Raw genomic sequence first — 57671 nt, 5'->3', positions numbered from 1 at the left:
CAGCACCGCGCGGCTGTGCGTCGGGGCGTAAAGATAACGGGTGTCATACAGGTTCAGCAGCGACTGGTTCATTGCATCAATATTGGCCCCGGTTTTTTTGCACTTCTCCTGCTGGATAGCCAGTGAGCGCAACACCCGTTCCCGCGTCTCTTCGTCGGGGGTATAACTCCGTTCAGTCAGTTCACTGAGCACCAGGAACTGCGGTTGAATACTCTCTGCCAGCGCGGCCTGCAAACGATCGTGACCGTCGAGGATCACGAACGACGCCAGCCCGGCGATAAACCACACCAGAATCGGCGGCAACTCGCCCTCGCGGCATTTCTTGCGCCACCACTTCACACGTCCGCTTGCCGGGTCCACCGGGTAACGCGCCAGCAGCAGATGGCCATTCCACCACCAGTCGACAAACGTCACCTTTTCCGGGTTTTGCAGGTCGGGGAAATCCTCGCTCCACAGCGACCAGTTAACGCTGATTTGCGCGCTGCTGGCCGGCGTGTGAAAACGCCACTGCTCAAACGGTAGCGGTTTATTGAGGACATATGGCGCAGTCGGTTTGACCTGCTCCATTGGGCGCAGCAACCAGCGGCGCGGTGCCAGCAGCGGCGTTGGCGCCTCCATCAACTGGCGGGCAAAATAACGACACCAGTGGCTTATCCAGTTCGCGTCGCCTGCGCGTTTAGCGCTTTCCACCTCTGCCGAGGTGATTGCCGGCAACAGCAATTCCTGACAAGGATGTTCCGCGTTGAACACCAGCCAGACGCCGGAGTGATCTTTCAGCATGGTGGCCCAGAACAGCGTCTGGCCGTTAACCTGCAACGCCATGCGCCCGTTGTGCCCGCTGAGCATTTCCATCGCCTGGCCGTCGCCTTCGCGCACCATCAGTTCCAGCCCCTGCCAGCTCTCATTACGATCGCGAAGATCCTTCCACCAGTAATCTGTCATGCCATCCTCCCTGCGAAATGAACGAAAAGTGTAAAACAACATGCCGCCCACAATAACCACGAAAATAATGCGTCTTTATGAGCAGATGAACAGTTTCCCGCCAGCCGTTTCTGTATGTTTATTACTCAACCCACTGACAAGGAGCACACCATGTCTCACGCCGAACTTCACTGCCACTCCTGCGGAATGCCGCTATCCGCACCGGAAGCGCGTGGCCCCAACGATAAATATTGCGTCTGGTGTACCGACAGCGAAGGCCAGTTGAAATCCTGGGAAGAGGCCGTTTCCGGCCTGGCGCAGTACCTGGATTCCTGGCAGCACGTCGGTAACGAAGAAGCGCGTAAACGCGCCGTTCGCTACCTGACGTCGATGCCCGCCTGGGCTGACAGAGCCTGATCCAGCCAGGAAGTCGTTACTTTGCCGGGTCTTTTGCCCCGGCAAATTCCGCCGGATACGGATCGACTGGTTTAAGGGCAGCCTGCGGTTTACGCAGCGCCGCCTGCCAGCCACCGGTTTCGTCGTTGAGATTGATATCCCGGCTGAACTGCTCAAAGTCGCAGGCATCAAGCTTCGCTTCAAAGTTACGTTTGTGCTGGATAAAGGCGGCGAGCTGATCCTGATCCAGCGACTGTGCAAGGTAAGGATAGTGAATGCGCAGCTCAGTCGTGCCCTGCTCTTTCAGTAACTGATTAACGCGGCCAAACAGCCGATCGACACGCCCTACGCGCTGTTCGTTGTCGCCAGGTGTCCAGGCAATCCCGTAGTGATGCACCTGGTTGCACTGCAAATGCAGGTTCACCCCTTCCTGGAACACAGATGTTGCCACCAGCACATTGGGATAAAAGGGGCTGTTGAACCCGAGGATCAAACGTTGCCGGTTATCGGTTTGCCCACTGGCGTACCACGCCGGACTTGAGAGGTTGGTCAGTTCCCGCCACGGTGTTTTCCAGTCAGCCAGCGGGTGATCGGTGATTTTTTCACACATCGCCCCGAAGGTTTCAATGCCATTGATGAAATAGCGCAGCAGTAACGATCCCGGCAATTTATCAGCAATGCTGGCGGTAAAATCTCGGTAGCGCTTTTGCACGTCCGCCGTACTGTTCTGGCGGCTAAAGCGGATAAACCAGCAGTAGAGTTCAATCATCACCGGGCTGGCAAAGATGTAGCCCGTTTTCAGGTAGTTGGCGAGGTTTTCCACAATCGCCGGGTTGCTTGCCTGCCAGTCTCGAAGTTGCTGCTGGCAGTGCGCAGGCAGCAGCGGAAACATCATCCCCCAGGCCGTTTGCAGTGGCTGCTCATAACGGTTTTCCTGCATCGTTTCGCGACGCGCCAGGCCCGGCGCAGCAGGCCACGTTTGCAGGCGGGCGTCACGCGCCGCATCGCCAAAGTTATCGCGCTGGCGATCGGTGAGCCGGTAATAGGTGGCATATTGCGCGCAGCGATAATCCGCCGCAGGCTCCAGAAACAGCGAGAACAGGCTTTCGGCCCGGCGAAAACGCTGGCTGACGTTAGTGCAATCGGTTCGCTTCTCACCCGTTTTTTTCACCACAAACAGATCGGCGATTTTCGATGACAGCTTTAGTTCATTTTGCTTGCGCTCGTTGATCTCCTCATCGTCATCACTCCCGGCGTCGTCATCCTGGAACGCTGACGCCTCTTGCAACACGTGCGCCGTCTGGGTTAAGCGGTTGAAATATTTACGTGACCAGCCGCTTTTGCGCCACGCTTTTAGCGTCTCCTCCGGGGATTCAACGCCCCAGGCAGCAATAATTTCCTGCGCCATTAGCTCGTCATATTCGGCGTTGATGCGCTGGGTAATTTCTCGCACCGATGGAATACGGCGCACGAACACCAGGTGTTTATCGCGATACAGCGGGCGTGATGCAGTAAACAACTGTTCAGGCACGCACTGCCTGACCAGCGCGCCATATTTCGGGTGATCCGGAAAGCGGTTATAAATGCGCTGAAACTCCTCCGTCAGCTCCACCAGCAAACGGGAGTCCGGTGCCTGATGAAAGGTATCTTTTGCCATATCGTCCGAATTCTCTTCACCGCTTTCGCTGTCCTCTTTGGCCACAATACCGGTCGATTCAAACCCTTCGAGATAGCCATACTGGAACTGGCGGCGCTCACCTTTTGCGCCCAGCGTCTTGACCAGTTCGCGCTGGTAAAGGGCGAAAAAGAGCTCTGCATCCGGGTTGTCGGTAAAATCCGCCGCCGTCGCCTGCTCATGGCGGTAGTTATATTTATTGTTGGTCACGCCTTTTCCCTGCATCTGTCGCAGGCGGCGAATGGCAAAAGTTTTTAACAGCGTTTTGGCATCACCATCGGGGCTAATCGCCTCGGGATCGACGAAGTAACGTAAGATATCGGCGACATTGCGCGATGAAGAGTGATTCGGCGTCGCAGTGAGTAATAACGTTCGTTGTCCTAAGCGGTTTTTCTCCTCGCCAAAAAAGCGCTTCGCCGCCGCCGCGCGCTGGGATTTGCCATCGCGATTACGGAAGTAGTGCGCCTCATCAATGATGATGAGATCAAACCCTTGCTCGCCCAGCATCGCTTTGATTTGCGCATGGATTTTCCCCGCTTCATGCGCCGCGCATGCTTGCGTATTGCTGCTATTTTTCTCCTCCGCCGGCACCAGTCCGCTGAGCGAGTGAATCGTGGTCAGGTAAAAATTCCCCTGTGATTCATGGATATCCTGCGCAAGCTCGTTCAGCCGGGTGAAAATGCGCGCTTCATGCACGGGTTCCCTGTTGGCGTTACAAATCTGCGGATTTTTAGCGCGATAGTGATGCTGCAAAAAGGTTTTGTATTCCCGTTTCCAGTGCAGGCAAATGTCTTTATTAGGCGCGAGGATAAGGATTTTCGCGTCAGGCTTTTTATGCCAGAGCTGGAGCGCCACGCCAATCGCCTGGTAGGTTTTGCCCATCCCTACTTCATCGGCCAGCAGCGCCAGCCGGCGTTTTGCCAGAATATTCCACAGCCCGGCGACACCTTCGGCCTGACGCGCGGCCATTGACGATTCCTGCGCATCGTATTGCCAGTCGTCTTGCGACGCGTCAAAACTCATCATTTTCGCCACGGCCTGCGGGGTAATGGCTTTCCAGTTATCAGGCTTCATATCCACACCTTTGCTTTATCGCATCGAGGTACTGCTGGCGCTGTTTTCCTTTCACCGGTAAGGGCGGAATGTCGATGACAAGCTTCGGCCACCAGTGGGCGGCGAGGCGCTTTTTGCGGTAGCGTTTTTTCGCCAGCAGACAGAGGCTTTGCACCTCGTTGGCCATAAACCAGCCAAACAACGTTCCCGGTTGCGCGGCGAGATTTTCGCGCACTTTCTCCACCAGCTCGAGCAAACAGCCAGGGCAGGTGAACAGCCAGTAGTGCAACGAGGCGTCATCGTTCAGGGTTTCGAGTTGCTCACGACGTTTTTCCAGCGCGTAGAAAAGACGGAAATAGCTGGTGGCGCTGGTCTGTACCGGCGGTTTTTCCTCTGGCGGCGCATCCTCTGCGGAATCGCCATCGCACAGCGTTTCCCGCAGTTGCACCGCATCGTTAGCCTGCGGATCGACATCACTGATATAGCTGTTCAGAAGATCGTGCAGCGAGTCAAACCCGTTCACCCGGCGAAACGCCTGCCCCACTTCGTGAATGATGCCTTGCCAGTCCGCCTCGCCGGGGCGGATGACGGTGTAAAAGTGCTGGGTTAATACATCATCCGGCTGCTCGGCCACGAGATCGCGCAGTACAATCAACGACTTACCGCGCCAGCCCAGCGGAATCGCCTGCGCGATACCCGGCAAGCGAAGGGCATACTGCGCGGTAGATTTGCCGTCAAACCATTCGCCGGATACGCTGTATTTTCCCGAACGCCAGTCAAATTGCACCTGTAAATCAAAGGGTAATTGCTCGGGAACGTGCAAGCTCTCTGCTTCCAGCAACCCGGCGCTGGCGAAATCGAACGCCTTTTCAGCCAGTACATCACCGACGATGTTTGTTTTCGGCGAGACGCGATGCACAATGCCCGCTTCGATGTTCCGGTGCGCCTCGTCTGTGCTGTCTACGTTGAGGCTGCTGCAGCCCGGCGCGGTAAAATTCCACGAGCCGATCGCCAGTGTTGCTGAGCTTTTCCCCGTCGCCAGCCAGACTTTGGCGTGGGTGAGTTCTGAGCGCTCGTCACGCGCGATCGGGTTTTCGCAAAGAAGTAGCCGTTTCGACGCTCGTAATGCCTCAACGTTTTCGCCGCCTGGCGTGCGCAAAAACCGCCCGCGCGCCAGATCGGGCACCAGCTCGACACTCAGCGCCGGGTTACCAAACGCATGCGATAAAGAGTCAATAAAACCCGCTAAATCAGCGGCCAGATAGGGCGACCAGACAGAGAGCTTTTTAATGGTGTCGCCGTTCGCCAGCGCTTTCAGCAGCGTTTTACCGGAAAGGGAATGAATAAAATCCCAGTCAGGATCGTCATGGGAAAATTTCCGCCGCACCGGGAACACGTCGTCAACATCCATGTCCGGGTCGACCTGCGTAAAAAAGGACTTAATCTGCTGATACTGCTTGTTGGTGCTGACGCGGCGAAAATCTACCGCTTCCTGGTTGCGCCCCCAGCCGCTGAGCGTCAGGTTCGCGCTGCCCGCGCCGAGGATCATGTTGCCGTGCACATCTTCGAGATAAATCACTTTGGGGTGAAAAAGGCTATTTTGGGCATCCAGATGCGGGGCAATTTGCCGCACGGAAACCGGCAGAATGGCGATCGATGTGCGCTTGTGCTGCTCCTGGGTTATCAGCCGTTTATCGCAATAGACGCGGAAATCGATTTTTTTGCGGGTGAGGTCAAATTGCAGGCGTTCAAACTCGCTGCGGTTTTTCGGTGGCTCTTCCATCCCCAGCACCGCAGGCAGCAGGTGCGTTTCGATAAAACCAATATTGATATTAAAACTGGTCAGCCAGACCCGTTTTATCTCGCCAAGCGTGGCCAGTTGCGCTTTAAATTCGCTGATGAGCTTCATTGTTCGACTCCCCACAATCCTTGCAGCATATGGCGGAACTGCGGGATGTAATAATCGTTAACCCAGCCGTCATTCTGGCGATCGTCGTGCAGAGCGCGTACGGGAACCTGCAATGTCAGCGTTTCGCCAGTAAGTGTTATCCACGGTAACTGGCCGCGGCTTTGCATCACATACTCATGGTATTTCAGTAATTCAACAGCTTGCGTGGCAACGGAGGGCGCTTGTGCGACATTCAACAAACGTGCAAGGCGGCTATGCGCCGTGCCGGAAAGCGCGGGCAGCAGTGTTTTATCGTTTATCACCTGCTCAGCACGTTTCGGTAGCGTGCGATCGTCCAGCCCGCGCTGCGCCCAGAACTGGCGAATCTCCTCCAGCGTCTGTTTTTTACGCTGTAACATCCCACTAAAAAGCAGATCAATCGCCGCCAGTAACGGCTCAACATGCACAATGTGACGCAGAAGTTGGCGGTCGGCTTGGTTATGGCTAAGACGCAACGCCTGCTGGAAAATCGCCGCCGCAGGTAGCTTTTCCGACGCTTGTTCAAGGGCGTCATACAGCGCGCCGGAAGCGCCTTCGCGTAAACGGCTCATCGCCAGCCAGAAATCTTTGGCGTAACTGCCAACATATTCCGACGAGCGAAACGCCTGCACATACGCTCGGGTGATTTTCTTATCGATATCGGCAAAGCGCAGCGTGAGCCCTTGCTGGAGCCGCACGCCAAGCTGCGTTTTCAGGCAGTCACATAACCGGCGAAAAAGCGTTTTTAGCTGCGGTGTTTGCAAAATAAATTGTCCGGCCTGTTGCCATGCGGATATGCCTTCTGCCAACTGATAATGATATTTTTGATCGAAGAAATGCATATTCATCATCGGCGTTTTATAGCGCCCGTTGGTGCCGAGAAATAATTGTTGGGTCAGCAACTGGCTATCCGCTCCGTGGCCGAAAATAAGCCGCGGGTTATTATCGAATTTCGCAAATTTGTCGCGGGCTTTAACGATGCCCAGCACGCCGGTGGTAACAACACCCTTTTTGCTCTGGCTATCACACATCGACAAGGTGTAAATATTCTCCAGGAAAATCAAACAGGCGTGCGTCAGTTTTACATCGTTTTTGCCGCTGTAGATTTTTTGTAATGCGTCGCCGAGCCGCGTTTTGTCATCACTGAGGACGCTACGAATAACATAATGGTGGAGCAGATTGAGTGTGTAGTGACGAACATCATTGGCGACTGAACTAATACGGTTGCGAAAAATCTGCTGCCCGAAAGAGGACCAGACAATCAATTGACCAAGCGGGTCGATATTCAGTTCACCGCTGAGCGATTCGTCATATTCCGTAATAAAACGCTGAAGATTCATTAAAATTTTATTTAAGGAAAAACAAGCGGTTATTATCCTCTTTTTACCAGTCCCATGACATCCTCATCTTTGGTACTTTACAGGCAGTCAGGCGATCCTCTGCGTCTGACACTGTTTTTTTGAAAATTTAATCTTTTTAAAATCAATCAGTAAAACGCTATCGCGCATTAACCTTATAAATTTAGCTTGCAATCAAATAGCGCACTACTTAAATTGCACTCCACAGCCGGACACAACGGCACTTAACACAACCAACTAAATAGCACGCGATACAATCGCAAGGGAGATAAGATGTCACGTTCATTACTGATTGCCATGAGTTTAGTTGCCTCCAGCGTTTCCACCGCCTGGGCCGCCGATGCGCCAACACCGACAGCGGGTGTGGCGAAATTTCTTTCCGTGCTGAACAGCAGCGGCGGTAAACCGATTGAACAACTTTCCCCACAGGATGCCCGCCAGGTGCTGATTGGCGCACAACAAGGCGCGAAACTGCCACCGGCTGATGTCTCGGAGAAAACCATCACCGTTAACGGCCAGCCGCTGAAACTGACTATCGTTAAACCACAAGGCGCAACCGGAACATTGCCGGTGTTTATGTTCTTCCACGGCGGTGGCTGGGTGCTGGGCGACTATCCAACTCATGAACGTTTGGTTCGCGATCTGGTGAATGAGTCCGGCGCGGCGGCGGTGTTTGTCAATTACACGCCATCGCCGGAAGCGCACTTCCCGGTAGCGATTAATCAGGCGTATGAAGCGACCCGCTGGGTTGCCGAGCACGGCAAAGAGATTGGCGTCGATGGTTCACGCCTGGCGCTGGCCGGTAACAGCGTAGGCGGCAATATGGTCGCCGCCGTCGCCTTGCAGGCCAAAGAACACCATACACCCGCGATTCGTTACCAGGTGATGTTCTGGCCGGTTACCGACGCGCGCTTTGAAACTGGCTCCTATAACCAGTTCTCTAACGGCTATTTCCTCAGTAAAAACATGATGAAATGGTTCTGGGACAACTACACCACCAAAGAGAGCGACCGCCGCAATATCCTCGCTTCCCCGCTGGAAGCCAGCAGCGCGCAGTTGAAAGGCCTGCCGCCGACGCTGATTCAGACCGCTGAGCTGGACGTGCTGCGTGATGAAGGTGAAGCGTTTGGTCGTAATCTGGATGCCGCTGGCGTGCCGGTGACGGTCACCCGCTATAACGGCATGATCCACGACTACGGTCTGCTGAACGCCCTCAGTGAAGAGCCAACCGTGCGCACCGCGTTATCACAGGCCGCACACGAACTGCGCACCCACCTGCAATAAGCCCCACGAACCCACCCTACGCGGTGGGTTCTTTTATTTTGGCCGGGTTCGCCTCGTCATACGCCGCCTGCGCGGCCAGCACCGCATCCATATTGTGCTCCACCCAGTGCGCCAGCACGGAGACCGTTTCCGTCAGCGTGCGGCCCAGTGGCGTCAGGCTGTACTCCACCGACACCGGCACGGTGTAAAACACCTGGCGGGCGATAATGCCGTCACGCTCAAGTTTGCGCAGCGTCTGGGTTAACACCTTTTGGGTGATCATGCGGATATCCCGTTTCAGGCCGTTAAAGCGCATCGGGCCATTTTCCAGCCGCGCCAGCACCAGCAGCGCCCATTTATCCGCCAGACGTGCCAGCATATCGCGCGTCGGACAGCGGTTATCGTAGATATCGTAAGGAATGGACGGCTTAATCATAACGACAAACTCTCGTAGTAGGTTTCCTTGAGGAAACGTAGTGCCCTTGGGGTGCCTTCTTCCGCAACCGGAACCGGATGTGTATAACTCAAAGCCTAAGTTTCTATTTGATACTAAGGTGCCAGAAATGGCAAAAGTTCTCCTGCGCAAGAGTAAGGAATAAAAGGATGATTACCCGGCTGAACAATGCGTTTCTCAGGCTCACCACGCACCCGGAATTTGGCAAGCTGCTGTTGCGTCTGACATTTGGTGTGTTGATGCTGTTCCACGGCGTAGCCAAAGTGCAACATGGCATCGGCTGGATTTCCGGCATGCTGGTGGCGCAGGGCTTGCCGGGCTTTATTGCTTACGGCGTATTCATTGGCGAAATCATTACGCCAGTGCTGATTATTATCGGTCTGTTTACTCGTCAGGCGGCGTTTATTTACGCCTTCAATATTCTGGTCGCCACATTACTGGTCGGCACGGGGAAATTCTTTACCCTGACCAATGTTGGCGCATGGGGTCTGGAAAGCGAGGCGCTCTATTTCCTGGGTGGTTTAAGCATTATGTTTTTGGGCGCGGGGAAATACACCCTGTTTGCTGGCAAAGAAAAATGATGGCGATCGTGCAAATTGGTTTGCACGACATCTCTCTTCAATAGGGGAAAATTATGTCTACTGTTGTGATCTATTATTCCGGCTACGGCCACACCAAAGCAGTGGCGGAGAAAGTGGCCGAAGGCGCCAACGCACAGCTTATCGTCATTGATAATAACGGCGATATTCAGGAGAGCGACTGGCAATTGCTGAATGACGCAAAAGCGATCATTTTCGGCGCACCAACCTATATGGGCGGCGTGCCGTGGCAGTTTAAAAAATTCGCCGACGCCAGTTCAAAAGCATGGTTCACCCGCGCCTGGCAGGACAAAGTTTTCGCCGGTTTTAGCAACAGCGCCAGCCTGAACGGCGACAAACAAGTATCGCTGCAATACCTGCAAACGCTGGCCTCACAGCATGGCGGCATCTGGGTAAGCCTGGGCTTACTGCCCGCGAATACACTGGCCGCGACGCGCCAGGACATCAACAACCTCGGCGGCTCCGTTGGCCTGCTGGTGCAGTCTCCGTCCGATGCAGGCGCAGACCAGATCGCCTCCGGCGATCTGGATACCGCAGTGAAATTCGGCCAACGCGTTGCGGATATCGCGCGCCGGTTTAACTGAGTTTTCCGGTAATTCAATAACAGAAAGCCAGGGAAACCTGGCTTTTTTGTGAGTGCTTACAGCATCTCTTTAGCGTTCTGCCGGAATGCTCACGGTAGCAAACGCCTCCTGCACCCACTGTTTAAACTGCTGCACATCTTGTCGCTGCGCTTTCTCGCGGCTGGTCACAAAATAATAATTCCCGCCGGGTAAGTTGCCCGGCAACGCGATACGCAGCAGCTTTTGAGCCAGCGCGTTCTGGATCAGCAACTCGCTGGCGAGCAGCACGCCCTGCCCGGCTATCGCCGCCTGAATCGCGTGCGTCTCATCGTCAAAACGAATGCCAGATTGCACCGGTAAACCCGCCGGGCCAAACGCCGCTTGCCAGTGCTGCCAGTCCGGTTCCGGCGTTGGTACATGGCGGTTTTCGATATGGAACAGCGTTAAACCCACCAGATCTTGCGGACGCTTCAGCACCAGTTGCGGGCTGGCGACCAGCACAAAGCGATCGCGATACAGCAACGTGTTATCCAGCGTCTCATCGGCCTGCATGCTGTAACGGATCGCGCAATCTGCCATTGCGCCACGCACATCTACCAGATCGGTGCTGCTGTGCAAACGCAGCTCCAGTTCAGGATGGCGTTGATGCAGCGAAGGAAGGCGCGGCACCAGCCAGTTGGTCAGGAAGTTGGAGGTAGTGCTTAGCGTCAACGCCTCCGGCTGACTGGCATTGTCGATGGCGTCAACCGCTTCGCGCAGCGTGGCAAACATATTCCCCGATGCACGAAACAGGATCTCTCCGGCTGCCGTTAAGGTGACTGCGCGCGCCGAACGGTTAAAAAGCCGCTGATTCAGAGACGCCTCCAGCACGCGGATCTGATGGCTAATTGCCGTTGGCGTTACGCCAATCTCTTCCGCCGCCGCTTTAAAACTGGCATGGCGGGCAACGGCATCAAAAGCGCGAATAGCGGAAAGCGGCGGTAAACGGCGTGTGCGCATGACTGAATTTAACTCATCTTTAGCTGAAGAATATGACTTTGCCTTGCCCATAAATCATGGCGTAGCCTGTAATGCATATAAAGTAATCATGAAGATTATTCACCTCTTGCAGATTAACAGGAAAACCCCATGACGCAACTCAACACACTGACTGCGCCCGCTTCAACACGCTATTTTGCACTGCTGGCACCCGGCATCGCCCAGGCGCTTATCGCGCTGGATTACGCCATTGTCTACGTTGCGCTGCCGACGCTGGCGCACGATTTACAGCTCTCGCTTAGCACGATGCAGTGGGTGGTGTCGCTCTACGGCCTGACCTTCGCCGCGCTGTTGTTGTTGGGCGGAAACCTGTGCGATCGCTTTGGCGCACGGCGCGTTTTCAGCACCGGCATGGCGCTGTTTTTACTGGCATCTGTCCTCGGCGGGCTGGCTCGCAGTGGCGAACTGTTGCTGGTTGCCCGCGCCGGGCAAGGCATCGCCGCTGCGCTACTGCAACCCGCGGTGCTGGCCCTGATCGGTCAACGCTTTCATGGCGAATCTCACCGCCGCGCACTGGCAATCTGGAGCGCGATTGGCGCACTTGGGCTGGTGGCGGGCGTGGTGCTCGGTGGCGTACTCACAACGCTAAGCTGGCGGGCAATTTTCTTTATCAACCTGCCACCAGGCTTGCTGGCGCTGTGGCGGGTGAAGCGCGATTTTCAGCACTTGATCCCGCAACGTGACACGCCACGCTCCGGCGTTGGTGCACTGGTTGGCTGTGCAGCCGCCGGCGCGCTGGTATGGGCGTTAATGCGTTATGGCGAAACGGGCACGGCGGATTTTCTCGCCAACCGGCTGGCAGCGGCGATGTTGTTGCTGTTTATTTTGCATGAGCGCTTTGCCCCGCAGCCGCTGTTATCGCGCGCCTTGCGCAGCCTGCCAGGCCTACAAAGTGGCTGGCTGAGCAGCGCCTGTTATATGGCGAGCGTCGGCAGCCAGTTCTATGCCATGACACTGTTGTGGCAACAGACATTACAGCTCGACGCCGTCACCACCGGGCTACTGTTCACGCCGCTGGCGCTGCTGATTGTGGCGGGCAACGCGCTCTACACCCGACTAACGGCGCGTTATGCCAGCGCGAAAGTGCTGACGGCAGGATTTGCCAGCGCCGCGCTCGGCCTGTGGCTGCTGGCCATTTCGCTGGAGGCTCCGATGTCGCCCGCGTTTATGTTCGGCATTGCGCTGAGCGGTATTGGCCACGGATTGATATACCCGGCAATGTTTGCCGTGGGGTTAACGGCGGTGCCAGCGCACCAGCAGGGGCGCGCCAGTGCGCTGATGATTACCAGCCAGTACATCGCCGGAGCGATGATGCTCGCGATCATTTCCGTATTGCTGGGCGCGAAGCCGGACTTAACAGCATGGTCAGTCGTCTTTCATCTGTTGTGCGGCGCAGCCGTGGCGGGCATGTTGATCGCACTCTGCAGCCGGGAGCAGCGATAGCGCTGTTACGGTTTACTCCACTTTTCGCAAAATGCCTCGACGCGTTCATCCTGAAAATCAGCCAGCCGCTCGATGAGGGTTTCCAGCGGCCAGTCCCACCACGCAATCTGCTGCAACTGCCGGGCGATATGCGGCGGGAAGCGCAGGCGGATCGTTTTTGCCGGGACGCCGCCGACGATGGTGTAAGGGGCGACATTTTTACTCACTACCGCACCGGCGGCGATCACCGCGCCGTCACCCACGGTGACGCCTGGCAATACAATGGCCGCATGGCCGATCCAAACATCATTGCCAATGGTGACGCTGTCGCCACGGCGACGCGCAAAAAAGTCGTGATCGCGCGTGGCGCTGGCAGAGTAGTACTCCGGGCAATAGGTGATGCGATGCTGTGACGGGCGTTCCATCGGATGATTGGGCGCGCCGATACGCACGTTGTTGGCAATCGCCACAAATTTACCGATCTGCGCATCGGCGACGGTGCAGTATTCTCCCAGGTAGGAGAAATCCCCCAGCGTGGCGTACTCCATCAGGCTGTTGGCCAACACTTCACACTGCTGACCAATTTTGCATTCACGTATGCGCACGCTGGGGTCTATCCAGGTTTCGGCGAGTTTTACGAGCTTCATCGGTGGTTTCCCTCATGACAGATCGCACTACTTTATGCCGGTTCTGTGTAGGGAAAATGACGGGGGGAGAAGGTCACCATCACCCGCTGCAAGTTCTACAGCCGGGCCGTTCATCACGCGATATTTTTGAAGGGCGATTGGATAGAACAGGCGGGATTTACCGGCGGGATGCCGATCCGGATCCGGATGACACCGGACTGCATCATCATCACCGCCCAGAACACCCGCGAACTGTGGGGCTGTGCCGAGGGTATGAGCGTGGCTTATGTCAACAAAAGATGAAGCTCTGTCTGTAAGGATTTCCGAGCGCGATTAATGACACCGGCGCACTCTGAAATGGCAAGGGTCATTTTCAGGAGTATAACCGCTGATAACACGATCCCGGTGTAAAGGCCAGGATCGTGCTGGTTATAACTACTTATAAAGAGAAAACACTAAAATTTTTAATCTTGGTAATAAGTCAATATCTCGCGTATCCAGTAAAAAACTAACATCACTTGAGACTAACTCAGGATAATCACCTTCTATCTCGCCAGATAAAGAATAAGCTAAGTCCTTTTCCTCATCAGTTAAAGCCTCTGAGATAATAATCAAAACTTTCAATACATTATCACCATTTACCTCAAGTGAGATCATCCTGAACTTAGAGCAGATGTTAAATAACATCGCTCTCTGTGCTGATAATAAGATACGAACCTCATTCATATTATTATTTTCCTTTATCAGGGTTCACTGGAACAATCTTTGGTGAGCTACTCGACTGAATCATAAAAATACTTGTTGGTTTATTCACATCAGGCAATCCATTTGGGTTTCCAACATTTATATACGTACCAGAAACGGTTTTCACTTCAATCACTACTGTACTTTGCTTTGGATTTTCGCTAATCAATCTATAATTGCCAGAGTTATATGCATTCAGAACTTTCTGCGCATCTTCAAGGGAATTAAGATAGCTTTTATTTGTAGGTGCAGATCCCTGTAGATGTCTCATTTGCTTTTGCTGGCTTACAGTCTGAGTGTACTGAACTGTTCCCTTCTGTGCGGTGCTACCCTTCGGTAATATAAGACTGGTTCCTACCCCGGCTAATATAGATACACCTTCAGCCGCAACAACGAGCCCTTTACCAAAGTCACTCGTATTCTGATTGATAACCGCATTATCTTTCGCTGTTTCCTGAGCTATTGTACGAGCCACATCAGGATCGATCCCCTGATAAAACCCGTTTTGGAGATATTCGCTGTAAGCATCATTTACAGGATCACGAGCAAATCCACAGGTGTCGGGATTGGCTGTACAAGCTACTTTTAATTTAGCTCTGTCTTTTTTGGCAGTTTCCCTGAACTCATCCAGTATCGGGGTAATGTCCTCACCTTTTGCCTTGGCTGCTTTAACTTTTCTGTTGAGATCATACATCTCCATTGCCAAAGCATTATTCTCAACCGTCGTTTTCCCGGCCTGCGCACCCGCTATAGCATTTGCCCCACTGTCACCCACCAGCGCACCAGCCAGCCCGGAAGCAAGTGTCGCCAGCGCCGAAACGGTTTGTTTCTGTTCCTCACTCAGTTTACTGACATCTTTTATGCCCCACGCGTCGAGGGCAATTATCCCGGCCAGCTCGCCCGTTGCAGCTCCCGCTGCTGCAGTGGCTGCGTTTTTTCCGCTCGCCGCTGCCAGTGCCGCATTAACCACTGCGTGAGCAATAACTTTCGCTGCATCATCGTTTACATTCTGCCCGATGAGATAAGCAATTTCCGGCGCAGCAGCACCCGCGAGCGCGGCTTTAATATCTCCGCCAGCCAGCGCCTGTATCGCCGCCGTGGCAGCCGTGATTCCGCGCTGAAGCGTACTTCCCGTACCGTATTGCGCTTCCGCAGTTCTTCCCGCCTGGTCAGCTATTTCTTCTTTCGTCGGGTTAAGTTTGCCATCCCTTGCCAGCGTTTCTTTCGCCGCTTGCAGCGCCGCAGGATCGTTCTTCGCCCTTTCTTTGGCAATCGCCCCTTCGGTCCGCACAATATCCGCAACCTGCGTGCCAATCTCGCCGATCATCTGTGCGGTCTGCAGACGCCGCTGCTCTTTTTCCTTGTCGAATATCGGGTCGATGCTGCCGTTGGCATGTTCGGTATCGCGGCTCAGCGTGGCGACATTCTGCTGCTGGCCAGCCTTGTCGCGGATCACAATCGTGCCGTCGGCCACTGCTGACTGCGTGGTGCCTTCGGCGTGACCCTTACCGTTCATGCCTGCCAGCATGACATTGGCCATATTCCCGAGCACATTGCCGATCATACTGCCGCTGGTGCTGAACCCGGCGCCCTGGTGTTCCGTTTTGAAATCCGCTTTGTTGTTGATATCAGCGAAGCCCAGCGTGCCGGTATCAAGCCGGTTTTTGTCGGCATCCGCCCGGCTGGCGAGCACTGCGCCGTCCAGTTGCGTGTGGTTGCCCACCGTGACATCAAAGCCACCTTTACCCGCGAAGATCCCGGTCTGCTCCTGCACCGAGTCATAATTACTCTTCATTTTGTCGCGGCTGTAGCTGAAGCTGGCTCCCAACCCGCCGCCAGGTCCAAAGGTGTAACTCAGCCCGCCGCTGACGTTCTGCTGCTTACTGTTGTAGTTATTGCTGTCCTGCAGGCTGCTCAGCGTCAGGTCGCGCCCGACATCGGCTGTGACGTTATCGCCATTAACCTGCGCGCCCTGCAGCAACGTATCGCGACCACTCTTCAGGGAGATGTTCTGCCCGGCATCCAGCGTGGTCTCATTCCATGTGGTGCCGTTGCCTTTTTCACCGCCTTTGCCCGCATTCGCGCTGGCCGACACCATAAACCCGGCGCCATTCGGCCCGGCAGTAATGCCGACGCCAATCGAGCCACCCTTGCTGGAGTTGCTGCCGGTGGTTTTCTGCGTATCCGCCGCGCCCGTCAGGGTGATGTCCCGTGCCGCGTCCAGCGTGAGATCTTTCCCGGCTTTTAGCTGACTGCCCGCAACCGTAATATCACCGCTGTTGGCGGCATTGCCTTTGCCGGTGGCGGAGATGCTGAGATCGTTGCCTGCGTTAAGCGTGCTGCCGGTGGTGGTGTCCTGCTCGGAATGCGACGTGGATTTCGACGACTGCCCGCCGATGGAAACCATCACGCCAAACGAGCCGTTCTTCGTTGCATCATCAGAGCCGGTTTTCGCCGCCGCCAGGCGTGAAGCCTGCGAGGCCTGAATCCCGGAGAGCACGGCTTTGGTGCCCTGCAATGCCGCGAGGCGACCGTCACTCTGATCTTTTGCCGCCATCGCCGTGGAGGCAGCCGTATTCACCACATCCCCCACCGCGCCGGAGAGCGCCAGCGTCAGCCCGCGGCTTTTCTGCTCGAATTTCTGGTCGGTGGTGCGTTTGTCGTGACCGGGGTCAATAACCACGCTGTCGCCGCTCAGGGCGAGATCGTTTTTGGCGATAAGGTCTGAGCCGCCGACGTGCAGCTGATTACCCGCACTGACCGTCACATCGCCGCCGTTGCTGCCCACGGTGCTCATGCTCTGGCTCTGGGTGGTGCCTTTCTCTTTCAGATCCTGTCTGGTTTTGCTGGAACCGATGGTGAAGCCGATGCCACCGGAGCCCATCAGGCCGCTCTTTTTCTTCTCTTTAAACTGCCAGTTCGAGTCGGTGTTGGTGGCGGCGGTGATATCGACATTGTGCGCCGCACTGAGCGCTACATCGCCATCACCCACCACGGACGAGCCTTTCACCAGCAGGTCATGGCCGGATTTCACCGTCACGTTATCGCCGCTCAGCAGCGTGCCGGATTCACGGGTGGCACTTTGCTCGGAGATGGTGTGGGTGGTGGTTTTTTTCAGGAAACCTTTTTTGGTTTTGGTCTCTTCCTTGTAGTGGTAATCGCTTTCGGTGGCGGTCGTCAGGTTGACGTCACGCCCGGCCTGCACGCCGATATCGCCTTTCGCCGTCACCTGCGCGGCTTCGGCGTTCATATCACGTCCGGCGATGATCGTAGTTCCCTTACCGCTGGCGATCTCGGTGCCCTGCTGGCGCACCTGCTCGTTAATCACCGTTTTCTTGCTGGCTTTGTAGCTGTCACCCTGGGTGGTGGCCTCCGCCAGCAGATTCACATCGCGCCCTGCCTGCATGCCAACCTGTTGCTCAGCCGCCAGCCCGGCGGCCTGCGAATTGATGTCCTGGCCTGCGGTGAGTATCAGGTTATTACCCGCGCTGACGGTGGTGCGATCAAGGCCGGTGCTGTGATTTTCGCTTTTGCCATTGCGGCTGTTGTTGCGGGTCTGCTGCGCATTGAGGTTCAGATCGTTACCCGCCGACAGCTTCGCGTCTTTCCCGGCGCTGACATCACTGGCGCTGAGCGTCAGGTCGTTGCCCGCCTGCATGGCAAGGTTGCCGCCTGCGGTGATACTGCTTCCCTGATACGACACCTGCTCGCGGCTGGTGGCCGTCTGACGGAGATAACCTGCTTTAAAACCCGACTGGCCGTACGCGTCATTTTTCTCGATTGCGTTGACGGCGATATTGCCACCGGCATCCATCAGCAGATCACCGCCCGCTTTCAGCGTGGCGCCGGTCAGGGTGATATCTTTACTCGCGGTCAGCGACAGACCATCGGTGGCGGTGATGCTGGCGTTAGTACCAAGCGTGGTGTTTTTAAGGCTGACCGAACCCGATTTACTCTTCGTGTTAAGCGCAAATTGATCGACCAGCGTGATGTTGTTAATACTGCCGTCGAGACTCTCCAGCGCCACGGTTTTGCCGCTGATGGTGGAGCTGAGGTTACTGATATCGCCGATGGCGCTGAGACTGACGTTGCCGCCCGCTTTCATCAGCGCATCGTTGCTGTTGGTAATGGCCCCGTCGCTCTCCACGCTGAGGTTGTTGCGCGCCAGCAGCGTGCCGCCAGTGTTGGTGACACTGCCCCCTTCGAGGCTGACATTGTTCCCGGCAATCACGCTGCCGTTATTGACCGTGACATCTTTCGGCGACAGGTAGACTTTCGGGATCATCACCGTTTCACCATTGATGGTGGCGCTTTCCCACCACAGGATGCTGTGGTCAAGCGCGGCGATTTGATCGGCATTGAGCGCCACACCAAACTGCAGCCCCAGCGACTGCTGCGCGTTAGCGGCGTTATCCATCAGATACTGCATCTGCGCGAGATCGGAGCCGATACCATTCAGGTAGCGGTTACCGGTCTGGTTCAGCACGACGTTACTCACATAGCGCGTGTCAAACGCCGCATCGCCAAGGAAGCGGTAGTCATGATCCGGGTTAAGTTTGATGCGATCCAGCATGTAGGCGGAGCCGAGGAACTGCTTCTCATCGGTGTAAGTGCTACTGGTCTCACGCGGTGCGGCAGACGGCGTGATGCCGAGCAGTTTGTTCAGATCGCCAAACAGGTTCGGATCAAGCTGGCCGAGGCCATCGAGTTTCGGGTTAACGGTGATGAGGTACGGGCTTTCCGGGTTAGCCGACACCACAAAGTAGCCGTTATTACCGGACGGCAGCGGGTAGGCGCTGGTATCAACGGATTTCCCCTGATGCGCGTCAAGCGCGCCAGTGCTGGTGTTTTTAAGCACCGCACCTGTGACGCCTGCGCTTGCCAGATTGCCCGCATTGCCGAGGCTGGCGCTGCCTTTCTGCTGGCTGCCGATATTTGCCAGCGCGGCACCCTTTGCGCTGGCACTATCCAGCGCGCCGCCGCCGTTAATCTGCTGCAGGGCGTTGTGCAGTTGGTCCTGCCACTGCGGGGAGTTGACGGTCACCGACCCCGCGGCAAGCGTCTGTTTTGCCACGCTACCGCCAATATTCTGATTGCTCAGGGTATTCAGTGACGGCGCGGTGATGGTACCGCTGACGCCGCCGGCATTCGCGGTCGTACTGGTGTTGCTGATATTGCTGCTGAAGCTGGCACTGACGTTACCACCAGCCTGGATGACAGCGCGGTAAAGCTGCCCTTGAGTGGTGGTTATTTCATGCCCCTGCAGGATGTAAGGAATGGTCAGGTTATAGGAAATAAGGTTGGTGTTGTGCTCTTTTATTGGGCCGCCCGTATAAGGGCTACTGGCATAGGTATCAGATGCATATTTATATACGATGGCATCTGTGGTTATGCTGTTTTGCCAGCTTTGATTATTAAGCTGCGTTCCCTGTAAGGCCATATTACCCGTACTGAGTATTTCGCTGGCTCTGTTATCCAGTACACCTACTGCGACGCTCATGTTTCGACCAGATGCAATACGCGATGTACCACCACTACTGGTTACGTCAGTACGTGTTTCACTCAGTACAAATTTATAATCAGTGTATTCCTTGAGAGGTGCCACATTAATAGTGGTGTAATTCCAGAGAGAACATGACCCGCCCTGGGTTTCGCAGGTATTCACTGTTCTGTTAGTGCTGAATAACCCGTAAGTCCCGTCAGGAAGCTGCGAATAGTGAAGGTTGAGCCTTTGATCGCCAATACCTGCTATCAAGTTATGTGTCGTCGTTGCAGAATTTGCATTCAACCCATCCCTTTGATTCAGCAGATGCCCGGTATTAATGGTGATATCGCCGTTGCGGGTTTCAATATTGCCGGAGGTGTTCACCACCTCGGTGTTGGCATTGCCCGCCGCGTCGCGCTGCAGCCTCAGGTTGTTGCCCGCCAGCATATCGCCGCGCTGGTTGGTGATGCTGCCAGCGTATAAAGCCAGGTTATTCGCCGCGTACAGCAGCGCGGTGTTGACGATGCTTCCTGGCGCACTGAGCGTCAGACTGCCGAGCGTTCCGGCAAAGCCGTTCGCCGTGATATTGCCACGACTTGCCAGCGTCACATCGCCGCCGCCCTGCAGCGAACTGTTGCCGTTGAGCACGATGTTGCTGCCGCTTAATGTACTCGCGCCGCTGCCGGTGGTGATTTGCCCGTTGTTGGTCAGTTGTCCGCCCGCACTCAGGTTCACCGCCTGACCCTGCATCACGCTCTGGTTATCTATCGCGCCGTTACTGGTGATACTCAGGGTTTTCCCCGCCGCCAGCGCGGTTTTACCGGTAAACGCATCGGCCAGCTGCAGCGTCAGGTTGCCGAGCGCCACGATTTGCCCCAGCGCGTTCAGCCCGCTCGCACCGACCAGCAGGTCACCGCCACTGAAGAACTTCCCGCTGGCAGACTGATTCACCTGCGCGGCGGTCACCGTTAACTGGCGGTTACCCAGCAGCGTGCCGTTGTTGGTAAGCTGGCGGTAATTCAGCGCCAGGTCGTTCGCCTGAGTGGTGCCCTGGTTCGTGAAGGTATCGCCGGTGAGTGTCATCCGGTCGGCCAGCAGCGTACCGGTAGCGGCATTGTTTGCCGCGTTCAGAATGAGGTCGGTTGCCTGCAGCCAGCCCGCGCCGCTGTACTGCGGTGTCGTCAGCGTCAGCGCCCCGCCGGAGAGCAGTTTCCCCTCATTGCGCGCCTGCGTGGCGGCAGTAATCCGGCTTTCACCCGCCCACTGAATCAGCCCGTCGTTGAGCATCTGCGGCGTGGTGAGCGTCAGCCCCTGCCCGCTGACCAGCTGCGCACCGGCATTGTTGGTGAGTATGTCTGCGCTGACGGTCACGCCGCCGCCCTGGATGTTACCGCCGTTACCGAGACGCTGCGCCGTCAGGTTCAGGGCGCCGTTACTGACAAGCGAGCCGCCGCTCTGCTGGGTGATATCCCCGCTCAGCGTGGCGGTCAGGCCGTCGCTGCCGCTGATGACTCCGCTGTTATTCAGCGTCCCGCCGCTAATCGTCAGGTTTTTCGCCGCCCACTGCCCGTTGTTCGTCAGCGCCAGCGCCTGCAGTGCCGCCGTGCCCATGGCGGTGATTTTGCTGCCTGTCGCTGAAGTCAGATTGCCCGCCAGTTGCAGGTTCAGCGCCCCGGCGCTCTGAATGGCGCCGCGGTTATCCAGCGACTGCGCCGCCAGCAGGATGTTATTCCCCTGCCAGGTGCCGGTGTTATTCACATTCCCGGCGGTGATATCCAGCGTGCCCTGCGTCAGCAGCGAACCGGCGTTAATCAACTCCAGCTGCGGGGTGGCCATCGCCATCCGCGCCATCAGGGTCGCCGTGGCCGGGCTGTTATCCAGCGTCAGGCTGTCGAGGCCGGTCAGCGTACCGTTGTTGGTGACATGACCTTCATGGGCCGACAGCGTTTTGCCCTGCACGCTGCCGTTGTTGGTGAGCTGTTGTCCGCGCAGGGTGATATCCCCGGCGCTGAGCAGTTGCCCGTCGTTATTCAGCGTCTGCGCGCGGAGCGTCATCGCGCCCTGGCTGGTAAGCGCACCCGGCAGCGCCAGCGTGCCCGCCACATCCGCGTTCAGACTCCCCTGGCTCAGCAGCGAACCGCCGGACGTCCAGTCATCTGCCATCACACTGATCCGCCCGCCCTGCAGGGTGCCGCCAGTGTTAAGCTGCCCGGCGTTCAGTGTGAAATCGCCGCCGCTCAGGGTGCGCGAGTTCGCGCCAGTGATGAGCGTACCGGCGTTCAGCGTCAGACCGTGCGTCCCCTGCCACAATCCATTGTTGACGAGTGTGCCGGCATCCAGTGCCAGCGTATCGCCGGTGAGGCGCCCGGCGCTTGTGATGGCGTCTGCCCGCAGGTTCGTCGCCCCGCCGCTGACCATCTGCCCGTCAGTGGTGATGTCACCACTGTAGACGCCGCTCAGGCCATGCAGCCCGTTGATGATGTTGCTGTTGTCGAGCGAGGTGCCGGTGAGGGAAATCGTATCGCCCTGCAGCGTTCCGGCGTTACTCAGGCTGCCGCCGTCAAACGTCAGCGCACCACCGGAAAGCCAGTTACCGGAGGCGGTGTTGATAATGCTGCCTGCATGCACCTGTGCCTGCTGCGCGCCCTGAATCAGGCCGCTGTTGGTCAGCGTGTTGCCATTGAGCGACACGGTGTTGCCGGCAATCTGTCCGCTGTTGCCAAGCGCATCCGCGCGAAGCAAAGCCGCAGTGTGCGCCAGCAGCGTGCCGCTGTTGCTCAGTGTGCCGTCAGAAGTGATGTCCAGTGCGTCCGCTTCCAGGCTGCCACTGTTCACCAGTTTGCCGGCATGCAGCGTCAGGGCGTCGCCGACATACAGCAGCCCCTGGTTTTCCAGCGTATCAAGGTTTACATCAAGCAGCCCGCCGCTTGCCAGCTGGCCGTTACGCCCATTAAACAGGCTCTGCGTGGCGAAGGTGAGGCTGTGATTGCCCTGCAGAATGCCGTTACTGGTTACCACCGGCGCCGTCACGGCGAGGTCGTTTGCCGCCAGCGTCCCGTCGTTATTCAGCTGTGCCGCACGGATATCCGCCTGCCCCTGGCTCAGTATCTGCCCCTGGTTAGCGAGTGTGCCGGTAACCTGTGCGTTCAGCGCGTCCTGCGCCTGCATCGTGCCGCTGTTATGCAGGCTGTCCGCCGTCGCGGTCAGGGTTTTCCCCTGCATCCGGCCCGCGTTGTCCAGGGCGTTGCCCTGCAGTGCCAGACTGCCGCCGCTGACCAGCTGCCCGTCCGCGGAAGTGGTCAGCGTGTTGCCGTCCCATGTCAGCGTGTCAGCGCCCTGAATCAGACCGCTGCTGTGCAAATCGCCGTGCAGGGCGAGCACTTTCGCCATCAGCGCGCCGCTGTTGCTGCTGTTGCCTGCCGTGAGCGTCATCCCCTGCCGGCTGACCACCTGCCCCTGGTTATCCAGCGTGCCGCTGACCGTGGCGGTCAGGCCGCTCTGCCCGAGAACCGTGCCGGTGTTCATCCACTGACCGGTCGCGAGGTTCAGCGTGTCGCCCTGAATCTGCCCGGCGTTGTCCAGCCGGTCATTTTTCAGCGTCACCGCGCCGTTACTGAGCAGCAGGCCGCCCTGCTGGTTAGTCAGCGTGGTGCCGGAAGCGGTCAGCAGCGCCGTGCCCTGCAGCGTGCCGCTGCTGGTGATGTCAGCGCTGTTCAGCGTCAGGTTTTTCGCGGCAATCAGGCCGCTGTTGCTCAGTTGCGGCGCATTCAGCGTGGCGACGTCGTCCGCGACCATGCGCCCGTCCGCCGCGTTATTCACCTGTTGCGCCAGCGTCAGCAGCAGCGTGGTGGCGCTCAGGTTGCCCTGGTTATTGAGGGTCTGCCCGCCGAGGTTCAGCGTGCCCGCCGTCGCCAGCGCCCCGCTGTTGGTGGTGTTCTGTGCGTTAAGCGTCAGCGCGTCGTCGCCCTGCACGCTGCCCGTATTGCTGAGGGTGTTCGCGGTGATAGCAGTGTTTTTTGCCGCCAGCACGCCGCCGTTACGGATGTCATCCGCCGTCAGGCTGAGCGTGTTGTCCGCCAGCAGTCGCCCGCTGTTCTCCAGACGGGTGTAGTCACTGAACAGGTTCACGCCGTTCAGTTCGCCGCTACTGGTCAGGCTGTTACCGTGCAGATGCAGGTCACCGTCGGTGGTGATTAAGCCGCTGTTGTTCAGCTGCGGGATGGCAAGCGTCAGGTCTTTTGCGGAGTAGAGCGTGCCGCCGGTGAGGTTTTCCAGCCAGTCCGTCTGCAGGTTCAGAGCCTGTGTGCCCTGCAGCAGCCCGCTGCTGGTGACATGCTGGCTGCCGAGGCTGAGCGTATCCGCGACCAGCGTGCCGCTGTTGTTCAGCACATCAGGGGCGGTCAGGGTGATGGCGGACGCATTTGATTTCCCGCCGTGACTGACGGATTTCGCCGTCACGCTGAGCGTACCTTTCGCCGCCTGGGTGCCGTTGAGGGTTGCAGTGTTATCCGCCGCCAGCGTCAGGTTACTGCCGCTCTGCAGCTGTGCCTGCTGGCGGGTCTGCAGGTCAGTTGCTTTCACGTTCAGGGCTTTACCGGCATTCACCTGCCCGCCGATATCAGCGGTGGTCTGCGCGGTCAGCGTCACATCGCCTTTCGCGGTAACAGTGGAGCCGGTGCCGGTGGTCAGCGCACCGGCTTTCACGTTCAGGGAATCGTCAGCGGCGAGGGTGCCGTTGTTCTGTACCCCATCACCGGAGACCGCAAGCGTCTGCCCCTGCAGTGTGCCGCCATTCTTCAGCGTGGAGGTGGTGGCCGTAAGCTGACCTTTTGCTGCCACTGTCCCCTGGTTATCCAGTTGTGTGGCCGTAAGCCGGGTATCACCTTCGGAGAGCAGCGAGCCGCTGTTGTGCAGCGCATCGCCGGTCACGCCCAGCGACTGGCCCTGTAATGTTCCGCCGTTATTCAGCGCAGAGGCCGATGCGGTGAGGCTGCCTTTTGCTGCCACCGTACCCTGGTTATCCAGTTGCCCGGCGGTAATGCGGGTATCCCCCGCCGCCATCAGCGTGCCGCTGTTGTGCGCCGTCTGGCTGTTAATCTCCAGCGCCTGCCCCTGCAGGGTGCCGCTGTTGTTCAGGTTGCCTGTGGTGGCCGTCAGTTTCCCTTTCGCCGTTATCGTACCGGCATTATCCAGCTTATCCGCCGTTATCCGGCTGTTACCGCCGGCGGTCAGCTCACCCCGCCAGTTGATACCCTGCGCCTCCAGCGTGGCGTTACCCGCTGTACTGAGCTGGCTTTCCGCATCGCCGTTAATCTGTTTTGCGCTGAGCGCCGTCTGCCCGGCGGCGATTTTGCTGGCGGTAAGCGTGGTATTGCCATTACCGGCCAGCGTCAGTTTGCCGTCCGCCGCCAGTGTGGCACTGTTCAGCGCCACATCCTGCATGCTGTTCACCGCGATATCGCCACCCGCTTTATGGCTGCCGGTGAGCGTCACGCCGTCGCCCTTCGCCGTCAGCGACCCGCTGGTGACACTCTCCCGGACGGTCATTTTCCCGTTTGCATCCAGCGTGATGTCGCCCTGGCGCGCCGCCAGGTTGCCAAGGTTCACCCCCACGCCTTTCTCGGTGGAAACCAGATGAATACGGTTGGCATACATGCCGCCGAGTGCGCCGGTATCCACCGCCACCACCGGTGCCGTGCCCTCGCCCCTGATGGCGGTCGCCTTCCCGCTGGCGTCCACCCGGTTTGCACCGGTGGTGACCGTTAAATCCTTCGCATGGATGGCGGCGTTGACTTCAGTGGCGCGGGAGATAAGGGATAATGCGTCGCTGCCGCTGGCATTCAGCCCCTGGCCTTCGACGGTGATGGTGCCTTTTGTCACCTCGAGTGAGGAGAGGTTGCCCGCCGCGTCAAACTGCGGTTTGCCGGTGGTCAGCGTGGCATTCGGCGTGTTGATAAAGCCGCAGCCGTTACAGGTGATGCCGTACGGGTTGGCGACCATCACATTTGCCGCCTTGCCTGCCACTTCCGTGTAGCCCTGCAGCTGCGAGCGGCTGCCGCCGGTCACTTCGTTGATGATGCCCTTCGCTTCCTGCCCGGCCTTCAGGTTCGGGTTGTTCTGGATAAGCCCGCCAAGCCGGGTCTGGTTCAGTTGCCCGGTGGCGTTGTTGAGAATGAGCCCCTGCTGGCCGACGTTGTACTCGTTAAACTGGTTGTGCGAGATGCCCGCGCCGTTCGGTGTGGCGATGTTCACCACCGGCACGCCGTTGCCGGCTTTGTCCATGGTGGCCTGGCCGGTCGGCGTGATGGCCGCCGCGAAGGAAGGTGCCACGGGCTGCCAGACCAGCAGGCCGATAATCAGCCAGCTCAGTGCGCGCTGCGAAAAACGAACCGGTTTATCGGTATTCATCCTTGTCTTCCTTTAAAAAGTGACAGCCACACGCCAGTTAAACGTCAGGTGGTCCGGGCCGAGCCAGTCCGGGTAACGCAGTGGTGTGCCGACCGAGAGCTGGCTGGCGAACCAGCGCCCGGCGCTGCCCAGGCCCGCAGAGGTTCCCCACAGCGTGCCGGCGGCGTACCGGTCAAGCCGGTCTTTCTCCAGCCAGCCGCCGTCCAGCGCCACCGTGGCGCTTATCTGCCCGAGTACCGGCAGTGTGAAGAGGGTGTAATTCACTTCGTTGCGCCAGTAACCGCCGTTATCGCCGGAGATATACTGCTCTTTGAACCCGCGCACCGAGCTTTCGCCGCCGAGCGTCAGGCGCTCGCTGCCGTAGAGCCGGTCCGGCGACCACTGCCCGTACAGACTGGTGAGCCACAGCAGGTCACTGGTGAGCGGGCGCTGAAAACTGGCGCTGAGGCTCCCCTTGCGGAACTGCGCGCGCGGCACATCGCCGGTTTTGCCGTCATCGGTTTCGGCGTTAAACCACGGCATGCCGTGGCTGTAGGTCGGGTTAAAGGTCGCCACGCCGCCCAGCAGTTTCTGCGTGTGGCTGATGCCAAGCTGCAGGCTGGAAAGATTGCGCGTGCTGCTCACCAGCGGGGCGTCGTTAAGCCAGTTGCGCGATGCGCGCTGTGTGATGCCGGCGCTGAGCGCGGTTTTGATGTCGCCGTTGCGGAAAATAACGCGCGAGAGGTTCAGGCGGTGGGTTTTCGTATCCCCGGTAGAGATCCACGGAAACCCCTGGTTGAGGATAGTGGTGCGGTAGTTGCTCCAGGCGTAGCTGTAATCCAGCAGGCTGTAGCCGTACGGAATACTGACCCCTGTCTGAAAGCTCTGCGCGTCATACCCGGTGGCGAAATCGCTGCTGCGTCCGCCGCTGACAAACCACTTATCCGCCAGTCCCAGTAAATTATTGCCGGTCAGTGAACCGCTCAGCTGATTTTCACCGGTGCTTTTCTGCCCGCTGTTATCCAGCGACACGGAGGCACTTAACGGAAATTCCGGCGTGGCGGTTAAATTAACAATGGAATAACCGGGTTCGCTGTCCGGCACTATTTCAATCTGTACCGGCTGACTGCGCAGACGGTTAATCTGCTCCATGCCCTGTTCAATATCCCGCAGGTTGAGAACGTTTCCCTCCAGCCCCGGAAATACCATTTTCAGCATGCGCGGCGATTCACCTTCCAGGCGGATATGACGTAATTTTCCCTCCAGCACCACAATGCGTAATTCCCCGTGGGATAAATCCTGTTCGGTGAGAAACGCGCGGCTGGTAATATAGCCCCGGCTGATATACCAGTCGGAAATGGCGGCGGTGAGTCCGGTTATTTTCGCCATATTCAGACACTGGTTCTGCCAGGGCGCGAGCAGCTTCTGCTGCGCTTTTGCGTTAATAAGGGTGACGCCGGAAAGGGTGATGGTGTGAATATCAAAACAGGGGCCGCCGGTCTGCGGGGCAGATGTACTCTGGCCTGCGCGCGGCAGCGGTGTGGCGCGTTCCAGCTCGTCGCGCTGCTGCTGGTTCTGGCGCAGCAGTTGTTCCTGCTGCTGACGGACAGCATCACGATCCGCCGGTGATAATGGCGCGGCCTGCAATCCCGCCGTGACAAAAAATATCAACACCACTAAATAGCGCACGTTAGCCCGTCCCTGACCAGAATAAATGACGCCCTCACCAGTAAATTTTGGTTAGGCTGGTTATAATCATCATTTTTAAGTATTTTCTTATGGGCTTAATGAAAAAACAATATTCAGGACGTAAATAGAGAAAAGCTATTAAAATTTAGCTTTAGCGCCGGATATATTCCGGATTCATTATTTAGAGTAACCGAAGCGATGGGAGAAATATAAAACAGCCAGGATTAACAATAATCCAACAACACGCATTGCTATTTATAACTATTTTTCATGACTTTTCGTTATACATAAATAAAAAGAGAAAAACTCCCGAACATCTCATCAGGGATGGGTTTAATAATTGCAAAAGTAATGATTAAACACATGAACAAGGTAAAGACATTCTGTATTAGCAAATCAGCCATGACAGAATAAAATGATTAACCGCTATGAAAAATACTACAGATAAAATCTAAATATATTATGTATCATTTCGCAATTCTAAGCAGGTATTATGAAATTGAGCATTGACCACGAATAAATAAGATCTCTTGATCGTCTCCCGTTGAAAAAACCTCGTCTTAACAGATCTGCCACCAGCCTGGAGGATTTATCAAGCAGTGCTCAATGTGCCACTTCGCCACAGCCTGATTATGATGGCTCCCGGTTGCTTAACACGCCGGGGAAGCGTTCGCATCGGCACAGGAGAAATTTTAATTATTCAGTGACATGGGTTTGTCGCCGCCTGGTGGTAAGCCAAACAGCTTACGCACCGCGTTAAGAAAGGCACCGTAAGGACGCCCCAGAAAGAGCATCATCAACGCTGCGCCTAACGTCCCTTTTATCAGCCCGCTTCCCGAAGCGCCACTCACCGCAATGATCGCTGCATAGACAGGGACCTGGAAACTCACAAGCGCCGCGCTGTCCCACAGCAATTTTGAGAGCCGGCTCGCACTGGCACGCTTCATCACCCAGTCCCGCCAAATGCCATATGGCCTTGCCACCGGAACCATCAGGACGGCACCAAGAAGCCGGGCGTGAAACACTTGTTCCCACGTCATGCCCGCGAGAATCCGTTCGTTAATGATGCCAGTGATGGTGAAAAAAACGATTAACGCGGTGGTATCTGCAATAAATGCAGTTCGCCGCTTCGTCTGCTGCGGGCGCTGAGGCAAATTTTATTCCTGTCGTGGTGTGGTGTGAAAACGCGAATTCATAAAAACAGATGACGCGTAATAGTAGTACAAAGGCTTGAGGTACGCCGCACAGGCCGCGCCTGTTCGGGTATCGGCAAAACACGGCGTTGGTAAATTACTTATCGTTTTGCAACAGCGAAGACCTGAACGTCATTGCTGTGATGCATCACACAACGCCAAAAATGGTAGGTCTTGATCTCCTCACACTCAATTGCAAACGCGATTAATAATAATTATCATTTTCACAAAGTAACCAACTGTAAAGAAAAATGACATGTCTTCACAAAGCATAAAAAGCACGGCGTTTCATGCTCTGGCTATCGCCTTTGTTTTTTTCTCCAGCGACCTGTTTGCAAAAGCGTTCTCCGAGAAAGATTTCCTAATGCAGCCGCTTGGTCACGGGGTTTATGAACTTGCTTATGACAACGGGCAAAAGTCGCTTTACGCCGCCTCCGCGCCCTCCTTTGATGCCGATAAGCCAGAAGGCGTGGTATTTCGCCTGGCGGCGGATAACTTGCAGATTCACGAAAAAATAAAGACCGAACGCCGTGCCTTTGCAATTTCGCTGGATGAAGAAAATCATATTCTCTATGTGGGCAATGCCATGGAAGGCTCCGTGACGGTGCTGGATACGCGCACGAATCAGGTTATCAAAACGCTTCAACTCAGTAATGAGGCGGATCCGAAGAAAAAAGCTCATGTCCGCGAAGTGGTGCTGGATAAAAAGCACCATCGTCTCTACGTTTCCGGGATAGCGAGTAAAGGCAATGGCCTGCTCTGGGTTGTCGATACACAAAAGCAGCAACTGGCGCATACCCTTGAGAAGATGGATCCCGTCGGTTTTGCTGTCGATACCGCTGGCGATAAAGTCTATGCCGTGTCCGGTCAGGGAGAGCTGATTACCCTTGATGGCATAACATCACAACTGCTTTCACGCGTGAAGGTCGACCCGGCCGAGCCGCAACATTACTTCCTGAATATTGCCCTGAACCCCGCCGCCGGGGTGGGTTATATCGCAGATACCAATACCCGTGATGTGCTGGTGGTCAACCTGAACTCTGGCCAACTCCTTCACCGCATCCCGACGCCGAACTCCATCGCGGTGCTGTATAACGCCGCGCGCAATGAAATCTATGTCACCCATCGTAATGATCGGCAGATTAGCGTGATTGATGCCACTCGCTATGCGTTAAAGCACACCATTAAAACCAGCGCGATGCCCAACAGTCTGGCGCTCTCTGCCGATGCCAAAACGCTGTATGCCAGCGTGAAGCAGGACGAGAAAAGCACGCAGGATGACTACGTTCTCAACATTGATTTAACCCGACTCTAAGGACGCTTCTGTGATAGCCAAAACACGCATGTCCGTGGCGATGACGCTCGCCTGCGCCACCCTTCCTGCCACCGTTTTTGCCACAGATGGCGAGGCAAAAAAAGAAGATGAGATGGTGGTGACTGCCACCGGGTTCAGCCAGGAGCGACGCGAAGCACCGGCGACCATCTCATTGATTGACGAGAAGGCGCTCAACACCCGTTCAAACCAGAATGTCACAGAGGCGCTACGTGAAATGCCCGGTGTGCTGACGGGCAGCGGTAACGGAAGTCTGGCTTCCGGTGATGTGCAGATGCGCGGGATGGGCTCGAACTATACCGCATTCATGGTCAACGGCATTAAACAAGGCACGCGCGAGTCACGTCCTTACGGGCACCATCTCGGCACCGAAGCGAACTTTATGCCGCCGCTCGCTGCCATTGAGCGGGTCGAGGTGATTCGCGGGCCAATGTCTTCACTTTACGGTTCTGACTCCATCGGCGGCGTGGTCAACGTTATCACCAAAAAGGCTTTTAACCTCGATAAATGGACCGGCGTGCTGGAGGACAATTATTTCCTTCAGGAGAAAAGTGAATACGGTAACACCAATCAGACCAATGCCTTTTTAATGGGACCGGTTATCCCAGGTAAACTTGGGGTCAGCGTGGGGGCGGATTACCTGGATCGCCGCGACGATGACAGCGTGAATGACGAACGTTTTGTTAAACACCAGGCCGGAAACCTGGATGCCACTATTTCGATGTCGCCTGTCGACACCCAGCTTTGGGAATTGAATGCCTCGAGGGGGCATCAGGAGAAATCACACAACGATAAACAGTGGTACTGGGGCTTCGACCGCGATGCGGCTTCGCTTTCGCAGCACGCCTGGTACGGCGATGATCTGGTCGAGGTGAAGAACTTCGTCAGTTATGAAAAAGCACGCACGGAATATCGCGTGCCCGGCATGTCGTCGCAGTTTATTGAACAGCGAAACTTTGAAGCCAACAGTGCAAACACATTCACGCTCGGCGACCACAAACTGACGCTGGGAGCCAACTTTACCCGCAATGAGCTGAACGACACTTTCGGTATCGCAGATAAGATCGCACCGGGCGTGACGCCAGTCAGCAAAATTGACCGCGACGGCTGGGCGCTGTTTGCTGAAGATGCATGGATGCTGGTGCCGGATTTCACGCTCACCACCTCGGCTCGCCTGGATCACGACAGCTATTTTGGCTACCACGTGACGCCAAAACTTTATGGTAACTGGACCATCGACGAAAACTGGGCGCTGAAAGGCGGTGTCTCGGCCGGGTATAAAAAACCGGATCTGCGCGAGAATAATTCAGGTTTCACCAGCGTATACGGTGCTTATCCCTATTCTGAGATCGGCATTGGTAACGATGACCTGAAACCGGAACAGAGCGTCAACACCGAGCTGGGCGTTTACTGGCAGCAAGACGCACTGTCGCTGGATGCCACCGTTTTCTATACCAAATTTAAAGACAAAATCAGTGACTACACGATTTGTACGGCAACCGAAACCCAAAAGTGCCAATACAATGGTTATGTTGCCGATAGCGTCTCGCAATATTTCAACGTCAGCGACGCCGAAATCTATGGTCTGGAGTTAAATGGCGACTGGCAGGTGACTGATTCGCTGAAGGCCAACGCGAACTACACCTACACCCATAGCGAACAGAAAAGCGGCACGTACAAGGGCTATGCGCTCAATGAATATCCAACCAGCATGGCTAACGTTTCTGTTACCTGGGAGGCGGCTAATGACGTCGAGCTATGGACTAAAGCAAGCTGGCGCAGCAATACGCCAAATATTGGTAAATCCACTTCAACGCAAGCCTATGCGCTGGTCGATCTGGGCGCTCGCTACCATCTGAGCAAGAACATCACCCTGATGGGCGGCGTTTACAATCTGTTCGATGTGAACCCCATTCACGTCACTTCGTATAACCAGACATCCGTGCTGGAAGGCCGCCGCTATAACCTTGGTGCCCGATACGAATTTTAATCTGCATGCCGGGGCTGAGCGGCTCCGGCATTACGCAAAAGTATTGGGTTAACACAGGGAAATATCAGGCGCTCTTTGCTTCGCGCGGGGGAAATTAGCGCGGGTTGTAGGGAGCATCATTCGGCAGATGGGCTTTTTTGAGATCGAGACGGAGAACCGCTTATCCTGCCAAAAGATAAAACCGTCTGCTCAGCAGAACCGTTTTTCGAAGGACGTTTGACACAAATGTTTAAATCTTAATCCGTTGCCACCTTGCTAAAGCTCTTTTTCATCATTAACGCAACAGCGCTAATTAACGCCAGTAAAGCAAAATCATCCGTTTCTTGCGTAACAGGGGGTACGCTTTCCAGTGAAAACATACACCCTCAGCTATTTTGATAATGAGTCAGGAACGAAGAAGTTGATTAAAATCTTCAGCAGCTAAATCCCCTTTCGTACACAACATATCCCGGGCCAGTGCTCGTTTTCCATTTCGATGCGCGGTAGCTTTTTCTTCAGCGCACACATTTCGATCTGTTTCAGGGTTATGGGGGAGACTTTTGGCATTTTGCCCTGTCGTTCATCCCGCAACTGCTTTACCCATCGCGTCATGAACATCCATAGCACTGGCCGCAGCAGCTACGTTCTGGTCAAGGGCCAGTTGAGCAGACTCGCATTTAAACTCTGCGCTGGAATTTCTTCTTTTCATTGGAACACCTGTATTGTTCTGAAGTGAGCACATCACCTCGATTCTGGTGGCCAAATTCTGTAAACCACTACAGTAGTCAATAAGGTTTGACAGATAGTTAAATGAGACAGATACAAGCGCAGGCAAGAGCAGCACCCAGTATCAACGCAAAGTGCTTTAACAGTGGATATTCAGGAGTGATTTAGTGTTTAAAGAGAAGAGTAACCCTACCCCACAGCCTCATGATCAGAACACGAAACAGGGTCATAAACGCCACAGAGGAAGACAAATCGATATACAGCCCGCCCAGCCTTCGGCTGGGAGAGGCGCACGCGGGAAGTTGAAGCCTTAATCGTTGAGGGAGGCCGAACTATAAATATGCAATTTTTCAAGCCGGGGAGCCAGCTATAGGCTAACGGTAGAATGCGGCTTGTAGAGCCTTGTGGACACCCACCCAGTACAACCGCATTGCTTCATGCGCACAAGCCCTTGAGAGCCGCATTCTGCGGGGGTCCAACAACGAAATTATTCAATCCGACCACACTTACAGCACAGTATCATGGACGCATGATAAATAGCGCCTTTAAGTGAAATTTCGGCTAATATTGCACCGATTTAACCGTACTCATTTAAAGGACTAAGGCATGGAACAGCAATACACCAACGAACTCACTCCATCAGTGCTTGCATCATTCAAGAATCCATTCAGCGCAGAACAACTGGCAAACGCAGACGAAGAACAACGCCAGATTTTCAAATCCCATGTTGAAGAAATGAAAGACCGTTCTTTAATGGCAATTTGGCGCTTTGCCACCGCGGGATCACTCACACGAAACGGCGGGAAGATTGAAAAAGCCAACGCCAACGACTCATTTACTCTTGAAGACGGGAACGAGGTCAATCGGGCAATGGTTGGGGATTACGTTGTTTATCCTGACGGAAAACGCGCAAGAATAATCAACGGCTCAGGCTCAGCCGCAACTAACGGAAACGGTGTTTCTTTTGCCCTTGTAGGTAGCCAGCTTGATAACGGTGATGTGATTATTAGCACCCCACAAGATTTTGCTCTCCTGTGCCAATTAGAAAACAGCCCCACAATGCCAGCCGATTTTCTCGCTCCAGTGGCACTCTAAAAAAATAAGGAGTTCAGACAATGGCTACAGGCTTTTGGATAGTGCAAGGTGATAAAACAACATGCGGGGGATCTGTTCTGAGCGGACACCCGAAAGGTAAGAAGATTGGCCCGAATCAAAACAGACAGGCAACCGTAGGCTGTACTGTATCTTGCGGTAAACATCCCGGTACATACAGCGTGGCAGGTGGATACCCCGGCGAGTATATTCACGGGCAATTGGCCGCAAGTACGATTTATAGCCGTTCGACCTGTCCGTGCAAGGCTTTTTTCATCCCTACCCATACCTTTATGCGGCACGGCCCTTACCAGGCACCAGTAAAAGCAACATCTGCACCCGTGACAACGAAAGCAGTATCTGAACCAATACAAGAGCCAGTGCAGTACGTACAAGTAGCGAAAAAGCAAAACAGCTTTGCTGACACCTGCAAACCAGAAGATAACGCGTTATTGAACGGCGTTTACATCTGGACTGAAATCACCGATGCAGGACACGCTTATGTTTCGGTACACGAGAGTAACTCAATCTACGTTTACACATACGGGCGCTTTGGTCGAAAAGGCCCCGCTACATTAACAGGTGATGGGATTCTTAACTTTCTGACTGGAGATGATGCCCGTCTTTATTATCGTGAAGAACTCTATAAATATCAGGCGAGAGTATTCCAGATCGATGATGTTACACCCGAAGAAACCCGCCGGATTTTCGAATCTCTATGGAACTCAGGAAAAACACCAGTGTTCACAGATTCGATGGGAGATCGCACTAAGCGGCGCGGAAAGGTGATTGACGTTTACGATCTGACTGGTAGCAACTGCACCACTCACACAGTGCAAGCAATCAGAGAGGCCGGGACTAAAATATTTAATACCAGTTACACATCAACAACGACGCAACTTCATATCGAAGGTGAAGAAGATTTCACTATTCCGGTATCTTTACAGCGTTACTTGACTGATAAGAGCAGCGATCTGTCCTCAATGAACGTTCTGGAAGTAACCAACGCATTCAGAGAACAATATCCGAATATCGAAAACTTCAAGCCAAATGCTGAAAACCTGACTGGGCAAGTGGAGGAAGGACTTGCTAACAGTGCCTCGGCTATTGGTGTATCGTCCGGTTATTCTGGTGGGACCGTCGGTGGTTTTTTAGGTGGCTCATATGACATTGACGAGTAGAATCAAAACTATTCTGCGTTGGGGAGGTATTACCTTAATTTTCCTCATCTATTCAGTTGCATTGATGATACCTGTGCTGGATTTTGGGTTAACCATAAAATATAACGGCCCACCTTCAATTGGAACGATGGAAGTCCATCTGTGTGAAGCGATCACAAATGATTTATCTCGATCCTTAGATAATCTTTTTATCACTGCGTTTACTGGTACTGCCATCTGTCTTGTACTGACCTTACTCATCTTTCAGAAAGTGAGATGACGGCCAAAGGCCGGCTAGTTCCGGCCTTTTCCCTTCTTCCGTTTGCGGATAATAGCAAGCCTAATGCCCCGTTGGGGGTAAGATAACAAGCGGTGAATCGCCACGCTTACAGACTGGTTATCCCTGTGCACCATTACAATGAACTGAAGCAGTTTTCCATTTATCATTAAATCTTGAGCATGGTTTTCAACGCACCTTCCTAGCCTAATCAGGGCTCACAAGCAGGCCTCTCTTACAGCCTGCTCACTTATGACAATTTTAACCAGTCGTTAGTTTTCCAAAATCAAATGGACTAACCCCCTTCTCTCGATTTGCATCCAGATAATCCGCCCACCACTGCACCATCAGCCTTCGCTCCCCCAAGTGTTCAGCCTTATGAATATAAGCTGCACGCACAGAGCTACGCTCTTAATGGCTCATCTGCCTTTCCACCGCATCTCTCGACCACAAACCCGATTCAATCAATGAGCTACAAGCCATCGTCCTGAAACCATGCCCACAGACTTCTGTTTTCGTGTCATAGCCCATCACTCGCAAAGCCTTGTTCACTGTGTTCTCACTCATGGGTTTGCGCGGATCATGATCACCAACAAAGATCAGCTCTTGATTCCCATTCATGCTTTTAATCTTTTCCAGAATTGTTAAGGCTTGCCGCGACAAAGGAACAAGATGAGGAGCCCGCATCTTTGAACCACGCTGTGAATGTTTAACACCGTCCAGCGGTTCACGCTCACCGGGGATCGTCCACATGGCCGTTTCAAAATCCACTTCTGTCCAGCGTGCAAAACGCAGCTCGCTTGAACGGATGAAAACCAACAAAGTGAGTTCAACCGCCAGTCGGGTTAACGGCCTGCCAGAATAGTGATCAATGCGGTGAAGCAATTCAGGAATGCGGTTAAGCTCCAGAGCAGCACGGTACTGTCTTTTCGCCGTAGCAACTGCACCGGCAATCTCTTGTGCTGGGTTGTAATCGATTAAGCCGCCCTGAACGGCAAACCGCATAATCGCGGTAGTTCGCTGTTACAAACGAGCCGCAACTTCGAGTCGTCCAGATGATTCCACCGCTTTGATGGGAACAAGAAGATCCCGCGTCTTCTATTCAGCAATGTTCCGCTTACCGATGGCAGCAAAGAGATTATCTTCGAGGCTTTTCAATACACGAGCGCTATGCGATGCCGACCACTTCTGATTACTGGCATGCCAGTCTCTGGCGACCACTTCAAACGTTATCGCTTCTTGCTCTTGTTCTACCTTAACAGCTTTCTTGTTCTCACCAGGATCGACGCCATTAGCTAACAGCTTACGGGCTTCATCCCGGCGTGCCCGGGCATCCGCCAACGACACTTCAGGGTATTTCCCCAACGCCAGCATCTTCTCCTTACCGCCAAAACGATAACGAAGCCGCCAATATTTGGAGCCGTTAGGGTGAACCAGCAACACCATGCCTTCACCGTCAGTAAGTTTATAAGCTTTTGCTTCAGGCTTAGCCGAACGAACCTTCACATCACTCAGAGCCATGATGAGTATCCTTTCAAGGGTTCTATGTGGGTACAAACATTATCGAACCGGGATATACCCGCAGATGTACCCGCATCAGTAAGTTGATGTAGGTTGAATCAGGTTGACTTAGGTTGAGTGAAAAAGCGAGGAAAGCCTTGCGGATACTGGATTTCAGGCACAAAAAAAGACGTCCGTTGACGTCTATTGATGTTCCGATGGTGCGAAGGCCGGACTCAAATATCGGATTAAACTTATAATTTATAAGCGTTTTTAATTTTAATCATTAACACATGCCCCCTTTTGTGCCCCCAGACGTTTTGATGCCATAGCATTGATAATAAGTATGAGCATATACCTTTTAAGGGTGGTACTTCCTGCCGGTGAGGTTCCGCTGTCAGGATCCTTACCGGAACAAAAATTAACATTCCATTAATCTCAGAGCCGCCCTTACATAACCCTCTTCAGGTTTGAATCGTGACATGTGGCGTACGCAGACAACCGGGATACTTCTACTACTAATATTGGCCATAAAAGCGAAAGTGGTGTGGTAACCCTTGGGGTGAGAAAATTTGAGAGTAGTTGCATCGCCAAAGTGTTTTAGCAACAGGCTTGCAGCAGAGATGGACTGAAGACTGTTGCTGTATGCAACGATGAGATCTGGTTCGCTCAAATTGGCAGTCACATGCTCAAAAAATGCCATTGATTTTGCTTCGATCTCGTTCATTGTCATATTTCGACAAGCTGCTTCTTTTTTTAGGGTTACTGCATTCTGAGAACACATCATAAATGCATTGGTATAGATAACGTCTTCCCACCTATAACCGAGGCAAACAGGTATTTGTTGTAATCGTTTTGCAAGATGCGTGATCCCCCATTTTCCTTCTATTCCTTGTTGAACCCCGGAGATAAAAGGATGAGCATAATCTTCAAGAATAGATTGGCGATTTGTCATACATGAATCAGCTAACGAGCCATTAAAGCCCATCACAATTAGCCGCTTTCTTGATGGTGTTGCGGCCAGGAGATCAAAGGCGCAGTCATAAGGTCGACCCGGCAAATCAGCCAATCCAAATCGGGAGAGCCCTTCTAGAATGAAATCTCTGGTTTTATCCACTGCTTAAATCTTCCCATGATGTGCATAGCATCATCATATGCAAAAAAAGTTTTTTTGCACCTAACTGTTCACACTGTTCACCTCGATAGCTTTCCATTTAATATCATAAAGATAGGATGTTATGAGTTGGTGAACAGTGAACATTCGACTCTTCACCCCTGCGCGCACTTACGTATTGAGGCAAAGGAATGCCGCATACGGATGTGGAGTGAGGGGGGGGGGGTAAAAACTTTTTCTTGGTTTTATTGTTCACACTGTTCACCCTCCTATTTTACCCTTTACTTTCAGTGACTTGAGTAGTGAACAGAAGGTGAAGGGTGAACAGTGCACTGTTCACCACCTGGGATGTCAGATAAAAAAAGACCGGCGGCTGCCGGTCTGGTGAGATTATGTCGCTGCGGGCTCGTCGCACTTCGGCAGCCAGTCGCTGTTACTGTCTTCCCGGAGGGTGAGATTGGTCTGCGTCCCGTGTTTTGTGTGCCGCTTTTCGTAGTTTATGCCGTACTCTTTCAGCATCATCGGCAGCCCTGTTCCGAACATTTTCAGGCTCAGCACATGCTTAAACCCGTTTGCCTCCATATACACCAGGTAGGCATGATAGAGATAGCTGCGGGGCTGGCGCGGCACGATGTTGGCATTACCCATGAACATCCCGTTAGTCTGCGGCAGCGCCTCCAGATAACCGCAGAAATCAAACGCCGGGTCAGCATCGCGTTTGATGCTCAGTGCCTCGTCAGAGTTCTGCTGTGACTGGAGCAGCGTGCGGGAGGTCATTGGGTCGCTGAAGCGCTGCATAAGCTGGCGCACAATTACCGCCAGTTCGCGGGCAATTTTGTCTTTCAGGTGCGGATCGCGCTCCGCCGGGGCTATCTGCTCCGGGAAGTGGATAATCACCCGGCGACGGGACACGCCCCCGCTGCGGTCGGTGAAGCGCATCGGGTTGTTGTTCACGGCCAGAATCACCGCCGGAATATGCGTGGAATAGGCGTCGCGGTATTTCGGGTCAACCGACACGGCATCGCCCCCGGTGATGGCCTTGAGTCCTGCCCCGTCCCCACTCCATTTCTCCTGGTCAGGCAGGCGGATGAGCGAGAAGCCAATCAGGGCGGCACGCTCGCGTGGCGATTCTAGCGTCTCGATGGTTGCCGACGTGGCGTTGTCCTCGCCTGCGAGCATGGTCGCAATCTCGGCCAGAATGCTTTTCCCGCTTCCGCCTGGCCCCGTCACTTCGAGGAAGAGCTGCCAGTCATAGCGGTTCGCCAGCACCATAAACAGGGCAGCCAGTATCACGTCGCGTTTGTCAGCACTGCCACCGGCGGCGCGGTCGAGCCACTGCCAGAAATGCGGGGCATGGGATGCCAGCGTTTCGCCCGCCACCGGCGGGGTGAAATCCACATCGCACAGGGTGCGCAGCCAGTGCGCCCTGCTGTGCGGGCTGAACGTGCCGGTTTTCGTGTCCAGCACGCCGTTACGGAAGCCAATCAGATGACGCGCCGGTGCCTCCTGTTGCGGGATAATCAGTTTCAGGGTCTCCACCACCGAGGCAATGCGTCCCGAGGAGAAGGGGGCGCGAAGTCGCTGAAACAGCCCGGCCACGTCGCGGGCAAAGTCTGAGGGTGGTATCACCTTCCAGATGCCGTTTTCATATCGGGACAGGAGCTGGCCGTTCGCATCCACTGCCAGCGCCTCGCCGTAGTGCTCATGCAGGCGCATGGCCTTCTCACTGGTGCTCATGGCGGTAAATTCCGCCTCGCTCATGGTGTCGAACGGGCTCTGCACCGGCGGGCGGATGGCGTCGTAAACTGCCCGGCGTGTGGCATCCTCCCCGTTAAGGATAAAGGCATCATTCCAGTCACCGAACACCGGCGGCAGCGCAACCACGCCCCCGCAGGCATCTGCGGCCGCTGCGGCTTTTGTCTGGCCGTCACCGCTCAGGTCACGGTCAGCCGCGAGGATAATCTGACAGGCCGGGTGCTGACGGCGGGCAAGGCTCGCCAGAGAAAGGAGGTTCACGGACGAAAGTGCCACCATCACGGTTTCGCCGGTCAGGTGATGCACGGTCAGCGCCGTGGCATACCCCTCCGCTATCCACAGGCGTTTTCCCGCCTGTTTCTGGCCTTCGGTGATATGGCATGCGCCTTTCACCGCCCCGCCTTTCAGGGTGCGTTTGTCCCCGTCAGCGTTAATGAGCTGGACGTTAACCAGTGCTCCGGTGTCGTCATGCAGGGGGACAACCACATCCCCGGCGCGGTAGCTCACCCCGCCGGTTTTGTGCGTGGTGGCGAGGGTCAGGCACTCGCGCTCAGCCAGCCCCTTGCGGGTCAGGTAGGCGTTACCGGTGACCGGGCGGGCAGATGCCACGAGCTCAGCCGCCACTGCGGCCGCAGCTTTTCGCCCGGCATCCGTGCCGGTGTCTGCGGTCGCGGTGTCAACCGGGGTAACCGGCGGCAGGGTGCCAGTCACGGCATTCACCTTCCCGGCGGCCTCGGACGGGGTCACACCGAACACCTTTTCAACCAGTTTCAGCCCGTCACCCGCGCCGCACTGGTTACAGAACCACGTTCCGCGCCCCTCTTTATCGTCAAAGCGGAAGCGGTCAGAGCCGCCACAGACGGGGCAGGCCTGATGCAGGTTTCTGATGACCGGGACGCCCAGCGCCGGGAGAATGCGCGGCCAGTGGCCGCACGCTATGTTAACGGTGTCCGTTACGTTCATTTTCATTGGTGTTTTCCTCAGTGCAGGACAGGCACGCTGATATGGCGGGCGCAGAGTTCATCCATCACGGCCAGACCGAGAAAGGACAGCGACGGGGCGGCTTTCAGGGGACCGGCATCCATTAAATCTTCCAGCAGGGCACAGGCAATCAGGCGGCCTTTCTCCTCGCCGTGCTGGCGCAGGTAGAAGCCCTCCAGCTCGGCGGCAATGGCCGATTCCAGCGCATCGAGGGTGAGGTGCGGGTAACGGTGCTGACGATGGCACACGGTCAGCCAGGCACAGGCCACGGCGCGGCGGTAAAGCGCGGCGCGCAGGACAGGTGTTAACGGGGTTTTCATGCGCTGACCTCCTCGGTGAGCCAGCGCTGCATGCAGCGCTCCACCACGCCGTCGAGCTGGGCGGTCATAAGGTAAATCACGGAGGAGAGCTGCGCCTGGTGTGTCGTTTCCCGGCTGACAGTCACGCTGTCATTTAACAGCGTCATGGCATTCACGAACTGGCCGACGTTACGCAGGTGCTCAAGGCACGCAAGCTCATCACGGGTGAGCGTCAGGGTCAGGTCTTTCACGCGCACACCTCCGCCACCGGCAGACGCCCGGCAAAGGCGAGAATGTAGTCCCGGACAAGGGAACGGCGTGCAGCGCGCTCGTCACCGGCAACGGTACGGAGCATACAGATACGGGGTGTGCGGTCTGCGCGGCGAACGGCTGCGAAGACATAGACAAACTGCGGGTGTGACAGGGTGAGGTGGGTAGCCATGGTGGCAGCCTCCAATGTTTGCGTTTTAACGCTACCACCGGAAACGCCAATTTCACTGGTGGTAGCCCAGACGGGGTTGGCGTAACCGGCAACATTGGAAACCGGCGCTTCATAAGAAGCCCCCGCCTGAGCCACCATTACTCTATAGATCCAAAGGTGGAAGAACCTTCGAACCAAAAATGGATGCACTAAGGCATAGACACAAAAAAAGACGCGTGACGCGTCTGGTGTCACCAATGTTGTATACGGGACGCCAATCCCGGCAGCCGATTTTGCGGCAGCGGGAAAACTATACCTGGAAACGGCCAGAAGAAGCAAGCCAGGAAAAGGCGGTTTTTGCAGGGCGGACATCATCATGCGTCACAGCCCCGATTACGGTCGGCGATACGGGCAGCCATCCAGGCGGTGATTTCGCTGTGCAGCCAGGCGACATTTTTGCCCCCGAGGGAGACCTGCTGCGGAAAGGCATTCCGGCTGATGAGATCGTAAACGGTGGAGCGCGACAGGCCGCAGAGATGCATCACTTCGGGCAGGCGCAGAAAGCGCTCCTGGGCGGGCTCAGTCACCGGCATTAACGGGGCGGCAGGGGCAGAAATCGGGGAAGAAAAAGCGGTGTGCATCGGGCTACCTCATAAAGTCCGTGTGGTGCCGGTCGTATCTTTCCGGCGTCAGGTAGCGCTCTATTTTGTGAATATTTTCAGCCGGAGCAACAGGTTATTTTGCTTGCATTCTTCGCTTAACAATTTGTTAACATGCAAATGGCAAACAGTGGCAAACGCTGACAATTTCTGGCATTTCCTGATAACAGTCTGGCACATTGCTAATCATTTATGGTTATAAATAACCTTTCTATTATCGCAATAAAGTATAGATGCCGTAAGTGTCTCCAAAAACAGCTGGTGAACAGTGGTGAACAGTGGGTGAACAGTCAGACCTTCAACTATTCACCCGTTAACTTACTGTATTACTTACTTTTTATATTCTTGGTGAACAGTGTGAAGAATTAAATACAGAAAAACAAACAGGGAGAGGGGTTTTACTGCGACCTCTTTCTGGCGAGCCGGTTTTTTCAGCGGCTTTCTGTGCCATCCCGGCCACAACTGCAACCGGTCGTCTCGTTGTGCAGGGCGCGGCAGAATGCACTTACATTGACAACACAGAGAGCCCCGCCATGAAAACTGAACTTATGACCTCCATCATGAAAACCATCGGCAGCACACAGACCGGTGCCTCCCGCGCCGTTATCGACGGTGCCCTTAAGACCGTGCATAAAAAAGCCGCAGAGGATAACGCCGCCGCCGTCAACCGTGCCCTGAAGGCCTTTACAGAGGCAAAAGCCGCTCACACCGGCAGCATGCTAAAACTGAACGACATCGGCGCAGCCATCACGCGCAGCGAAAAGGAACGTCAGAACGCGCTTAAAGAAAGCGCCGCAGCAGAGAAGAGCTGGCGCGAGCGTTTCCGCAGTCTCGGCGGTGTCATGACGCCGGAGCTCAAAGCCGGACACAGCAGACACATCGCCGGTCGTGAGCTGGCGGAGGAGTTCACCGGCCTGATTGCTGAACTGGAGACGGACAAATCCCGCGCCATGCTGGAAGCGTGCACAACAGGTGAAACGTATATCACTGAACATGCACGGGCGTTTAGCGTCTGCGCCCAGGCGGAGTGGGCAGAGGCCATGCGGGACATCAGCCCGGCGCTGGTGCGGGCGTTCTGTCTGCGCCTGCGTGCGCTGGAGCTGAACGGTGCGACGCGCCCGGCGGACATTCTGGCTGAGGAGCTGCACATGCATGTTGCGGTGCAGGCACAATTTTATAACTTTGATATGGACAATGAGCCGGTCTTCTCACAACTCGGCATGTACCGCCCGCCGCTGACCGGCGTGGATATGGCGCTGTATAAAAGTCCGCTGAAGCGTTCGCAGCTTGCCACGCAACTGGCCGAAAAGAAAAAGCAGGTGGAGGGCTGAGCCATGTTTCACTGCCCGTTCTGCAGACAGCCCGCGCATGTGCGTACCAGCCGCTATCTGACGGAAAACCTCAAACAGCGCTATCACCAGTGCACCAGTATTGAGTGCTCGGCCACGTTCCGCACATCTGAGACGCTCGACGGGGTGATACGTCAGCCCGCCATGCCGGAAAACGCCGTGGCGCTTCTGACCGCAGGAGAGACACCATGACCAACACCCTGACGCAGGCCGCAGAGGCCTGCCTGCACCACCGTGCCGTGTGGCTGAGCCGCCGGGAAACTCACTGTGCCCCGGAAGAAACCCGGCAGGCCGCACGGCAGTACATCCGCGCCCATGAGACCGTCCAGACACTCAGTATCAGCCACCGGCTTGATGGCTTCATGCATCAGCACGGCGCAGAGCTGGCCGCCATTCTTGCCCCCGAGCTGATACATATCCGCAGCCTCCCGGCGCACCTGCAACAGCGCGCACTCGACCGGGCAACGCATCACCTGCAAGATGCGCTCGCATCGTGGCTGGCCGCCGGTAACGGGATTAATCATGAGGGCTGCGCGGTGCTGAATACCGTCGGCATCAGACCTGATAAAGCGTCGCGCAAGGACAGCCAGCAGCAATAAACTCCCCGAAAAATGCGCACCGGCCATCCCCTGCCGGGCGCACCTTACCTCTCCTGAAAAATCCCCCAAAAATCCATTAATTATTTAAAAAATACCCTGCATGCATACACTGCATTTAACTGCATTTATTTCTGCGCCCGACTCGTGCCCGCCCGCGCCAGTCCCGGCGCGACCTGAGCCCGGTCATGCACCTGCATGTAAACCGCCCCATGAAGCGGGCAGGCGAGGCGGGGAAAGCACTGCGCGCCAAGCTGTGAGGATAATTATTTAATTAATATCCAGCTCATGACGTTTGTAATTGGTAAGAAGTGAAAAACTCTCATGCAACTCATGAATATTTAACGTTAAACCGATCAAATTCCAGGATGAAAAGATTGCCCGCATGAAGTCAATGAGAGTACGCTTAATTTCTGAACATGGCACACATCTCTAAGTAAGAAGCTAAGGAAAGAGCATGAATGTAGGGCATCTCAATTTCTTCAAAGTTAATAAGTGCGGTTTATATAAGGTAAATGATGACAATACCTATGGTTTAGAACTCAGCGAAACATTTGACCTCATACAGGATTGGGTGGGAACTAAATCTCTTGCACTCACGATACCATGGGATCCAAAAGAAAAACCTAACAGATCAAAGTGTTATTGCAAGGACATTTATAAGGATGCAAATACTGGTGATTTCTTAATCATGTTGTGGAAATCTGATACTGATAGTACTGGTTCTTTATTAGGAGCTAGTGAAGACGGTGAAATCGGAAGTTCATCAGTAGTTAAATATACTAATAGCTACAGAGGGAAAAAAGTCATCTGGGGTCGGCCATGCTTTTATTGGGTTATCCCTGAGATTGAAACTATAGTATCCATTAAATTCGACCATTCTGTTTGTGACTCTGAACTATTTCAAGATTATATACATTCATCTATTACCAATAGAGTCAAACATAGCAAAAGGGTTAAAAACAAAACAGAGAAAGGTTATATAAGGTTATCTAATACTGATGACGAAAATTTATATAAATATATGTACAGATTTGATATGAAGCTACGAAGCTTAGAAACCACTCATACTGAGTTAGGTAAATTGATACCTAAAATAACACACATAGTTCGCAGAGAAACTATTATTATAAATCCAAATGACGCACGAGCTGATTGGTTGAAGACCTTCAGTACACTCGTTCCATATGTGTCAGGAAAGAAAAACACCAGAACAAGACAAATTGAAATAAAAGCAGAAGCGAAACCATCCCTTAATGAAGTTCAAGAAATCATTGAAAAATATTCTGCTGAGGATAGAGAAAAACGTCTTTGGGACAATGTAGGATTTGCTACGGACAAGGGTATAACTTGGGTGGATAAATACAGGATGCGAGATATTCTCAATGTCCCTTCTGAAGACTATTCAACATATTCTGCCGCATATATTTACGAACAAATATCACACAAAAGAAAAGAGTTCATTTCCCCTATATTAAAAGAATTAAAAGCATTACAATCTCAATCAACAATTAAGAAAGCATCTGGAGAGGATTGAATATTGAAAGCTATAGCAGGCATCGTCAAATACACGTGGATATACATAGCTATATTCATTATATCGCTGATAATTATTTCACAATCCGATATTGAATATGTGTATAACGATTTTGCTAATTATTGCACTCTTCTCGTATCAGTTTCTGGAATGGTTTTTACTATTATGGGAATTTGGTTAGCATTTCTTTACCCAAATGCTTTGCAGCGTATCGTTAACCCCAAAACTATAGAAGCTGTTGATTTCACCGATCAGCTCGAAGATACAAGAAGGTTAGAAGCAATAGTTGGAAGTGTTCTAAAGTCATCTTTCGTTATGATTACTTTACTTGTTGTATATTTAGTTAAGCTAGTGTTTTTTAAGAGTCATCTTTATTTAGAGAGCCAAGAAGTAATAAAAAACACATCTTTATCATTAATTATTGCTATATCGTACATGCAGATTGAGGCAGTCATTAGTGTAATTCTTGCAAATGTTATGTTTATCAATGATCTACATAATAAGCGAGAGCAACGAGACATCGATGATCAAGTATGAGGGAAAAATGAAAAGGAACATACGTGTTATACCTAAAAACATTCATAGCAAGTTAAAAAGGCTTGGCAACACAGTTGTTGCTGGCACTTCCATTGCATTTACAGAAAACCAACTAAAAAATGGAATATTAGAGCACCTTGGAATATATTTTGATAATGGTGTTAACGCATATGAGGCGTCAGTTATACCGGATCCATTGCAGGGGAAATATTCACTTAAAAATGTTTTCGGTGAAGAAGTCATAAGAAAAGACCTCCCAAAAGAAACTCATTACACTGAAATTGAGTCACCTAACTGGGGTGATAGCTCTAACGGTACGCATACTGTTAGATTACCTCACGAGAAATACCCCAGAGACATCATCCCACCCAAACTAATAGCAATTCAAATTAATCATAAAGAGTCCTCAGATAGCCATTTTATATTTAATTTCAGAGTGACAAGAATTTTAGATAAACAATCAAATAACTTTGATGATGAACTATTATTTGATTTAAATCTTCTTCAAGAAAATCTTGGAAAATGTGGAGTTGAGAATGCTGACAAGCCTATATCGACTTATGCTGACACACTTATAGTCTCATGGGACATATTCCCGCCAGGTAGTAAAGAAGAAGCTTTAGCAAGAATTTTTAGAGGGAAAAATGTTACTGCCGACAAGAAAAATGTTGCTGAAAATAGATATGACTTCTTCATGAGTCTTGAACCTAAAAAAATAGTCACTGGAAATAGTACGTTCAGCAATTATATTGGAGCTATGCTAGAGGACGATCTAGTTGTTTTTGAGAATATAGAATATGGAAATGCGATATACATCCTCTATGATAACTGGGATGACATCAGCAAGCTATCTCGGATTGACTTGTTATCAGGAAGAGCAGGAGATAATTTCGATAGGATAATCCATAATGGTAATTGGAAAGACGAAGTACGAAAAAAAGTTGCTACCAGAAGATTATGATCAAAGTGTTTAATATAAAATAAACGCCTATTTATATCATAGGCGTTTATTTTCGCTATAGTTTTTTGTTTATGTTAGCAAAATCATAAGGTGTAACTGTTTTGCTTTCATTTGCTTTGAGATAATCAGCCCACCACTGAACCATCAGCCTACGCTCATCTAAATGCTCTGAAGTGTGAATATAAGCCGCACGTACATTATTACGCTCTGTATGGCTCAACTGACGCTCTATCGCATCATCACTCCACAACCCTGACTCACCCAATGCACCACGCGCCATCGTTCTAAACCCATGCCCGCAAACTTCGGTTTTAGTGTCATACCCCATGGCACGCAAGGCACTATTTACCGTGTTTTCACTCATGACTTTAGTTGCGTCGTGATCCCCCGGAAATAGAAGTTCTTTGTCACCGCTGATTTGCTTGAGCTGCTCTAGCAACCCTATCGCTTGCCGACTGAGGGGAACTATATGTTCCTCTTTCATCTTCATGCCCCGGTACGAGTAACGAACGCCCTTAATTTCTTCTCTTTTTGCAGGGATGCGCCAAAGAGATTTATCAAAGTCGAATTCATCCCAGCGCGCAAAACGTAATTCACTAGAACGCACAAAAGTCAGTAAGGAAAGTTCGACCGCGATACGTGTCATCACACGACCACGATATGCAGCAAGACGAGCAAGAAATTCAGGGAACCGGCTAGAGGGTAAAGCGGGATAATGCCGCGCTTTAGTTGTTGATAAAGCACCGGCCATATCACTGGCTGGATTAGAGTCGATGTAATCGTTCTGTACGGCATAACGCATAATGGCCGTAACGCGCTGTTGCAGGCGCTGCGCGACGTCATGCTTACCGCTGGCATCAACCCTTTTAATCGGGGCTAACAAATGGCTGGTTTTGAGCTGGCGAATATCAGACGAGCCGATATAAGGGAAAATATAAAGCTCAAGATAGCGAAGAACACGCGATCGATGGTCTTCACTCCATCGCTTGTTACTGGCATGCCATTCGAGGGCGATGGTTTGAAAAGTGTATGCCCCCGCGTTTTCAGCCTGAGCTTCCTTCTGTTCAGCTTTCGGGTCGATACCTTGCACTAACAGCTTTTTAGCTTCATCACGCTTTGTTCTAGCCTGAGCAAGCGTAACAGTTGGCCAAACACCAAAAGCAAGGCGATCCTCTTTTTTGTCAGAGGGTCGTCTGTATTTCATACGCCAGTATTTAGAACCCTTGGCCGAAATCTCAAGATACAAACCGCCGCCATCGGCCATTTTGTAGGTTTTGTCTTTAGGCTTTGCGGTCTCTACCTGTCTGGCGTTGAGCTTCATTTTGGGGGCACATTTCTAATCGAAGTTAAGATGCCCCCAATTATGCCCCCAATGCCCCCCGGATTTCAACGGACAGACTCGGACAACGCCGGATACAAAAAGCGCTGAATACCTTGATTTTAAAGGGTTTAGTGGACTTTCTCGGATGGTCCTGGAAGAGGTCTTGGTGCCGAAGGCCGGACTCGAACCGGCACGTATTTCTACGGTTGATTTTGAATCAACTGCGTCTACCGATTTCGCCACTTCGGCACTGAAGGGGATGCGGAAACGTGTTGGATTATACCTGCCGCGGACGGCTATGCAAGTCACGATGTTGTCATACGCCGCTAAGTGCTGAAAAAATCAGCGTTCTACAAGCGGTCACCTTTCTCTTTATAAATCCTTTCCTCCTTAACTCTTTATAATCTCTTGATCCCTTACCCGCTTCACCCTTCGATCCAGAACGTTCATCCTCCCAGTTCCCATTTTTGAACATTCCACATCAGCCTCTGCCCTTCCAACATCACAATCCGCTAACACTCCCTTCTCCCTTCTCCCTTCTCCCTTCTCCCTTCTCCCTTCTCCAGCCCAGCTTCACCACAACAATCCCCGGAGAGGAATAAACCTTCTCCCCTTCCCGTTATTTTATAAAACTGAGCCTGCTAATAATCCGTAAATAGCGAAGCGACCATTCTTCATATATAATATTTCTTCAACCACTTTATACCATTCCATATTGTTTTATTCGTCGTATCGGTTAAAAGACCTATGACAATTAGCCTGTTTCTTTTTTTGCATTTCATTGAATACTTTGATGATTACCAGTCTCAATGGCGAACGCTATTACGTGGAGATAATGTATGCATGTACTCATGATTGACAAGCAGTCAATATTTATTGAAGGAATGGCATCAGTACTATCGCAATATATTCCGGAGGTGAAAGTTCGTGGACTGAATAATCAAAAAGATATCGATGATACGCTTAATGAATTTCCGGCATCGTTAATTCTGCTTGATGGCGATGGTAATAAAACTTCGAGTCTCGAATTGCTGGATATTTTAGCCTGTCGTCATCCGAATATCCCCGTAGTGATGCTGATGAATAAATGTCAGCCGACATTATTACGATTATTTTTAAATCATCACGCGGTAGCGTTTGTCCGGCGCGATTCGCCCCCGGAAACCATCGCTCAAACACTGCGTAGCGCATCGCTGGGAATGTTCTGTCTGCCACAGGAGAGCATTACGCTGTTGGACAACGGGCACAGCGCCCTTGCCCGTCTGAGCGAACGCCAGCGAGAGATCCTGAAACTGCTGGCCGCCGGGGAGTCAAATAAACAAATTAGCCGCCATTTAAATATCAGCGCGGGCACGGTGAAAGCGCATCTGGAATCAATTTTCCGCCGTCTGAATGTGAATAACCGCACGCAGGCCGCAATGATGTATTCGGAAGAGTAGTCCTGATTATCTTTATTTGATTGCGTTAGCTTATTTTCTTTTTCCTGAGCGTAAAAGGAGCATTATGCGTGGGCATAATGCTCCTGTCGTTTAACTTAATTTCTCGGATAACTTGTTTGTACGCGCCACTGTCCACCGTTATTCACTAAGCGGATAAACGCCTGGCGATCGTTGGCGATATTATAAAAAGCCCCATTGCCATACGCCCTGCCCACGTTCACAGTACCATTCCCACCCAGCGCAATGGTGAAATTAACCGCTGCGGTATTGTTGGCCGCGCCAGCACAAAACGCCTGAATGGTGTTGCCAATAGAATTCCACGCCGCATCCGCATCCGTCCATGTCGAAGCGGTATTCGTTTGCGGGCAGCTCGGTTGGTTGGCAACCGTGCGCTGCTGCAGCCATGCATCGGATTTACCGACATGGCAAACCGTCATATGCCCACCGGCGTTATCCTGATTCTGCGCCCACTGCGCGGCAGTCAGGCCAGCGCCGGGCAAATTACAGGCAGGGCCGACATTAACGGCCATGGCCCCGGTTGAAAATAAAAACAGCGATACCGCAGCCACAGAAATAATGCTGCGCGTTTTAACCTTACGTGAAAAAACAGAGTTTACAGACATAATCATCTCCTGCGAGTGGAATAAAGAAAGTGCGAATTCGCAGAATTAAATTAACGCCAGTGTGAATTACAGAGAATTTGGCAAGTGACCAGTGCAGAGGTGATAAATGGCCTGGGCCATTTTACGGAGCAGCAAAATAAATTCACCACTCCGCGTTAATTATTGTGCGGGGATTTTCTTGCGCGGTGCGCGAGGGGTGGGTGTTTTTTTAGCAGCAGGGATTTTTTTAGCGACAACTGTCTTTTTCGCTACTGCTGATTTTTTACGTACCGGAGTTTTGTCGGGTTTATCAGTTTTATGCATAGTGTGCCAAAAATAATAAATTGAGATTATCCCGATACCCACATCTTTTAATATCCAGAAAGGCAACTCCTGAGCCATTAATATCACGTTAAACAACAGATAGGGTAAATTTAAACAGCCCTGCACGGTAAAACCGAACGCCGTAATTAAAAGCCCAATGCGATACCACAATGGAATATCAAGCATGCGGCTGCTAAGGGCGCTCACAAAAATGATCACGGCAATCGCCACATCCACCAGCGTGATGGCCCAAAAAAGGAGTTTAAGCGTCATGATGGTTCCTCTGGTTTACGTCGTGGCACACGGCGACGCGGTGCTGCTTTCACGCCGCGAGCCGCGCGTTTTAACTCACCGGCCACCTGCAAAATGTCATGCCCTTCGCGGCGGTTAAAGAAATTGGCCAGCCAGGCAATCATGCCGACGCTTATTGCGCCAACAAAGTAGCCGATGCCCATGGCGATATCGCTGTCTTTAAAGTTCATTCCCAGCCAGCGGGCAATAAACCCGCCGAGCGTGAAAGTGGTGCTCACGCTAATCGCGCCAATGATTACCCCGGCGGCCAGGCGCCCGTGTTGATGCAGTTTTTTCGGCTGCCAGAAAAACGACACGCTCAGCCCGCCGAACAATCCGGCGAGCGCGGCCAGCCCCTGGCTTAGCAATTGCAGTCCATCTGCGGCCATCGCATTACCTCCTGAACAGGCGGCCTCAACGAATCGGATGAGGCCGCAATAGCGACTACTGGCAAGGAGGAAGCGTGACGGTTGTGGCGTCGTTATCTGTAGTGAGATAACGCGTCGCGCTTTCCGGGCTGTAAATCAGGTGCTTGTTACTGCGCAGACCGCGTACGCTATCAATATCCGCGCTGTACCACTTACCTTTACCCGGCAGCGGTTTACCGCTCCACGGGTCGCCGCCCAACTGCTTCTTGTTCAGCGCCCACACGCTCCATAGCGAATCCTCCGCCTTGCCGCTCCAGCCCAGTTTGATGGCCTGATCGCGGGTGACGTAATCGGCTGGCAGCACGTCATCACGGTTCAGGGTTTTGAGCAGAGCCGTCAGTTTCTTGTCGTCCTGAACGGTTTTCTTATTCAGTTTTGCCAACTCTTGATTTGCCGCCTGCACCACCGCGCTGCACTGCGGCAATTCAGCCCACACAGGCTGAGTTAGCAGCAGACCGACAAAGGCGACTACCGGGAGATATCGTTTCATCTGTTCGCTCCATGGATCAGTTTATCGGTGCCAAAAACAGCGCGCGTTCGGCATCACGTCGGCGCGTCAGCCCCGCCAGAATCTTGCCGCCGGCCTTGTTCCAGCGCGGTAGTTGATCTGCCGCCTCCTGATACTGGCCCTGGTTGAGCAGGCGCAGCAGCGTTGAGTTCTGCAAGTTTCCAAGCCCGACGTTAAAGGCGAAGGCGACCAGCGCGTCGAACTGGTTCTGGTTGAGATCGACCGTCACATATTTATGAATGCCGCGCTCGGTCATCCCGAGATCGGCGCGCAGCAGATCTTCCGCCTCCACTTTGCTCAGCGCCTGGGGGAAGTTTTCATTGGGCAAAATCAAATGCCCGTAGCCGATGGTCCATTTGCCTACCGCGTCGCGGTACTTCTCAAGGCTTAGCCCTTCGAAAGATTTAATCAGCGTCAGCCCGGCAGCGCCGGTGCTCAGGGGTTGATTAGCCATTGTCATCACTCCTGTCGTTTACTTGAGGAAGAACTTGTCGGGTGTACTCTTCGATAAGCCGCAACACGCTTTCCGGCGGCTCCAGTACGGTGAACTGCATTTCGATATCCACATGTCCGCTGTCGCGCCCGCTGCCTCCGTGGCTCGGCGGCGACATGCTGACGTGAAAACGGCTGACCGCGTCGTCAGGCGTGCCGGACATAGCACTCTGCTGTTCCACCGCGTCGGTACGCACGGTGAGAAACACTTTCATCTTCTCCAGCATCAGCCCACGCGGTGTGGAGAGCGCCACCAGCGGCAATTTGAAGTGGTGTCGCTCGTCCAGCTCCATTTCGACGATTTTCGGCACCAGCCGCCCGTCGTCGCTGTGTTCGAAAAAGGGATCCAGCGCCTGCATGTACTGATGCGCGATCAGCTGGTTCGCCGCCGAGGCCGCATGCTGCATGCCGCGCGTGATATCGGCCAGCGTCACACCCGACGCAGAGGGTGGCGTGCCGTCGCCCGGGGGCGGTGGCGGGTCCTGCGGTGGATCGGCGGGCGGTAATCCGGCGACATCCTCGGGTGGCGGATCGGCAGGTGGCAGCCCGGCACTCTCTTCCGGCGGTGGCGGCGGCGCAGGTGAATCCGCCTTCGGCTGCGCGCCACGGTTGCCGCGAAGCCAGTCTTTCATTGACATAGTGCGCTCCGTGAGAAATGAGGCTGCCAGGCAGCCTCAGGGTGGAGATAGCGAGAATTACGCCGGCGCTTTTTCCGCTGCGGCAGGCGTTGCGGGGTAGGCATCAAGCTGTTTCGATTCCAGCTTTTGCGCCTCTGACGGCAGAACAGCCGGGCGTGTTGCGGCATCCGTCAGGAAATCAATCACGCGCATCAGGGCTTCCGGTGGCGGCTGACGTTTTACCTGGGTATGGATACTGTATTTTGCGCGGGTATCGCTGGAGCGGGTTTGCTGGGCTTTGTGCGAGACGCGACCGGTGATTTTCACGCTGAACGGCCCCCAGCCAACGGAGGCTTCCAGCGAGGCTTCCGCTTCGGTCTGGCTGCTGCTGGCTTCGCTCTGGGAGACTTCCAGCTCGAAGTCGATGGTGCCCTCTTCGATACTGATGTTAGGGTGGGAAATGGCCGCCAGCAGCGGGATGCGCATGGTCTTTTTCACCACGCCCTGGATAACGCCCTTGTCATCCACCACGGTTTCGTCGTAATCAAACTGCACCGACTCCGCCTTACCGTCCTTGATACACACCGAGAGCAGGAAGTCGGCGTACGCTTTACTCGCCTGCACCTGCGCTTTGATCATCGCCTGCAGTGGGCCGCCAATCATGTGCTCCAGCGGCAGTGCATTAATGACCGATCCAATAAATTGTGAATCCATAATGCATACTCCTGTGGGTTATACGAAAAGATCGCGTTGCGAATTCGCAAACCCACAGTAGCGGTCGGCAGAGGATGAAAATATTGGCTGGATGGCGGTAAAAAACGGGGAAAATGGCCTACGGCGCGTGCAGGGTTACGCAGGTTTTACAAACAGCGCGCGCTCGGCTTCACGCCGTCTTGTCAGCCCGGCCAATACTTTACCGCCCGCTTTGTTCCAGCGCAGAAACTGCTCTGCGGCCTGCGCGTACTCCCCCTGGTTGAGCAGTTTAAGCAGCGTCGAGCTCTGCAAATTGCCTGCGCCCAGGTTAAACGTAAACGACACCAGCGCATCAAACTGGTTCTGATTGAGATCCACCGTCACCGCTTTGTGTACCCCGCGCTCGGTCATTAACAGATCGGTGCGGAGCAGCGCTTCGGCCTCGGCTTCGGTAATCGGGTGGGAGAAGTTTTCATTCGGTAAGATCAAATGTCCGTAGCCAATGGTCCACTTACCCACGGCATCTTTGTATTTTTCCAGCCTGAGACCTTCAAAAGATTTAATGAGCGCCAGCCCGCCAGCGCCTGTACTTTGCGGTTGATTCGCCATGGTGGTTACTCCTGGTTTGTGGGTGGGTACAGCACCTTTTGAGGATGGTTCGGACACATCGTGTTGCAAAGTCACCGCGCCAAAATAGCCGTATGGAAAATCCGAAAATAGCGGCCTGCGGCGTGCCATACACCGCCATAGCTTAACGAAACGGGCGGTATGCACACCCACAGGCTGCCGCAGAGTGTGCAGATGCCCTACACTTCATGCGACTCCCTCTGAATCAAAGGAATCCGTGATGAGCATCATTAAAAGCTACGCCGCACCACAGGCTGGTGCCGCGCTCGAATTGCAGGAATACGACGCTGGCCCGCTGGCGGCGGAAGATGTGGAAGTGCAGGTGGATTACTGCGGGATCTGCCATTCGGATCTCTCGATGATTGATAACGAATGGGGCTTCTCCCAGTACCCGCTGGTCGCCGGGCATGAAGTGATTGGCCGTGTGGTGGATCTTGGCAGCGCGGCACAAAATAAAGGGCTGAAAATCGGCCAACGCGTAGGCATCGGCTGGACAGCGCGCAGCTGTGGTCATTGTGATGCCTGTATTGATGGCAACCAGATCAACTGCCAGGAAGGTGCGGTACCAACCATTCTCAATCGCGGCGGCTTTGCCGACAAAATCCGCGCCGACTGGCAATGGGTGATCCCGCTGCCGGACAGCATTGATATCGAAACCGCCGGCCCGCTGCTTTGCGGCGGCATTACCGTATTTAAACCGCTGCTGATGCACAACATTACCGCCACCAGCCGCGTTGGCGTGATCGGTATCGGCGGGCTGGGCCATATCGCCATTAAACTGCTACACGCGATGGGCTGCGAAGTGACGGCGTTTAGCTCGAACCCGGCGAAAGAGGCAGAAGTACGCATCATGGGTGCCGATTATGTGGTAAATAGCCGCGATGCGGATGCGCTGAAAGCGCTGGCAGGTCAGTACGATCTGATTATCAACACGGTTAACGTCGATCTGAACTGGCAGCCCTACTTTGAGGCGCTGACGCACGGCGGGCATTTTCACACCGTTGGCGCGGTGCTGAAGCCGCTCGAAGTCCCGGCATTTACGCTGATCGCAGGCGATCGCAGCGTTTCCGGCTCCGCAACTGGTACGCCGTTTGAACTGCGTAAGCTGATGAAGTTCGCCGGACGCGCGAAAGTGGCACCGACCACGGAGATGTTCCCGATGTCGCAGATTAACGAAGCGTTGCAGCACGTACGCGACGGCAAAGCCCGTTACCGCGTGGTATTAAAAGCGGATTTCTGATGTGAAAAAGCCCGGCAATATCGCCGGGCTTTTTTATTGCGCTACCCCGTCTTGTTAACGCGAACAGCGCCAGAGTTTGGGCCGCCTTAATGTCTTTGAATTGACTTCCGACTGGCCTGGCAGGCAGATCTTTTATGGTTTTCGGTACACCCTTCAAACGCGAAATCAAAGCCGCTTTCCAGCAAGGCGGGAGCTTACCTGCTAATAGCAGCAAACACTTCCGCAATCGCGACAGCCCCCGGATCGGTTACCCCGTCGAGATTTTCACTATTCACATACGATGAGCGCCCGGCCCCCGCTTTTTGCATCGATGCCGTGCTGGCCGCACCGCTTTTTGCAGCGGCAACGGCGGCATCCAGCCCGCTATCGCGCAGCGCTTCAAGCGCCGGTTGCAGCGCATCGATCAGCGTGCGATCGCCGAGATCCGCACCGCCATAATGTTTCATCTGCTTCAGCCCCAGCAGTAGCGCTTCCGGCAACGCCGTGCCGTTGTGTACGGCCTGACCTGCGGCGGTGAAGAAAATCGACATCAGCACACCGCTGGAACCACCCATCACGGTCGCCAGTCGCTCGCCAACCAGTTGCAGCAATTGCGAAGTGTTGTTCAACGGCAGGGCATTTTGCTCCAGCAGACGTTTGATTTCCCGCGCCCCTTCAGCAAAGGTTGAACCGGTATCGCCATCGCCCACTTTCGCATCCAGCGCGTTAAGCCGGTTTTCGAGGTCAATCAATGTATCGACTGCTGTATTAACCAGCGCTTTCACCTGCGGGTTGTCGGAAGGTTCAATCTCCAGCCCGTCATACACCGCGCTGTGCGGCTGGGTTTTCATCGGCGCGAACGGCACCGGTTTCTGCCAGCCGACGGTCTGCACATCGGCGCAAATCGCCTGCTCGAAGGTGTCATTCAGGCGCAATACGGACAGCGAAAACCCTTTCATATCCAGTGAACTGACCAGCGGTGCGGGGCCAATCAGATAGGCGATTTGCGCTTTAAAGGCTGAGTGCGCCAGTTCTTTGGTCAGCAGCGCCATTTCCAGCGCCGAGACACCGCCGAGGTTGTTAATCAGCACCGCCACCCGATCGTTACCCACCGCCGCTTTTAGCGGTTTTACCAGCGTATCGATGAGCGCCTTGCTGTTGTGCGTATCAACGGTGGTTGCGCCGGGTTCGCCGTGAATACCCAGACCCAGCTCGACTTTGCCGTGCTGAATGCGCCCCTCTTCGCTATCGCCGCCCGGCAGATTGCAGGTTTCCATCGCCAGCCCGAGGCTGAAAACGTTGTCACAGGCCTGCTGAGCGATATCGCGCACTTCACTTAGCGACTTTCCGTGCTCCGCAGCATGACCCGCAATCTTATGCACCAGTGCCGTACCGGCAATACCGCGTGGCTGTTTGTTGTCCGGCAGCGCGATGTCGTCTGCGACGATCACCATCTCCACCTTCAGGCCGTAGCGCTTGGCTTTCTCTGCCGCGAGGCCGAAGTTAAGCCGGTCGCCGGTGTAGTTCTTCACAATCAGCAGGCAGCCGCGATCGCCGGTGACTGCCACAATCGCGTTCAGTACCGCATCCACGCTTGGCGAGGCGAAAACATCACCGCAAACGGCAGCGGTGAGCATCCCTTTACCGACAAACCCGGCATGCGCCGGTTCATGCCCGGAACCGCCGCCGGAAATCACCGCCACGCGGCTTTTATCCCAGTCGGCGCGGGCCACAATGCGAATAGCAGGATCGATATCGAGTCGAACGAGGTTGCCGTGTGGTGCAGAAATTACCAAACCTTCAATGGCATCATTGACCAGCTGTTTGCGGTCATTGAAAAAGAATCTGGACATAAGTTTCCAAAAAGTTGTGAATCGTTCTTCAAGCATAGCCCGCGCGGTGCGGGCCGGGGTAAAGAACAGATTTTACTGAAGGGGTTTACGGTGCTCTGCGGCCAAAATGCACGGCATAACCGCGCAGGTTGCGCAGCGTGTCGAGACGGTTGCCAAGCACAACAGCCCCGCTAATCGCCAGCACCAGCAGCACACCAT

At 54.1% G+C, this 57671-nt stretch carries 46 protein-coding genes, 1 tRNA gene and 2 pseudogenes (2 of these 49 only partly in view); 18 read left to right on the top strand and 31 right to left on the bottom strand.

Annotated features, from left to right (window positions below; genetic code table 11):
- Positions 1-942, bottom strand: the 5' portion of a protein-coding gene (locus IP581_RS02895; RefSeq protein WP_193821715.1) for a hypothetical protein. Its footprint begins 96 nt before the window's first position; 942 of the gene's 1038 nt are visible here — the first part of the coding sequence; its start codon is at positions 940-942; the stop codon falls past the left edge of the window.
- A gap of 150 nt (positions 943-1092) precedes the next feature.
- Here IP581_RS02895 and IP581_RS02890 point away from each other — a divergent pair, with 150 nt between their 5' ends.
- Positions 1093-1338, top strand: coding sequence for a zinc ribbon domain-containing protein (locus tag IP581_RS02890; RefSeq protein WP_193821714.1), 246 nt, complete (start codon positions 1093-1095; stop codon positions 1336-1338).
- Positions 1339-1354: 16 nt separating this feature from the next.
- Here IP581_RS02890 and IP581_RS02885 read toward each other — a convergent pair whose 3' ends face one another.
- The 3 genes from IP581_RS02885 to IP581_RS02875 are packed head-to-tail and all read right to left on the bottom strand — an operon-like array spanning position 1355 to position 7312.
- Positions 1355-4066, bottom strand: coding sequence for a DEAD/DEAH box helicase (locus IP581_RS02885; protein ID WP_193821713.1), 2712 nt, complete (start codon positions 4064-4066; stop codon positions 1355-1357).
- Entirely contained in the window at positions 4056-5954 is a 1899-nt protein-coding gene (locus IP581_RS02880; RefSeq protein WP_193821712.1) for a phospholipase D-like domain-containing protein, read from the bottom strand. Before IP581_RS02880 ends, IP581_RS02885 begins: the two co-directional genes overlap by 11 nt.
- Positions 5951-7312 carry a hypothetical protein gene (locus IP581_RS02875; protein ID WP_193821711.1) on the bottom strand — a complete coding sequence of 454 codons (1362 nt, stop codon included), beginning with the start codon at positions 7310-7312 and terminating at the stop codon, positions 5951-5953. Before IP581_RS02875 ends, IP581_RS02880 begins: the two co-directional genes overlap by 4 nt.
- 291 nt (positions 7313-7603) lie before the next feature.
- Here IP581_RS02875 and IP581_RS02870 point away from each other — a divergent pair, with 291 nt between their 5' ends.
- Positions 7604-8614: an alpha/beta hydrolase gene (locus IP581_RS02870; RefSeq protein WP_097401128.1), complete on the top strand. Its 1011-nt coding sequence runs from the start codon at positions 7604-7606 to the stop codon at positions 8612-8614.
- Positions 8615-8630: 16 nt separating this feature from the next.
- Here the strand turns inward: IP581_RS02870 and IP581_RS02865 are convergent, their stop codons facing one another.
- A complete protein-coding gene (locus tag IP581_RS02865; protein ID WP_020456379.1) occupies positions 8631-9029 on the bottom strand; it encodes a winged helix-turn-helix transcriptional regulator in 399 nt (132 codons plus the stop codon).
- Positions 9030-9196: 167 nt separating this feature from the next.
- Here IP581_RS02865 and IP581_RS02860 point away from each other — a divergent pair, with 167 nt between their 5' ends.
- Together IP581_RS02860 and IP581_RS02855 are read left to right on the top strand one after the other, a co-directional pair.
- On the top strand, positions 9197-9628 hold the full coding sequence (locus tag IP581_RS02860) for a DoxX family protein (protein ID WP_086870248.1): 432 nt from the start codon (positions 9197-9199) through the stop codon (positions 9626-9628).
- A 53-nt stretch (positions 9629-9681) separates the two neighbouring features.
- On the top strand, positions 9682-10230 hold the full coding sequence (locus IP581_RS02855) for a flavodoxin family protein (protein ID WP_017457750.1): 549 nt from the start codon (positions 9682-9684) through the stop codon (positions 10228-10230).
- 69 nt (positions 10231-10299) lie between these two features.
- On the opposite strand, the gene IP581_RS02850 is transcribed toward IP581_RS02855, so the two are convergent.
- Positions 10300-11208 (bottom strand): LysR substrate-binding domain-containing protein, encoded by a 909-nt coding sequence (locus IP581_RS02850; RefSeq protein WP_193821710.1) that lies wholly within the window; start codon positions 11206-11208, stop codon positions 10300-10302.
- Positions 11209-11337: 129 nt separating this feature from the next.
- Between IP581_RS02850 and IP581_RS02845 the strand changes: the two genes are divergently transcribed.
- Entirely contained in the window at positions 11338-12690 is a 1353-nt protein-coding gene (locus IP581_RS02845; protein ID WP_193821709.1) for an MFS transporter, read from the top strand.
- Between the two features lie 5 nt (positions 12691-12695).
- On the opposite strand, the gene IP581_RS02840 is transcribed toward IP581_RS02845, so the two are convergent.
- Positions 12696-13316, bottom strand: coding sequence for a DapH/DapD/GlmU-related protein (locus IP581_RS02840; RefSeq protein ID WP_193821708.1), 621 nt, complete (start codon positions 13314-13316; stop codon positions 12696-12698).
- Between the two features lie 126 nt (positions 13317-13442).
- Between IP581_RS02840 and IP581_RS24090 the strand changes: the two genes are divergently transcribed.
- The gene (locus tag IP581_RS24090; RefSeq protein WP_228007811.1) at positions 13443-13598 is read left to right on the top strand and encodes a SymE family type I addiction module toxin; all 156 of its coding nucleotides are present in this window, start codon (positions 13443-13445) and stop codon (positions 13596-13598) included.
- 132 nt (positions 13599-13730) lie between these two features.
- Here IP581_RS24090 and IP581_RS02830 read toward each other — a convergent pair whose 3' ends face one another.
- The 4 genes from IP581_RS02830 to alaE form a co-directional block, all read right to left on the bottom strand.
- Positions 13731-14021 (bottom strand): hypothetical protein, encoded by a 291-nt coding sequence (locus IP581_RS02830; protein WP_097401118.1) that lies wholly within the window; start codon positions 14019-14021, stop codon positions 13731-13733.
- Between the two features lie 4 nt (positions 14022-14025).
- Positions 14026-25932 (bottom strand): hemagglutinin repeat-containing protein, encoded by an 11907-nt coding sequence (locus IP581_RS02825; protein WP_228007810.1) that lies wholly within the window; start codon positions 25930-25932, stop codon positions 14026-14028.
- Positions 25933-25944: 12 nt separating this feature from the next.
- Positions 25945-27600 (bottom strand): ShlB/FhaC/HecB family hemolysin secretion/activation protein, encoded by a 1656-nt coding sequence (locus tag IP581_RS02820; RefSeq protein WP_193821707.1) that lies wholly within the window; start codon positions 27598-27600, stop codon positions 25945-25947.
- 692 nt (positions 27601-28292) lie between these two features.
- Complete coding sequence (gene alaE, locus IP581_RS02815; RefSeq protein ID WP_193821706.1) at positions 28293-28754, bottom strand: L-alanine exporter AlaE; 462 nt, start codon at positions 28752-28754, stop codon at positions 28293-28295.
- Between the two features lie 295 nt (positions 28755-29049).
- On the opposite strand from alaE, the gene yncE reads away from it, so the two are divergent.
- Together yncE and IP581_RS02805 are read left to right on the top strand one after the other, a co-directional pair.
- The gene (gene yncE / locus IP581_RS02810) at positions 29050-30108 is read left to right on the top strand and encodes a 7-bladed beta-propeller protein YncE (protein ID WP_193821705.1); all 1059 of its coding nucleotides are present in this window, start codon (positions 29050-29052) and stop codon (positions 30106-30108) included.
- Positions 30109-30136: 28 nt separating this feature from the next.
- The gene (locus IP581_RS02805; RefSeq protein ID WP_407659143.1) at positions 30137-32116 is read left to right on the top strand and encodes a TonB-dependent receptor domain-containing protein; all 1980 of its coding nucleotides are present in this window, start codon (positions 30137-30139) and stop codon (positions 32114-32116) included.
- A 459-nt stretch (positions 32117-32575) separates the two neighbouring features.
- Here IP581_RS02805 and IP581_RS02800 read toward each other — a convergent pair.
- Positions 32576-32804, bottom strand: a pseudogene (locus IP581_RS02800) (transposase); the annotation flags it as partial.
- Between the two features lie 623 nt (positions 32805-33427).
- Between IP581_RS02800 and IP581_RS02795 the strand changes: the two are divergent.
- Both IP581_RS02795 and IP581_RS02790 read left to right on the top strand, forming a co-directional pair.
- Positions 33428-33916, top strand: coding sequence for a PAAR domain-containing protein (locus IP581_RS02795; RefSeq protein WP_193821703.1), 489 nt, complete (start codon positions 33428-33430; stop codon positions 33914-33916).
- A 20-nt stretch (positions 33917-33936) separates the two neighbouring features.
- On the top strand, positions 33937-35094 hold the full coding sequence (locus IP581_RS02790) for a PAAR domain-containing protein (RefSeq protein ID WP_193821702.1): 1158 nt from the start codon (positions 33937-33939) through the stop codon (positions 35092-35094).
- Between the two features lie 517 nt (positions 35095-35611).
- Here the strand turns inward: IP581_RS02790 and IP581_RS02785 are convergent.
- The 7 genes and pseudogenes from IP581_RS02785 to IP581_RS02755 all read right to left on the bottom strand — a co-directional run bounded on the left by IP581_RS02785 (position 35612) and on the right by IP581_RS02755 (position 42061).
- A pseudogene (locus tag IP581_RS02785) lies at positions 35612-36871 on the bottom strand (tyrosine-type recombinase/integrase).
- 400 nt (positions 36872-37271) lie between these two features.
- Positions 37272-37967, bottom strand: coding sequence for a hypothetical protein (locus IP581_RS02780; protein ID WP_134318937.1), 696 nt, complete (start codon positions 37965-37967; stop codon positions 37272-37274).
- A 387-nt stretch (positions 37968-38354) separates the two neighbouring features.
- Positions 38355-40688: a primase-helicase zinc-binding domain-containing protein gene (locus IP581_RS02775; protein WP_193821701.1), complete on the bottom strand. Its 2334-nt coding sequence runs from the start codon at positions 40686-40688 to the stop codon at positions 38355-38357.
- A gap of 11 nt (positions 40689-40699) precedes the next feature.
- Positions 40700-41020, bottom strand: coding sequence for a DUF5375 domain-containing protein (locus tag IP581_RS02770; protein ID WP_076736647.1), 321 nt, complete (start codon positions 41018-41020; stop codon positions 40700-40702).
- Positions 41017-41250 carry a hypothetical protein gene (locus IP581_RS02765; RefSeq protein WP_134318940.1) on the bottom strand — a complete coding sequence of 78 codons (234 nt, stop codon included), beginning with the start codon at positions 41248-41250 and terminating at the stop codon, positions 41017-41019. The genes IP581_RS02770 and IP581_RS02765 overlap by 4 nt, the downstream gene beginning before the upstream one ends.
- Entirely contained in the window at positions 41247-41798 is a 552-nt protein-coding gene (locus IP581_RS02760) for a host cell division inhibitor Icd-like protein (protein ID WP_134318941.1), read from the bottom strand. Before IP581_RS02760 ends, IP581_RS02765 begins: the two co-directional genes overlap by 4 nt.
- A complete protein-coding gene (locus IP581_RS02755) occupies positions 41795-42061 on the bottom strand; it encodes a helix-turn-helix transcriptional regulator (RefSeq protein ID WP_134318942.1) in 267 nt (88 codons plus the stop codon). Before IP581_RS02755 ends, IP581_RS02760 begins: the two co-directional genes overlap by 4 nt.
- Positions 42062-42612: 551 nt before the next feature.
- On the opposite strand from IP581_RS02755, the gene IP581_RS02750 reads away from it, so the two are divergent.
- The 6 genes from IP581_RS02750 (at position 42613) to IP581_RS02725 (ending at position 47059) form a co-directional block, all read left to right on the top strand.
- On the top strand, positions 42613-43410 hold the full coding sequence (locus tag IP581_RS02750; protein WP_193821700.1) for a capsid protein: 798 nt from the start codon (positions 42613-42615) through the stop codon (positions 43408-43410).
- A 3-nt stretch (positions 43411-43413) separates the two neighbouring features.
- Positions 43414-43620: an ogr/Delta-like zinc finger family protein gene (locus IP581_RS02745; protein ID WP_175273827.1), complete on the top strand. Its 207-nt coding sequence runs from the start codon at positions 43414-43416 to the stop codon at positions 43618-43620.
- Positions 43617-44027 carry a phage polarity suppression protein gene (locus IP581_RS02740; RefSeq protein WP_193821699.1) on the top strand — a complete coding sequence of 137 codons (411 nt, stop codon included), beginning with the start codon at positions 43617-43619 and terminating at the stop codon, positions 44025-44027. Before IP581_RS02745 ends, IP581_RS02740 begins: the two co-directional genes overlap by 4 nt.
- A gap of 454 nt (positions 44028-44481) precedes the next feature.
- Entirely contained in the window at positions 44482-45561 is a 1080-nt protein-coding gene (locus IP581_RS02735) for a hypothetical protein (protein ID WP_193821698.1), read from the top strand.
- Positions 45562-46098 carry a hypothetical protein gene (locus IP581_RS02730; protein WP_193822634.1) on the top strand — a complete coding sequence of 179 codons (537 nt, stop codon included), beginning with the start codon at positions 45562-45564 and terminating at the stop codon, positions 46096-46098. It abuts the gene before it with no gap.
- Positions 46049-47059 (top strand): hypothetical protein, encoded by a 1011-nt coding sequence (locus IP581_RS02725; RefSeq protein ID WP_193821697.1) that lies wholly within the window; start codon positions 46049-46051, stop codon positions 47057-47059. Before IP581_RS02730 ends, IP581_RS02725 begins: the two co-directional genes overlap by 50 nt.
- Before the next feature lie 55 nt (positions 47060-47114).
- On the opposite strand, the gene IP581_RS02720 is transcribed toward IP581_RS02725, so the two are convergent.
- Entirely contained in the window at positions 47115-48380 is a 1266-nt protein-coding gene (locus IP581_RS02720; protein ID WP_193821696.1) for a tyrosine-type recombinase/integrase, read from the bottom strand.
- A gap of 164 nt (positions 48381-48544) precedes the next feature.
- Positions 48545-48629, bottom strand: a tRNA-Leu gene (locus tag IP581_RS02715).
- A 590-nt stretch (positions 48630-49219) separates the two neighbouring features.
- Between IP581_RS02715 and IP581_RS02710 the strand changes: the two genes are divergently transcribed.
- Entirely contained in the window at positions 49220-49819 is a 600-nt protein-coding gene (locus IP581_RS02710; protein ID WP_193821695.1) for a response regulator transcription factor, read from the top strand.
- Positions 49820-49914: 95 nt separating this feature from the next.
- Here the strand turns inward: IP581_RS02710 and IP581_RS02705 are convergent, their stop codons facing one another.
- From IP581_RS02705 to IP581_RS02670, 8 genes are all read right to left on the bottom strand, one after another.
- A complete protein-coding gene (locus tag IP581_RS02705) occupies positions 49915-50442 on the bottom strand; it encodes an RNase A-like domain-containing protein (RefSeq protein ID WP_097401715.1) in 528 nt (175 codons plus the stop codon).
- A gap of 159 nt (positions 50443-50601) precedes the next feature.
- Positions 50602-51018, bottom strand: coding sequence for a hypothetical protein (locus IP581_RS02700; protein ID WP_193821694.1), 417 nt, complete (start codon positions 51016-51018; stop codon positions 50602-50604).
- Positions 51015-51425 (bottom strand): hypothetical protein, encoded by a 411-nt coding sequence (locus IP581_RS02695; protein ID WP_193821693.1) that lies wholly within the window; start codon positions 51423-51425, stop codon positions 51015-51017. Before IP581_RS02695 ends, IP581_RS02700 begins: the two co-directional genes overlap by 4 nt.
- Before the next feature lie 55 nt (positions 51426-51480).
- Positions 51481-51954, bottom strand: a complete 474-nt coding sequence (locus tag IP581_RS02690; protein WP_193821692.1) for a ribonuclease domain-containing protein — start codon at positions 51952-51954, stop codon at positions 51481-51483.
- A gap of 16 nt (positions 51955-51970) precedes the next feature.
- On the bottom strand, positions 51971-52426 hold the full coding sequence (locus IP581_RS02685; RefSeq protein ID WP_020456325.1) for a lysozyme: 456 nt from the start codon (positions 52424-52426) through the stop codon (positions 51971-51973).
- Positions 52419-53102, bottom strand: a complete 684-nt coding sequence (locus IP581_RS02680) for a DUF2589 domain-containing protein (protein ID WP_193821691.1) — start codon at positions 53100-53102, stop codon at positions 52419-52421. Before IP581_RS02680 ends, IP581_RS02685 begins: the two co-directional genes overlap by 8 nt.
- A gap of 57 nt (positions 53103-53159) precedes the next feature.
- Complete coding sequence (locus IP581_RS02675) at positions 53160-53795, bottom strand: DUF2589 domain-containing protein (protein WP_086872911.1); 636 nt, start codon at positions 53793-53795, stop codon at positions 53160-53162.
- Between the two features lie 135 nt (positions 53796-53930).
- The gene (locus IP581_RS02670) at positions 53931-54383 is read right to left on the bottom strand and encodes a lysozyme (protein WP_086872912.1); all 453 of its coding nucleotides are present in this window, start codon (positions 54381-54383) and stop codon (positions 53931-53933) included.
- Between the two features lie 238 nt (positions 54384-54621).
- On the opposite strand from IP581_RS02670, the gene ahr reads away from it, so the two are divergent.
- A complete protein-coding gene (gene ahr, locus IP581_RS02665) occupies positions 54622-55641 on the top strand; it encodes an NADPH-dependent aldehyde reductase Ahr (RefSeq protein WP_193821690.1) in 1020 nt (339 codons plus the stop codon).
- A 194-nt stretch (positions 55642-55835) separates the two neighbouring features.
- On the opposite strand, the gene IP581_RS02660 is transcribed toward ahr, so the two are convergent.
- The gene (locus IP581_RS02660; RefSeq protein ID WP_193821689.1) at positions 55836-57473 is read right to left on the bottom strand and encodes a dihydroxyacetone kinase subunit DhaK; all 1638 of its coding nucleotides are present in this window, start codon (positions 57471-57473) and stop codon (positions 55836-55838) included.
- An 85-nt stretch (positions 57474-57558) separates the two neighbouring features.
- Positions 57559-57671: the 3' portion of a hypothetical protein gene (locus IP581_RS02655; protein ID WP_097401722.1), read on the bottom strand. 370 nt of this gene lie beyond the right edge of the window; only the last 113 of its 483 coding nucleotides appear in the window; the start codon falls outside the window, past its right edge; it ends in the stop codon at positions 57559-57561.

The sequence above is a fragment of the Kosakonia pseudosacchari genome, assembly GCF_015167415.1.
GTDB lineage: Bacteria > Pseudomonadota > Gammaproteobacteria > Enterobacterales > Enterobacteriaceae > Kosakonia > Kosakonia pseudosacchari.
This window is presented reverse-complemented; position numbering and strand designations above follow the sequence as displayed.

Bases quoted from the DNA above. Each gene is read 5' to 3' on its own strand.
- IP581_RS02890 (WP_193821714.1), top strand. From the start codon at position 1,093: ATGTCTCACGCCGAACTTCACTGCCACTCCTGCGGAATGCCGCTATCC.
- IP581_RS02885 (WP_193821713.1), bottom strand. From the start codon at position 4,066: ATGAAGCCTGATAACTGGAAAGCCATTACCCCGCAGGCCGTGGCGAAA.
- IP581_RS02880 (WP_193821712.1), bottom strand. From the start codon at position 5,954: ATGAAGCTCATCAGCGAATTTAAAGCGCAACTGGCCACGCTTGGCGAG.
- IP581_RS02875 (WP_193821711.1), bottom strand. From the start codon at position 7,312: ATGAATCTTCAGCGTTTTATTACGGAATATGACGAATCGCTCAGCGGT.
- IP581_RS02870 (WP_097401128.1), top strand. From the start codon at position 7,604: ATGTCACGTTCATTACTGATTGCCATGAGTTTAGTTGCCTCCAGCGTT.
- IP581_RS02865 (WP_020456379.1), bottom strand. From the start codon at position 9,029: ATGATTAAGCCGTCCATTCCTTACGATATCTACGATAACCGCTGTCCG.
- IP581_RS02860 (WP_086870248.1), top strand. From the start codon at position 9,197: ATGATTACCCGGCTGAACAATGCGTTTCTCAGGCTCACCACGCACCCG.
- IP581_RS02855 (WP_017457750.1), top strand. From the start codon at position 9,682: ATGTCTACTGTTGTGATCTATTATTCCGGCTACGGCCACACCAAAGCA.
- IP581_RS02850 (WP_193821710.1), bottom strand. From the start codon at position 11,208: ATGCGCACACGCCGTTTACCGCCGCTTTCCGCTATTCGCGCTTTTGAT.
- IP581_RS02845 (WP_193821709.1), top strand. From the start codon at position 11,338: ATGACGCAACTCAACACACTGACTGCGCCCGCTTCAACACGCTATTTT.
- IP581_RS02840 (WP_193821708.1), bottom strand. From the start codon at position 13,316: ATGAAGCTCGTAAAACTCGCCGAAACCTGGATAGACCCCAGCGTGCGC.
- IP581_RS02830 (WP_097401118.1), bottom strand. From the start codon at position 14,021: ATGAATGAGGTTCGTATCTTATTATCAGCACAGAGAGCGATGTTATTT.
- IP581_RS02825 (WP_228007810.1), bottom strand. From the start codon at position 25,932: ATGAATACCGATAAACCGGTTCGTTTTTCGCAGCGCGCACTGAGCTGG.
- yncE (WP_193821705.1), top strand. From the start codon at position 29,050: ATGTCTTCACAAAGCATAAAAAGCACGGCGTTTCATGCTCTGGCTATC.
- IP581_RS02805 (WP_407659143.1), top strand. From the start codon at position 30,137: ATGTCCGTGGCGATGACGCTCGCCTGCGCCACCCTTCCTGCCACCGTT.
- IP581_RS02795 (WP_193821703.1), top strand. From the start codon at position 33,428: ATGGAACAGCAATACACCAACGAACTCACTCCATCAGTGCTTGCATCA.
- IP581_RS02790 (WP_193821702.1), top strand. From the start codon at position 33,937: ATGGCTACAGGCTTTTGGATAGTGCAAGGTGATAAAACAACATGCGGG.
- IP581_RS02775 (WP_193821701.1), bottom strand. From the start codon at position 40,688: ATGAAAATGAACGTAACGGACACCGTTAACATAGCGTGCGGCCACTGG.
- IP581_RS02770 (WP_076736647.1), bottom strand. From the start codon at position 41,020: ATGAAAACCCCGTTAACACCTGTCCTGCGCGCCGCGCTTTACCGCCGC.
- IP581_RS02760 (WP_134318941.1), bottom strand. From the start codon at position 41,798: ATGATGATGTCCGCCCTGCAAAAACCGCCTTTTCCTGGCTTGCTTCTT.
- IP581_RS02755 (WP_134318942.1), bottom strand. From the start codon at position 42,061: ATGCACACCGCTTTTTCTTCCCCGATTTCTGCCCCTGCCGCCCCGTTA.
- IP581_RS02750 (WP_193821700.1), top strand. From the start codon at position 42,613: ATGAAAACTGAACTTATGACCTCCATCATGAAAACCATCGGCAGCACA.
- IP581_RS02745 (WP_175273827.1), top strand. From the start codon at position 43,414: ATGTTTCACTGCCCGTTCTGCAGACAGCCCGCGCATGTGCGTACCAGC.
- IP581_RS02740 (WP_193821699.1), top strand. From the start codon at position 43,617: ATGACCAACACCCTGACGCAGGCCGCAGAGGCCTGCCTGCACCACCGT.
- IP581_RS02735 (WP_193821698.1), top strand. From the start codon at position 44,482: ATGAATGTAGGGCATCTCAATTTCTTCAAAGTTAATAAGTGCGGTTTA.
- IP581_RS02725 (WP_193821697.1), top strand. From the start codon at position 46,049: ATGATCTACATAATAAGCGAGAGCAACGAGACATCGATGATCAAGTAT.
- IP581_RS02720 (WP_193821696.1), bottom strand. From the start codon at position 48,380: ATGAAGCTCAACGCCAGACAGGTAGAGACCGCAAAGCCTAAAGACAAA.
- IP581_RS02710 (WP_193821695.1), top strand. From the start codon at position 49,220: ATGCATGTACTCATGATTGACAAGCAGTCAATATTTATTGAAGGAATG.
- IP581_RS02705 (WP_097401715.1), bottom strand. From the start codon at position 50,442: ATGTCTGTAAACTCTGTTTTTTCACGTAAGGTTAAAACGCGCAGCATT.
- IP581_RS02700 (WP_193821694.1), bottom strand. From the start codon at position 51,018: ATGACGCTTAAACTCCTTTTTTGGGCCATCACGCTGGTGGATGTGGCG.
- IP581_RS02695 (WP_193821693.1), bottom strand. From the start codon at position 51,425: ATGGCCGCAGATGGACTGCAATTGCTAAGCCAGGGGCTGGCCGCGCTC.
- IP581_RS02690 (WP_193821692.1), bottom strand. From the start codon at position 51,954: ATGAAACGATATCTCCCGGTAGTCGCCTTTGTCGGTCTGCTGCTAACT.
- IP581_RS02685 (WP_020456325.1), bottom strand. From the start codon at position 52,426: ATGGCTAATCAACCCCTGAGCACCGGCGCTGCCGGGCTGACGCTGATT.
- IP581_RS02680 (WP_193821691.1), bottom strand. From the start codon at position 53,102: ATGTCAATGAAAGACTGGCTTCGCGGCAACCGTGGCGCGCAGCCGAAG.
- IP581_RS02675 (WP_086872911.1), bottom strand. From the start codon at position 53,795: ATGGATTCACAATTTATTGGATCGGTCATTAATGCACTGCCGCTGGAG.
- IP581_RS02670 (WP_086872912.1), bottom strand. From the start codon at position 54,383: ATGGCGAATCAACCGCAAAGTACAGGCGCTGGCGGGCTGGCGCTCATT.
- ahr (WP_193821690.1), top strand. From the start codon at position 54,622: ATGAGCATCATTAAAAGCTACGCCGCACCACAGGCTGGTGCCGCGCTC.
- IP581_RS02660 (WP_193821689.1), bottom strand. From the start codon at position 57,473: ATGTCCAGATTCTTTTTCAATGACCGCAAACAGCTGGTCAATGATGCC.